55 protein-coding genes and 2 tRNA genes (2 of these 57 cut by a window edge) are annotated in these 57,671 nt (G+C 35.3%); 24 read left to right on the forward strand and 33 right to left on the reverse strand.

What is annotated here, in order from left to right; genetic code table 11:
• From LBU54_RS01245 to LBU54_RS01265, 5 genes are all read left to right on the forward strand, one after another.
• Positions 1-3,106, forward strand: the 3' portion of a protein-coding gene (locus LBU54_RS01245) for a UvrD-helicase domain-containing protein (protein ID WP_224524397.1). Its footprint begins 29 nt before the window's first position; only the last 3,106 of its 3,135 coding nucleotides appear in the window; its start codon lies beyond the left edge, outside the window; it ends in the stop codon at positions 3,104-3,106.
• A gap of 38 nt (positions 3,107-3,144) precedes the next feature.
• On the forward strand, positions 3,145-4,338 hold the full coding sequence (kbl, locus tag LBU54_RS01250) for a glycine C-acetyltransferase (RefSeq protein ID WP_224524413.1): 1,194 nt from the start codon (positions 3,145-3,147) through the stop codon (positions 4,336-4,338).
• Between the two features lie 123 nt (positions 4,339-4,461).
• Positions 4,462-5,862, forward strand: coding sequence for an OmpA family protein (locus tag LBU54_RS01255; protein ID WP_224524416.1), 1,401 nt, complete (start codon positions 4,462-4,464; stop codon positions 5,860-5,862).
• 71 nt (positions 5,863-5,933) lie between these two features.
• A complete protein-coding gene (locus LBU54_RS01260; RefSeq protein WP_224524418.1) occupies positions 5,934-8,696 on the forward strand; it encodes a PD-(D/E)XK nuclease family protein in 2,763 nt (920 codons plus the stop codon).
• Positions 8,693-9,553: an alpha/beta hydrolase family protein gene (locus tag LBU54_RS01265; RefSeq protein ID WP_224524421.1), complete on the forward strand. Its 861-nt coding sequence runs from the start codon at positions 8,693-8,695 to the stop codon at positions 9,551-9,553. The genes LBU54_RS01260 and LBU54_RS01265 overlap by 4 nt, the downstream gene beginning before the upstream one ends.
• Positions 9,554-9,567: 14 nt before the next feature.
• On the opposite strand, the gene LBU54_RS01270 is transcribed toward LBU54_RS01265, so the two are convergent.
• Positions 9,568-9,644, reverse strand: a tRNA-Ala gene (locus LBU54_RS01270).
• 6 nt (positions 9,645-9,650) lie between these two features.
• Positions 9,651-10,448 (reverse strand): universal stress protein, encoded by a 798-nt coding sequence (locus LBU54_RS01275; protein WP_224524424.1) that lies wholly within the window; start codon positions 10,446-10,448, stop codon positions 9,651-9,653.
• 34 nt (positions 10,449-10,482) lie between these two features.
• Between LBU54_RS01275 and LBU54_RS01280 the strand changes: the two genes are divergently transcribed.
• From LBU54_RS01280 to LBU54_RS01300, 5 genes are all read left to right on the forward strand, one after another.
• Complete coding sequence (locus LBU54_RS01280) at positions 10,483-10,983, forward strand: GNAT family N-acetyltransferase (protein ID WP_224524427.1); 501 nt, start codon at positions 10,483-10,485, stop codon at positions 10,981-10,983.
• A complete protein-coding gene (locus LBU54_RS01285) occupies positions 10,962-12,314 on the forward strand; it encodes an MATE family efflux transporter (RefSeq protein ID WP_394370847.1) in 1,353 nt (450 codons plus the stop codon). Before LBU54_RS01280 ends, LBU54_RS01285 begins: the two co-directional genes overlap by 22 nt.
• 11 nt (positions 12,315-12,325) lie before the next feature.
• Entirely contained in the window at positions 12,326-12,502 is a 177-nt protein-coding gene (locus tag LBU54_RS01290) for a hypothetical protein (RefSeq protein WP_224524430.1), read from the forward strand.
• A gap of 77 nt (positions 12,503-12,579) precedes the next feature.
• Positions 12,580-13,032 (forward strand): 6-pyruvoyl trahydropterin synthase family protein, encoded by a 453-nt coding sequence (locus LBU54_RS01295; protein ID WP_224524433.1) that lies wholly within the window; start codon positions 12,580-12,582, stop codon positions 13,030-13,032.
• Between the two features lie 10 nt (positions 13,033-13,042).
• Positions 13,043-13,813 carry a UDP-2,3-diacylglucosamine diphosphatase gene (locus tag LBU54_RS01300; RefSeq protein ID WP_224525881.1) on the forward strand — a complete coding sequence of 257 codons (771 nt, stop codon included), beginning with the start codon at positions 13,043-13,045 and terminating at the stop codon, positions 13,811-13,813.
• On the opposite strand, the gene LBU54_RS01305 is transcribed toward LBU54_RS01300, so the two are convergent.
• Genes LBU54_RS01305 through LBU54_RS01315 form a run of 3 tightly spaced genes read right to left on the reverse strand, consistent with a single transcriptional unit; the run spans position 13,789 to position 17,215 of the window.
• Positions 13,789-15,072, reverse strand: a complete 1,284-nt coding sequence (locus LBU54_RS01305) for an MFS transporter (protein ID WP_224524436.1) — start codon at positions 15,070-15,072, stop codon at positions 13,789-13,791. The two genes, LBU54_RS01300 and LBU54_RS01305, sit on opposite strands and share 25 nt — an antisense overlap.
• The gene (gene recJ / locus LBU54_RS01310) at positions 15,069-16,760 is read right to left on the reverse strand and encodes a single-stranded-DNA-specific exonuclease RecJ (RefSeq protein WP_224524439.1); all 1,692 of its coding nucleotides are present in this window, start codon (positions 16,758-16,760) and stop codon (positions 15,069-15,071) included. Before recJ ends, LBU54_RS01305 begins: the two co-directional genes overlap by 4 nt.
• Before the next feature lie 17 nt (positions 16,761-16,777).
• Complete coding sequence (locus tag LBU54_RS01315) at positions 16,778-17,215, reverse strand: OsmC family protein (RefSeq protein WP_224524442.1); 438 nt, start codon at positions 17,213-17,215, stop codon at positions 16,778-16,780.
• Between the two features lie 65 nt (positions 17,216-17,280).
• On the opposite strand from LBU54_RS01315, the gene LBU54_RS01320 reads away from it, so the two are divergent.
• Positions 17,281-17,883: a carboxymuconolactone decarboxylase family protein gene (locus LBU54_RS01320; RefSeq protein ID WP_224524450.1), complete on the forward strand. Its 603-nt coding sequence runs from the start codon at positions 17,281-17,283 to the stop codon at positions 17,881-17,883.
• A gap of 3 nt (positions 17,884-17,886) precedes the next feature.
• Here LBU54_RS01320 and rsmI read toward each other — a convergent pair whose 3' ends face one another.
• Genes rsmI through LBU54_RS01335 form a run of 3 tightly spaced genes read right to left on the reverse strand, consistent with a single transcriptional unit; the run spans position 17,887 to position 19,646 of the window.
• Entirely contained in the window at positions 17,887-18,558 is a 672-nt protein-coding gene (gene rsmI / locus LBU54_RS01325) for a 16S rRNA (cytidine(1402)-2'-O)-methyltransferase (RefSeq protein ID WP_224524453.1), read from the reverse strand.
• Positions 18,558-18,914, reverse strand: a complete 357-nt coding sequence (locus tag LBU54_RS01330) for a DoxX family protein (RefSeq protein WP_224524456.1) — start codon at positions 18,912-18,914, stop codon at positions 18,558-18,560. Before LBU54_RS01330 ends, rsmI begins: the two co-directional genes overlap by 1 nt.
• Positions 18,915-18,917: 3 nt before the next feature.
• The gene (locus LBU54_RS01335) at positions 18,918-19,646 is read right to left on the reverse strand and encodes a hypothetical protein (protein ID WP_224524458.1); all 729 of its coding nucleotides are present in this window, start codon (positions 19,644-19,646) and stop codon (positions 18,918-18,920) included.
• A gap of 166 nt (positions 19,647-19,812) precedes the next feature.
• On the opposite strand from LBU54_RS01335, the gene LBU54_RS01340 reads away from it, so the two are divergent.
• The 8 genes from LBU54_RS01340 to LBU54_RS01375 all read left to right on the forward strand — a co-directional run bounded on the left by LBU54_RS01340 (position 19,813) and on the right by LBU54_RS01375 (position 30,382).
• A complete protein-coding gene (locus LBU54_RS01340) occupies positions 19,813-20,460 on the forward strand; it encodes a thymidine kinase (protein ID WP_224524461.1) in 648 nt (215 codons plus the stop codon).
• Entirely contained in the window at positions 20,453-21,559 is a 1,107-nt protein-coding gene (alr, locus tag LBU54_RS01345; RefSeq protein ID WP_224525882.1) for an alanine racemase, read from the forward strand. The genes LBU54_RS01340 and alr overlap by 8 nt, the downstream gene beginning before the upstream one ends.
• A gap of 82 nt (positions 21,560-21,641) precedes the next feature.
• Positions 21,642-22,043 carry a large conductance mechanosensitive channel protein MscL gene (mscL, locus tag LBU54_RS01350; RefSeq protein WP_224524464.1) on the forward strand — a complete coding sequence of 134 codons (402 nt, stop codon included), beginning with the start codon at positions 21,642-21,644 and terminating at the stop codon, positions 22,041-22,043.
• Positions 22,044-22,231: 188 nt separating this feature from the next.
• On the forward strand, positions 22,232-23,221 hold the full coding sequence (locus LBU54_RS01355) for an aspartate-semialdehyde dehydrogenase (RefSeq protein ID WP_224524499.1): 990 nt from the start codon (positions 22,232-22,234) through the stop codon (positions 23,219-23,221).
• Positions 23,222-23,349: 128 nt separating this feature from the next.
• Positions 23,350-25,515, forward strand: coding sequence for a prolyl oligopeptidase family serine peptidase (locus LBU54_RS01360; RefSeq protein ID WP_224524502.1), 2,166 nt, complete (start codon positions 23,350-23,352; stop codon positions 25,513-25,515).
• 159 nt (positions 25,516-25,674) lie between these two features.
• Positions 25,675-27,027, forward strand: coding sequence for an Ig-like domain-containing protein (locus tag LBU54_RS01365; protein ID WP_224524505.1), 1,353 nt, complete (start codon positions 25,675-25,677; stop codon positions 27,025-27,027).
• 13 nt (positions 27,028-27,040) lie between these two features.
• The gene (locus LBU54_RS01370) at positions 27,041-29,401 is read left to right on the forward strand and encodes an FG-GAP-like repeat-containing protein (protein WP_224524508.1); all 2,361 of its coding nucleotides are present in this window, start codon (positions 27,041-27,043) and stop codon (positions 29,399-29,401) included.
• Between the two features lie 69 nt (positions 29,402-29,470).
• Positions 29,471-30,382: an ABC transporter ATP-binding protein gene (locus tag LBU54_RS01375; RefSeq protein WP_224524511.1), complete on the forward strand. Its 912-nt coding sequence runs from the start codon at positions 29,471-29,473 to the stop codon at positions 30,380-30,382.
• 1 nt (position 30,383) lies between these two features.
• Here the strand turns inward: LBU54_RS01375 and LBU54_RS01380 are convergent, their stop codons facing one another.
• From LBU54_RS01380 to pdxA, 18 genes are all read right to left on the reverse strand, one after another.
• A complete protein-coding gene (locus LBU54_RS01380; protein ID WP_224524514.1) occupies positions 30,384-32,657 on the reverse strand; it encodes an efflux RND transporter permease subunit in 2,274 nt (757 codons plus the stop codon).
• 3 nt (positions 32,658-32,660) lie between these two features.
• A complete protein-coding gene (locus LBU54_RS01385; RefSeq protein ID WP_224524517.1) occupies positions 32,661-33,221 on the reverse strand; it encodes a 4'-phosphopantetheinyl transferase family protein in 561 nt (186 codons plus the stop codon).
• Positions 33,221-33,472 (reverse strand): acyl carrier protein, encoded by a 252-nt coding sequence (locus LBU54_RS01390; protein WP_224524520.1) that lies wholly within the window; start codon positions 33,470-33,472, stop codon positions 33,221-33,223. Before LBU54_RS01390 ends, LBU54_RS01385 begins: the two co-directional genes overlap by 1 nt.
• A 22-nt stretch (positions 33,473-33,494) precedes the next feature.
• On the reverse strand, positions 33,495-34,769 hold the full coding sequence (locus LBU54_RS01395) for a beta-ketoacyl-[acyl-carrier-protein] synthase family protein (protein WP_224524523.1): 1,275 nt from the start codon (positions 34,767-34,769) through the stop codon (positions 33,495-33,497).
• Positions 34,766-35,203, reverse strand: a complete 438-nt coding sequence (locus LBU54_RS01400; protein ID WP_224524526.1) for a 3-hydroxyacyl-ACP dehydratase FabZ family protein — start codon at positions 35,201-35,203, stop codon at positions 34,766-34,768. Before LBU54_RS01400 ends, LBU54_RS01395 begins: the two co-directional genes overlap by 4 nt.
• 1 nt (position 35,204) lies before the next feature.
• The gene (locus LBU54_RS01405) at positions 35,205-35,999 is read right to left on the reverse strand and encodes an enoyl-ACP reductase FabI (RefSeq protein WP_224524531.1); all 795 of its coding nucleotides are present in this window, start codon (positions 35,997-35,999) and stop codon (positions 35,205-35,207) included.
• Between the two features lies 1 nt (position 36,000).
• On the reverse strand, positions 36,001-37,053 hold the full coding sequence (locus LBU54_RS01410; protein ID WP_224524534.1) for a type III polyketide synthase: 1,053 nt from the start codon (positions 37,051-37,053) through the stop codon (positions 36,001-36,003).
• Positions 37,054-37,764, reverse strand: a complete 711-nt coding sequence (locus LBU54_RS01415; RefSeq protein ID WP_224524537.1) for a methyltransferase domain-containing protein — start codon at positions 37,762-37,764, stop codon at positions 37,054-37,056. It abuts the gene before it with no gap.
• The gene (locus tag LBU54_RS01420; RefSeq protein WP_224524540.1) at positions 37,764-38,894 is read right to left on the reverse strand and encodes an NAD(P)/FAD-dependent oxidoreductase; all 1,131 of its coding nucleotides are present in this window, start codon (positions 38,892-38,894) and stop codon (positions 37,764-37,766) included. Before LBU54_RS01420 ends, LBU54_RS01415 begins: the two co-directional genes overlap by 1 nt.
• The gene (locus LBU54_RS01425; RefSeq protein WP_224524541.1) at positions 38,891-39,406 is read right to left on the reverse strand and encodes a YceI family protein; all 516 of its coding nucleotides are present in this window, start codon (positions 39,404-39,406) and stop codon (positions 38,891-38,893) included. The genes LBU54_RS01420 and LBU54_RS01425 overlap by 4 nt, the downstream gene beginning before the upstream one ends.
• A gap of 62 nt (positions 39,407-39,468) precedes the next feature.
• Positions 39,469-39,918 (reverse strand): 3-oxoacyl-ACP synthase, encoded by a 450-nt coding sequence (locus LBU54_RS01430; protein WP_224524544.1) that lies wholly within the window; start codon positions 39,916-39,918, stop codon positions 39,469-39,471.
• Positions 39,915-41,030: an NAD(P)/FAD-dependent oxidoreductase gene (locus LBU54_RS01435; RefSeq protein ID WP_224524547.1), complete on the reverse strand. Its 1,116-nt coding sequence runs from the start codon at positions 41,028-41,030 to the stop codon at positions 39,915-39,917. The genes LBU54_RS01430 and LBU54_RS01435 overlap by 4 nt, the downstream gene beginning before the upstream one ends.
• Positions 41,031-41,067: 37 nt before the next feature.
• Positions 41,068-42,420 (reverse strand): acetyl-CoA carboxylase biotin carboxylase subunit, encoded by a 1,353-nt coding sequence (gene accC / locus LBU54_RS01440; RefSeq protein ID WP_224524550.1) that lies wholly within the window; start codon positions 42,418-42,420, stop codon positions 41,068-41,070.
• 82 nt (positions 42,421-42,502) lie between these two features.
• Entirely contained in the window at positions 42,503-42,988 is a 486-nt protein-coding gene (accB, locus tag LBU54_RS01445) for an acetyl-CoA carboxylase biotin carboxyl carrier protein (protein WP_224524554.1), read from the reverse strand.
• A gap of 27 nt (positions 42,989-43,015) precedes the next feature.
• Positions 43,016-44,017: a beta-ketoacyl-ACP synthase III gene (locus tag LBU54_RS01450; protein WP_224524559.1), complete on the reverse strand. Its 1,002-nt coding sequence runs from the start codon at positions 44,015-44,017 to the stop codon at positions 43,016-43,018.
• Positions 44,018-44,196: 179 nt separating this feature from the next.
• The gene (gene rpmF, locus LBU54_RS01455) at positions 44,197-44,400 is read right to left on the reverse strand and encodes a 50S ribosomal protein L32 (RefSeq protein ID WP_114301863.1); all 204 of its coding nucleotides are present in this window, start codon (positions 44,398-44,400) and stop codon (positions 44,197-44,199) included.
• Between the two features lie 8 nt (positions 44,401-44,408).
• Positions 44,409-44,948, reverse strand: a complete 540-nt coding sequence (locus tag LBU54_RS01460; RefSeq protein WP_224524561.1) for a YceD family protein — start codon at positions 44,946-44,948, stop codon at positions 44,409-44,411.
• 77 nt (positions 44,949-45,025) lie between these two features.
• Positions 45,026-46,066, reverse strand: coding sequence for a 4-hydroxythreonine-4-phosphate dehydrogenase PdxA (gene pdxA / locus LBU54_RS01465; protein WP_224524565.1), 1,041 nt, complete (start codon positions 46,064-46,066; stop codon positions 45,026-45,028).
• A gap of 95 nt (positions 46,067-46,161) precedes the next feature.
• Here pdxA and LBU54_RS01470 point away from each other — a divergent pair, with 95 nt between their 5' ends.
• On the forward strand, positions 46,162-46,752 hold the full coding sequence (locus LBU54_RS01470; RefSeq protein ID WP_224524569.1) for a riboflavin synthase: 591 nt from the start codon (positions 46,162-46,164) through the stop codon (positions 46,750-46,752).
• Here the strand turns inward: LBU54_RS01470 and LBU54_RS01475 are convergent.
• From LBU54_RS01475 to mce, 3 genes are all read right to left on the reverse strand, one after another.
• Positions 46,749-46,949, reverse strand: coding sequence for a hypothetical protein (locus LBU54_RS01475; RefSeq protein ID WP_224524572.1), 201 nt, complete (start codon positions 46,947-46,949; stop codon positions 46,749-46,751). The genes LBU54_RS01470 and LBU54_RS01475 overlap by 4 nt on opposite strands.
• Before the next feature lie 317 nt (positions 46,950-47,266).
• Positions 47,267-47,340: transfer RNA gene (locus LBU54_RS01480), tRNA-Ile, on the reverse strand.
• Positions 47,341-47,424: 84 nt separating this feature from the next.
• Entirely contained in the window at positions 47,425-47,829 is a 405-nt protein-coding gene (mce, locus tag LBU54_RS01485) for a methylmalonyl-CoA epimerase (protein WP_224524575.1), read from the reverse strand.
• 106 nt (positions 47,830-47,935) lie between these two features.
• Between mce and rbfA the strand changes: the two genes are divergently transcribed.
• Together rbfA and LBU54_RS01495 are read left to right on the forward strand one after the other, a co-directional pair.
• Positions 47,936-48,328 carry a 30S ribosome-binding factor RbfA gene (gene rbfA, locus LBU54_RS01490; protein ID WP_224524577.1) on the forward strand — a complete coding sequence of 131 codons (393 nt, stop codon included), beginning with the start codon at positions 47,936-47,938 and terminating at the stop codon, positions 48,326-48,328.
• Positions 48,329-49,534 carry an ABC transporter permease gene (locus LBU54_RS01495; protein ID WP_224524579.1) on the forward strand — a complete coding sequence of 402 codons (1,206 nt, stop codon included), beginning with the start codon at positions 48,329-48,331 and terminating at the stop codon, positions 49,532-49,534.
• Position 49,535: 1 nt separating this feature from the next.
• On the opposite strand, the gene dusB is transcribed toward LBU54_RS01495, so the two are convergent.
• The 3 genes from dusB to LBU54_RS01510 all read right to left on the reverse strand — a co-directional run bounded on the left by dusB (position 49,536) and on the right by LBU54_RS01510 (position 52,999).
• Positions 49,536-50,528, reverse strand: a complete 993-nt coding sequence (gene dusB, locus LBU54_RS01500) for a tRNA dihydrouridine synthase DusB (protein WP_224524584.1) — start codon at positions 50,526-50,528, stop codon at positions 49,536-49,538.
• Positions 50,529-50,572: 44 nt separating this feature from the next.
• Complete coding sequence (locus LBU54_RS01505; RefSeq protein ID WP_224524587.1) at positions 50,573-51,691, reverse strand: hypothetical protein; 1,119 nt, start codon at positions 51,689-51,691, stop codon at positions 50,573-50,575.
• Between the two features lie 63 nt (positions 51,692-51,754).
• Complete coding sequence (locus tag LBU54_RS01510; protein WP_224524591.1) at positions 51,755-52,999, reverse strand: M28 family peptidase; 1,245 nt, start codon at positions 52,997-52,999, stop codon at positions 51,755-51,757.
• 61 nt (positions 53,000-53,060) lie between these two features.
• On the opposite strand from LBU54_RS01510, the gene LBU54_RS01515 reads away from it, so the two are divergent.
• Positions 53,061-54,173, forward strand: a complete 1,113-nt coding sequence (locus LBU54_RS01515; RefSeq protein WP_224524593.1) for a TolB family protein — start codon at positions 53,061-53,063, stop codon at positions 54,171-54,173.
• Here LBU54_RS01515 and LBU54_RS01520 read toward each other — a convergent pair.
• A complete protein-coding gene (locus LBU54_RS01520; protein WP_224524596.1) occupies positions 54,170-56,584 on the reverse strand; it encodes a TonB-dependent receptor domain-containing protein in 2,415 nt (804 codons plus the stop codon). The two genes, LBU54_RS01515 and LBU54_RS01520, sit on opposite strands and share 4 nt — an antisense overlap.
• A 153-nt stretch (positions 56,585-56,737) precedes the next feature.
• On the opposite strand from LBU54_RS01520, the gene lepA reads away from it, so the two are divergent.
• On the forward strand, positions 56,738-57,671 hold the 5' portion of the coding sequence (gene lepA / locus LBU54_RS01525) for a translation elongation factor 4 (protein WP_224524606.1). Its footprint extends 863 nt past the window's final position; only the first 934 of its 1,797 coding nucleotides appear in the window; it begins with the start codon at positions 56,738-56,740; the stop codon falls past the right edge of the window.

Consider the following 57,671-nt stretch of genomic DNA (forward strand, 5'->3'; position numbering starts at 1 on the left):
TGCGTCTGCTGGAAGTGGCAAAACCTTCACTTTAACCAAATCTTACCTTAAAATTCTGCTTTCTTCAAAAAACCCTGAATATTTTAAAAATTTATTGGCAATTACATTTACCAATAAGGCAGTAGGCGAAATGAAAGATAGAATTATTCAAATGCTCAAGCTTTTCTCCTCTATTGAAGGCTTGGAGCAACACGATTCTATGTTCAAGACAATCTGTGAGGAACTAAAAATAAGTCCAAAATCGCTTCACCACGACTCAAAGCTTATTTTAAAACATATTATTCATAATTATGGAGCTTTTGAGGTTTCGACGATTGACGGCTTTACACATCGCATAATTAGAACTTTTGCTCAAGATTTAAAGCTACCTGTTAATTTTGAGGTTGAGTTAGACGCAAAGCGGTTGTTAACTGAAGCTGTGGATAGTCTAATTTCAAAAGCCGGTACTGACTCAGCACTAACAAAGCTGTTAATTGATTTTGCAATTGAGAAGGCTGAAGAAGATAAAAGCTGGGACATAAGTTATGACTTTGAAAAAATTTCAAGTTTACTGATTAATGAAAACGACAGTGCTGCTTTAAGGTCATTTGAGAATAAAACGTTAGATGATTTTAAGCAATTAAAAACCAAACTTATTCAGGAAATTACTAATCTAGAAAAAGCCCTTAAAAAAGAAGCCGAGACAACCTTAAATTTCATTGAAGAATGCGGACTTCAGTTTGATGATTTTAGTAGAAAATCTTTACCAAATCATTTTAAAAATTTAAGTGATAGTAATATCAGCATTAAATTTGATTTAGCTTGGCAATCCGATTTATTGGATGCAAAGGCGCTTTACCCAAAACGGGTAACGCCCGAAATTGCCACAATTATTGATACTATTCAACCTCATTTAGCTGAAGCTTACACCAACACTAAAACTTTAGTTTTCAGATTAAAACTTAAGAAAGGACTATATAATAACATTACGCCTCTTTCAGTCTTAAATGCTATTCAAGCCGAATTAAACACTATCAAGAAAGAACAAAATAAACTTTTAATTTCAGAATTTAATTCGCTCATAAGCAACGAAATCAAAGACCAACCAACACCTTTTATTTATGAGCGCCTGGGAGAAAAATATAAGCATTATTTTATCGACGAGTTTCAGGACACCTCAGTTATGCAGTGGACCAACCTGATACCGTTAATAGACAATGCACTTTCTGCGTCAAATGGTTCTCTAATGTTGGTTGGAGACGCAAAGCAAGCCATTTACCGTTGGCGTGGTGGAAAGGTAGAACAGTTCATAGAACTGTACAATCGTACAAGCAATCCATTTCAGGTCGATGCAACTATTGAGCCCTTGGAAACTAACTACAGAAGTGCTAGAGCAATAGTAAATTTTAATAACTCCTTCTTCAATTTTGTTAGCGGTACTTATCTTACGCAAGAGAACTATGCATCTCTTTACAACGGTTCTAAACAAAACACTCACAACGAGAAAGAGGGGTTTGTTAAGATTAGTTTTGTTCAATCTTCCGATCAAGATGAAGATGTTACGCAACTATATATTGCCAACGTTTACGAAACAATTCAAAACTGTTTAAACAATGGCTACGAATTGAAAGATATTTGTGTTTTGGTTAGAAAACACAAAGAAGGCGTTTTGGTGTCTGATTTCCTATCGAATAATTCAATTCCCATTACATCCTCAGAAACACTTCTAATAGAGAATTCTGAAAAGGTTGTCTTTTTAAATAATCTTATAAAACTGCTTTTACAACCCGAAAATGCACAACTTCAAATTGAGGCGTTAACCTATATTGCCAAAATCAAAGATGTTAGCGATAAACACCTGTTTTTTAAAACGCATTTTAATAAAAATTCGAAGAAAACAATTGAAAATTTAAGCCAAATTGGATATGGCTTGAACATCAATACGCTTTTAGAAATGCCTATTTATGAATTAATTGAAGAATTAATTAGAGTTTTTGACTTGAATGAAACATCGGACGCCTTTTTACAATATTATCTGGATTTTGTTTTAGAATTTACACAGAAACAAAACTCAGATTTGTCACAATTTATTGATTTTTTTGAGCAAAAGAAGGATAAACTAAGCATTACTACACCGCAAAATTTAAACGCTGTAAACATCATGACAATTCATAAATCCAAAGGATTAGAGTTTCCTGTTATAATTTTTCCGTTTGCTTCATTAAACATATATCATGAAATAGAGCCAAGAGTGTGGTTCCCAGTTGACCCAAAAGAAAACAATGGCTTCAGCCAATTATTATTAAATTTTAATAAAGACATTGAACATTTTAACGAAATTGGAAATACGATTTACAACGAGCACCAATCTCAACTTGAACTAGACAACATAAACTTGCTCTATGTTGCACTAACCAGAGCTGTTGAGCGATTGTATATCGTTTCCAAAGAAGATTTTACAAAGTCTGGAGAACCAAACCCAAAAACCTATTCAGGCATGTTTATTTCTTACCTTAAGTCAATTGGACAATGGAATGAGGCTTCCTCTTCCTATGAATTTGGTACAATCAATGAAAAAGCAGATTCCAAAAAAGAAACTACAGATTTTAGATCATTACATCTAATTTCAACTCGAAAAGAAGACCACAATTTAAATATTGTTACAAAATCTGGATTACTCTGGGATACTAAACAAGAAAAAGCAATTGAAAAAGGAAACATCATACATAATCTTCTATCTAAAATAAAAACAAAGGATGACGTTAGTTTTGCTTTAGACGATATGGTTACTACTGGTGAAATTTCAGAAGACTCAGTAATAGCACTAAAAAGCATCGCAATGGAAGTTATAAATCATGAACAGATTAAACATTTATTTTCAAATAATTATACAATTTATAATGAAAGAGAGTTGATTACAAACAGAGGGGTTCAGATTAGGCCAGACCGACTAAATATCAATCCAAACAACGAAGTTATTATTACAGACTACAAAACAGGAAGTCACAAACCTTCGCACACAAAACAGATTCAAGGATATGAAGCTGTATTAAAAGAAATGAAGTTAACAATTACAAATAAATATTTAGTGTACATAAATGAGGCTGTAAATGTCATTGAAGTGTAGCTTAATGCTATTATCTTTGCACTATAAAAAACAATAGAATGTACGGAGCAATAAAAGATTATTTACAACAAGAGATTGAATCTATTAAAGAGGCTGGTCTATATAAGGAAGAACGTATTATTACTTCGCCCCAAGGTGCTGAAATTACTCTAAATACTGGCGAAACAGTATTAAACTTTTGTGCGAATAATTATTTAGGATTATCATCGCATCCCGAGGTTATCCAAGCAGCAAAAGACACCTTAGATTCCCATGGCTTTGGAATGTCTTCCGTTAGATTTATCTGCGGTACTCAAGACATACATAAAGAATTAGAACAAAAGATTGCTGATTTTTACGGAACTGAGGACACTATATTGTATGCCGCTGCTTTTGACGCCAATGGTGGTGTATTTGAGCCCCTTCTTGGTAAGGAAGATGCAATTATATCAGATTCGCTCAATCATGCTTCAATAATAGATGGGGTTAGATTGTGTAAAGCTGCAAGATATCGCTACGATAATAATGATATGGCCGACTTGGAAAAACAGCTTATCGCAGCAAACCAAAATGGGGCTAGGCATAAAATCATTGTTACAGATGGTGTTTTTTCGATGGATGGGCTAGTTGCACCGTTAGACAAAATCTGTGATCTTGCTGATAAATACGATGCCATGGTAATGATAGATGAATGTCATGCTACAGGGTTTATAGGTGAAACAGGTATTGGAACTCTTGAAGAAAAAGGCGTTTTAGGCCGTATAGACATAATTACAGGTACCTTGGGAAAAGCTTTAGGTGGTGCAATGGGCGGTTACACTACTGCAAAAAAGGAGATTATAGAAATTTTGAGACAACGTTCAAGACCTTACTTGTTTTCAAACTCTTTGGCTCCGGCAATAGTTGGCGCATCTATAAAGGTTTTTGAGATGTTAAAAAACGACACAACCTTAAGAGATAAGTTAGATTGGAATACAAAATATTTTAAAAGGAAATTACAAGAATCAGGCTTTGATATCATTGATGGGGATTCTGCTATCGTTCCAGTAATGCTGTATGATGCTAAACTAAGTCAAACAATGGCTAATATGTTATTAAAGGAGGGTATTTACGTTATTGGTTTTTTCTATCCAGTCGTGCCAAAAGACAAAGCAAGGATAAGAGTACAGTTGTCAGCGGCGCACACCAAAGAACAACTGGATAAAGCGATTGCAGGATTTGTTAAAGTTGGGAAGGCGTTAGAAATAATTTAAAATCGTTACAATCTCACTATTTTAGGGCATAATTGCAATATTTTTATATATTTGTCTTTGTTAATAAATTTTAACAACTTACTTTTGCCAACAATTAACACTTAAAATTAAATTAATTAGAATATGAAAAATCTTAGCAGATTATTATTTGTTTCAGTGCTTTTAGTATGTTTTAGCACATCAAATGCGCAAGATAAAAACAATCCTTGGGCTCTAAGCTTAGGGACTAATGCAGTTGATGCATATCCAGTAGGTGAAGATTTACCTCAAGGACCTTACTTTGATGAATATTTTAATGTAACTGACCACTGGAACATTTTTCCAACAATTTCTAGAATCGCAGTATCTAGATATTTAAGTGATGGTTTTACATTTACTGCAGGTGGTACAATTAATAGTATTGATAAATTTGGAACAAGAAGAGATCCTGTTACTGGCGAAGAGTCTACTAACTCTGTTAATGATTTAACTTATTACAGTTTAGATGGTGCCGTTTCTTACAGCTTCCAAGAATTAATCAACTCCAAAAAATTTGAGCCATTCCTTGGTGTTGGTGGTGGTTACACTTGGTTAGATAATGTAGGTGCTGGAACTCTAAATGGTAATTTAGGATTACGTTTTTGGATCAATGAAAAATTGGGTGTCGAAGTACAGTCTATGTACAAGCATGCATTTGAAGATTACCTTCCTAAGCATTTCCAACACTCTGCTGGTATAGTTTTCAAATTTGGTGGTACAGATACCGATGGAGATGGTATATACGACCAAGACGATGCTTGTCCAGAAGAAGCTGGTTTAGAAATATTTAATGGCTGTCCTGATTCTGATAATGATGGTATCCAAGATTCTAAAGATGACTGTCCAAACACTGCTGGTTTAGCAGAATTCAATGGTTGTCCTGATGGTGATGGCGATGGCATAATGGACAAAGACGATAAGTGTCCAACTGTTGCTGGTCTTAAAGCGTTAATGGGATGTCCTGATGCTGACGGTGATGGCGTTGCAGATGGGGATGACAATTGTCCTAACGAAGCTGGTCCAGCTGCAAACAATGGATGCCCTTGGCCAGATACTGATGGTGACGGTGTATTAGATAAAGATGACAAGTGTCCTAACGAAGCTGGAGATGTTGCTAACAATGGATGCCCAGTGGTTGACCCACCAGTAGAAGTTGTTAAGTCATTAAACACTTACGCAAGAGATATCTTATTTGATACAGGTAAGTCATCATTTAAAAAAGGAACTGACGAAGTTCTAGAGGCTATGGTTGTTATATTTAAAGAGTATCCAGATGCTAAATTTTCAATAGAAGGTCATACTGACAGCACAGGATCGAAATCAGGAAACCAAGCTTTATCTGAAAGAAGAGCAAATGCAGTAAGAGATTATTTAATTGCAAATGGTATTAATGCAGACAGATTGACTGCTACTGGGTATGGTGAAGACAAGCCTATCGCTAGCAATAGCACTAGAGATGGAAGAAAAGAAAATAGACGTGTAGAAGTTAATTTAGTTAAACAATAGTATCTAAATAACAACACTAAAAATAAATTTAAAAACGCTCCGATAATCGGAGCGTTTTTTATTTTTAAAACATGAAAAGCTTTATAAAATCTGTTTTACTCCACCTAAAAAATAAAAACCTGAATTTTGAAGAGCTTCTTTTTGTACTTCCAAGTAAACGTGCCGGTTTATTCATTAAACACGAATTAGCACCGCTCATTGATAAACCCATATTTTCTCCTAGTATAAAAAGTATAGACGAATTTATTGAAGAGCTGTCTGGGCTAAAGGTTTTGCCAAATATAGATCTTACATTTAGGCTATACGACACTTACAAAAAAATTACACCCAAAGAAGAGCTAGAAACTTTTGACTCTTTTTCAAAGTGGTCTCAGACATTGTTACAAGATTTCAATGAAATTGATAGATACCTTGTTGAACACAAGCAAATCTTTGACTACTTAACGGCCATAAAAGAACTTAATCATTGGTCAAAAGAAACTAACCAGACAGAATTAATTAAAAACCATTTACAATTCTGGAACAGGTTAAAGGTCTTCTACTCCGTTTTTACAAAAGATCTATTAGAATTTAAATCAGGCTACCAAGGACTCATATACAGAGAGGCATGCGAAAATTTGGAAGCGTACATTGAGAATAATAATGGAAAAATCCATGTTTTTCTGGGGTTTAACGCCTTAAACAAAGCCGAATCATTGATTATTCAAGAACTACTTGAAAGCGACCAAGCACACATATATTGGGATATTGATGAAAGTTTTATTACTGATCCTATTCATGATGCAGGTTTATTCATTAGGCAACACAAAACCTCTTGGAACTATTTTAAAAACCAGGCATTCAATTGGTTGACAAAAGATTACCAAAAAGAGAAAACTATTGAAATTGTGGGTGTCCCAAAGCTAATTGGGCAGGCAAAATATATAGGCCAACTCCTTGAGGCTATTGATACAAAACAACCAGACTTTACAAAAGTTGCTGTTGTCCTTGGAGAAGAAAACCTACTTTTGCCATTATTGAATTCATTACCTAAATCCATTAAAAAACTAAATGTTACTATGGGTTTAGAACTAAAATATACACCCTTAGCCTCCGCATTTAATTTACTTTTTAAAATTCATCAAAAAAGTCCATCTTCATTTTATTATAAAGATGTAACAAACATACTCTCGCATCCGTCATTTTATCAACTGTTTGATTCGCCTAACGGAAATTTAGCAAACAAACTTCTTCGAGAAATACAAACCAAAAATCTAACATTTCTCACATCAGAAAAATTGAATTCTATTTCTGGATCAAAATCAAATACAATTGAATTATTCTTTAATAGCTGGAACAACAATCCCGCACTAGGAATTAAAAACTGCATCGATATTATTTCTAGAATCAAAAATAAAATTGATGTTAAAAAAACAGAAAAAGCGCTAGAGTTAGAATATCTATATAGTTTTAATAAGCTTTTTAATCAACTACAATTACTTAATGAAAAATATAAGTACCTAGACTCTATCGCGTCCCTTTACGCAGTTTACAATGATCTTTTAGCGTCTGAAACACTCGATTTCGAGGGTGAACCTCTAGAGGGTTTACAAATCATGGGAATGCTAGAGTCAAGAGTCCTAGATTTTGAAACGGTTATTATTAGCTCTGTTAATGAAGGCATTTTACCCTCTGGCAAAACAAACAATTCATTTATTCCGTTTGATGTCAAACGAGAAAACGGGCTACCCACTTTTAAAGAAAAAGATGCTGTTTACACATACCATTTTTATCGCTTACTCCAACGTTCAAAAAACATTTATATCCTATATAATACTGATAATGATGCTATTAACGGCGGAGAAAAAAGTAGATTCATTACACAGTTGGAAATAGAAGACATCCACAAAATAAGGCACAAAATAGTATCATCCCAGATTCCTGCTTTAATTAAAGATAAAACCGAAATTCTTAAAACAGAAATGGTTTTAGAAGCTATACAAGAGCTTTCTTGCAAGGGCTTTTCACCTTCCTCTTTAACAAATTACATTAGAAATCCTATTGATTTTTACTATCAAAAAATTCTTGGTGTTGAGGAGTTTGATGATGTTGAAGAAAATATTGCCCATAACACATTGGGGTCTGTTATACATAAGACTCTAGAGGATTTTTATAGGCCAATGGAAAAAAAAATCTTAACTGTTGAATACCTAAATTCACTTAAAGAAAATATAAATCTTTCTGTAAGTGAGCACTTTAAAATGTTCTACAAGGAAGGTGATTTTTCAAAAGGAAAAAATCTCATAATTTTTAATATAGCCAAACACTATATTGAAGCTTTTATAAATAATGAAATTGAAACCTTAAAAAAGGGAAATGTTATAAAAATAATTGCAATTGAAGCCAAAACAAGTTGCGCCATCAAAATTGAAGGAATTGACTTCCCCATAAGACTAAAAGGAACCGTAGATAGAATTGACCAATTCAATGGTACTACAAGAATAGTTGATTACAAAACAGGGAAGGTAGAACAAAGTAAGGTTGAAATTATAGACTGGGAAGAGATAACCACTGACTACGATAAGTTCAGTAAATCATTTCAGGTATTATGTTACAGTTACATGTTGTATCGACAAAAATCTATTAATTTACCTGTAGAAGCGGGAATTATTTCATTTAAAAACCTAAAAAAAGGATTTTTGAAATTTGGCACCAAAGCAACATTAAGAGCAACAACAAAGAAGCAGTTAATCTCTGAAGAAACCCTTTTAAACTTTGAAGTAGAATTAAAAAAATTAATCGCTGAAATTTGCAATCCAAACATAAATTTCATTGAAAAAGACATAGACCAATGATTGTTGATAAAAACATAATTTTAAAAAGAATCGGTGAGAAACCAATATTAATAGATGTTTTTAAATCTCAGAATACTCACAAACAGCCAATTATTTTGTTTTGTCACGGCTATAAAGGTTTTAAAGACTGGGGTGCTTGGAATATTATGGCCGAAGAATTTGCCAAAGCAGGGTTTTGTTTCATCAAATTCAATTTTTCACATAATGGAGGCACGGTGGAAAATCCTATTGATTTTCCAGATTTAGACGCATTTGGAAACAACAATTATTCAAAAGAATTACAAGATTTAAATGATGTTATAGAATGGACTGTAGAGAAGTTTAAAGACAATCCAAATGTTGACATAAACAATTTAAATCTGATTGGACACAGTCGAGGAGGAGGTGTCGTCACGATAAAGGCAGAAGAAGATTCAAGGGTTTCTAAGGTAGTTTCATTAGCAGGAGTTGCAGATTTTGGAAATCGTTTTCCAAAAGGACAGGCCTTAGACCAGTGGAAAAAAGAAGGGTTTTTCTATGTTGTCAATGGAAGAACAAAACAAAAAATGCCACACTTTTACCAGTACTACGAAGATTTCAAAGAAAATGAGGAGCGCCTCACCATTAGGCGTGCTGCATCTCAGCTCAAAAAACCACATTTAATTATTCATGGGGATAATGACACCTCGGTGTCTATAAATGAGGCATATGCTTTACACCAATGGAATCCTAAAAGCCAACTCAATATTGTTGAAGGAGCAGATCACGTTTTTAACACTAGACACCCATGGAACAATAAGGCACTTTCAACAGAATTGAAAAGCGTTATCAATTTAACTACTACTTTTATAAAACAAAAACCCGCCAAAGCTAATTAATCTTTGACGAGTTTTGGTGGAGAAGAGCGGACTCGAACCGCCGACCTCTTGACTGCCAGTCAAGCGCTCTAGCCAGCTGAGCTACATCCCCAAAATACTATTTCATGCCACTTAATACTAAAACAGGTATTACGGAACTATGAAAGTCTTTCTTTAAAATGGTATTATTTTCCCAAAGTTTTGAGAAAAAGCCACGTTTACGCCTAACAACGCATAATAGATCAGGACTATGGTTTTTATAATGCTCTAATACCGCTTGAAAAGTCGTAGGACTTTCCGCATAAACAATGTTGGTTAATATACTTTTCAGTTCTTCATTCAAAATGAAGTCCTCCTCTTTATGATAAGGTGTTTTAACCAACAATGCGTTTACCACTGCCCTAAACTGATTTTTAATAGAAATCAATGGTTTTAAAACACCCTCTCTTTTTATAATGGCAGATTTTAGTGCAATTAAAATCTTTACGATTGGTTTGTATTCACAACCTTCGGGAACAATAAGTATTGGTATTTGGGTTCGCTTAACTATTTTTCCTGAGGTTTTCCCTAAATAAACGCTCTCTTTAATTGAATTTGTTCTAGGTTCAAGTATCATCAAATCTACATCAAGAGCATTGCAAACCTTATCTAATGTATCAATTAAATCTCCTTTAAAAATACGTGTATAAACCTCAACGTCTTTAGTGTCAATAGCACTTACCAGTTCAGTTAAAAATGCGTTAGATTCACGTTCTAAAATGTGATCAACTTTAATCATTGTTCCTGCTTTGGTGTAAACATTATATATTTGAACCACATATAATTTTGCCCCAAATGCCTTGGCAAAATCAACAGCATATTGCAAATGTGATTTTGCGTTAATAGAAGACCCAACAGGTACCAAAATTGTTTTCATTGACAACTAAATTTAGGCAAAAGTACAATTATTTATGATTCGTAAGGGAACAATCCAGGACATTACTACAATTATGGAAATAACAAACGCTTGTGCCAAGGATATGATAGCAAAAGGCATCTATCAATGGAATGACTATTACCCAAATAAGAGGGCATTTATAAAGGACGTAGAACGCGATGAACTTTTTGTTCTAGAAATTAAAAACACACTCGTTGCTACAGTAGTTGTTTCTACATTAATGGACAAGGAATACACGCCAATAAAATGGTTAACTAATAATAAAAACAATATTTATATACATAGGTTGGCCGTTCATCCTAATTTTCAAGGAAAAGGTCTTGCTCAAAAATTGATGAATTTTGCAGAGCAATATGCTATAGAAAACAACTATACCTCTATTCGATTAGATACATTCTCACAAAACAAAAGAAACCAAAAGTTTTACGAACTTCGTGGCTATAAAAAATTAGGCGATATTTTCTTTCCAAAACAAAGTAAATATCCTTTTCATTGTTACGAATTAGTCCTTTGAGCGCTAGAATAACACTTAAGCAAATAAATAAATTAGCTATACCGGCATTGATATCTGGTATTTCTGAACCTATTTTATCGCTTACAGACGCGGCAATAATTGGTAACATTGATTTAAATGCTACGGAGTCCCTAGCTGCTGTTGGTATAGTTACTACCTTTTTATCCATGCTAATTTGGGTATTGGGACAAACCCGAAGTGCTATTTCATCAATCGTATCACAATATCTTGGTGCAGACAAGTTAAGTGAAGTAAAAAACTTACCTGCACAGGCAATTTTTATTATTACATCACTAAGTTTTCTGATTATTCTTGTTACATATCCATTTGCACCACAAATATTTAAACTGTACAACGCGTCGGATCTTATATTAAACTACAGTGTGGATTATTATCATATCAGAGTGTTTGGTTTTCCATTTACACTATTTACAATAGCTGTTTTTGGAACATTTAGAGGGCTTCAAAACACATTTCATCCTATGCTAATTGCCATAGCTGGAGCTATTGCTAATATTTTTCTAGATATTATTTTGGTTTATGGGATTGAAGGTTATGTACCAGCAATGCATATAAAAGGAGCGGCCTATGCAAGTGTAATGGCACAGATAATTATGGCTGCACTTTCAGTGTACTACATTTTGACAAAAACCGATATCCCGCTTTTGGTGAAGTTTCCATTTAATCCTGAAATTAAACGGTTTGCATTAATGATTGTTAACCTATTTATTAGAACTATTGCTCTTAATATTGCTCTATATTTTGGAACTAGTTTTGCAACAAAATATGGTCCTACATTTATAGCTGCTTATACAATTGCCATTAATCTTTGGTTCTTGGGAGCATTTTTAATTGATGGGTATGCAAGTGCTGGCAATATCTTATCAGGCAAATTGTTAGGTGGCAGAGAGTACAAAGATCTTATCGATTTAAGCAATAAACTAATTAGGTATGGAATTACTATTGGATTAATTATAGCAGTTATTGGAACTGTACTTTATAATCCTATTGGAAACCTATTCACTGACGAGAAAGAAGTTTTAGATGAGTTTTATAAGGTGTTTTGGATAGTTCTTGCCATGCAACCGCTGTGTGCATTAGCGTTTATTTTCGACGGTGTTTTTAAAGGACTAGGTAAAATGCAGTACTTAAGAAATGTATTGTTATTTTCAACACTATTGGTTTTTATTCCTGTGATTCTGATTGCCGATCATTTAGGATACAAACTATATGGAATATTCACGGCCTTTACACTTTGGATTATCGCAAGAGGATTACCTTTAATTATTAAATTCAGAAAAACATTTAAATCCCTAGCTCAAAACACTTAAATTTGGACGCAATGAGCATGTTGTTATACATAATTCAGGAAGTAGACATAGATCAAAAACTTAAGGATGCGCCAGATAATAATTATAGTATTGGCGTTTTTATTGGGACAATGCTACCCTTTGTTATACTGGTGGCCATAGCATACTTAGTATATCGTTATAACAAAAAAAGAATTAAAGAAGATTAAATGGGAAATTATCTTTTTTTAATATTGGCAATTGCATTAATTGTTATTTATTTTGTCAACAGAAATAGAAGACAATAATGAATAGTATACGTATTACAAAGAAATTTTCATTTGAAGCAGGTCATGCATTGTATGGCTATGACGGTAAATGTAAAAACTTACATGGTCACAGTTATCATTTATATGTAACAGTAATTGGTATGCCAATTTTAGATAATACCAATGTGAAATTTGGAATGGTTATCGATTTTGGTGATCTTAAAAAAATAGTAAAAGAAGATATAGTAGATGTCTTTGACCATACTATGATTTTCAATAAGAATACACCACACCTCAAATTGGCAAATGAATTAAAAAAACAAGGCCATGATATTATTCTTGTAGATTATCAACCTACTACTGAAATGATGATTATAGATTTTGCAGAAAAAATTAAAAAAAGATTGTCAACCACTATAAAACTGCATTCATTAAAACTACAGGAAACGGCAACCAGCTATGCAGAGTGGTATGCCTCGGATAATGAATAAGTCATTTCACATAGATGTCCCAAATGGCAAAAAGGTCTATTTTGCGTCGGACAACCATTTAGGTGCGCCAACAAAGCAAGCTTCCCTCCCAAGAGAAAAGAAATTTGTTTCATGGTTAAATGAAATAAAGAAAGATGCCGCTGCTATTTTTCTAATTGGTGATCTTTTTGACTTTTGGTTTGAATATAAAACAGTTGTTCCAAAAGGCTTTACAAGAACATTGGGCAAGCTCGCCGAAATAAGTGATTCTGGAACACCAATTTATTATTTCGTTGGTAATCACGATTTATGGATGAGAGGCTATTTTGAAGATGAATTGGGTATATCGGTTTTTCACAAACCACAAGAATTTACAATTCATAATTCAACATTCTTTATTGGGCATGGAGATGGTCTTGGGCCAGGAGACAAAGGTTATAAACGAATGAAAAAGGTATTCACCAATCCTTTTTTTAAATGGCTTTTTAGATGGCTCCATCCGGATATAGGAGTTAAAATTGCACAATATCTTTCGGTAAAAAACAAACTAATTTCAGGAGATGATGATGCCACATTTCTTGGAGAAGATAAGGAATGGTTAGTGGCCTATAGTAAGCGAAAATTAGAATCAAAACACCATGATTATTTTATCTTTGGTCATAGACACCTTCCTTTAGAAATTGAACTTAGCGAGGCGTCAAAATACTTTAATTTAGGGGACTGGATACAATATTTTACCTACGGCGAATTTGATGGTAATTTATTCAATCTAAAAAGCTATGAAGATTTAACTTCATCGTAGTGTTCTGCTACGTCCTTTCTTAAATCAAGTTCTCTTAACGGTTTATTTTTTAGACTCATAACTATTACAGTTAATAAGGTAACCGTTCCTCCTAAAACAACGGCCAAAGGCGCACCAAAAATACGTGCGGCAATGCCACTTTCTAAAGCTCCTAATTCGTTAGAGGACCCAACAAACATAGAATTTACAGCCCCAACTCTGCCACGCATTTCGTCTGGTGTTTTAAGTTGGAGAATGGTTTGTCTCACCACCATGGAAATACCATCAAATACACCAGAGAAAAATAAGGCCAATACGCTTAACCATAATAATTTTGAAGCCCCAAAGATTATCATAAAAACACCAAAACCAAAAACTGAAACTAAAAGTTTCTTCCCTGTGCTTTTGGTTATAGGAATGTAGGTTGTTGCCAACATTGTTATTATACTTCCCGAAGATAATGCGGCATTTAGTAACCCAAAGCCTTCTGGCCCAGCATCCAGTATATCTTTAGCAAATACGGCAAAAATGGCAACTGCACCTCCAAAAAGTACTGCAATCATATCTAAAGTAAGTGCGCCCAGAATGACCTTGTCGTTAAAGACAAATTTCAAACCAACCTTGAGGCTTTCCTTTACAGTCTCATCTGTTCTTTTATTCAGTATTGGTTTCTTGGCAATTTGCATAACAAGGATAAGGGCAAATACTACTAATAAGAAAATCATTCCCAATGTATTGTTTATTCCTATCCATGCAATTAAAAACCCTCCGCATAAGGCCCCAAATACAGCAGCGCCTTTCCATGTGCTACTACTCCATGTAGCAGCGTTTGGATAAGCTTTTTTAGGAACCAGCAAGGCAATCAAAGAGAAAATTGTCGGACCAAAAAACGCACGTAAAACCCCTCCAAAGAATACCAAACTGTAAATTCCAGCTAAAATAGAATTCGTTTGCCATGTTGTGCTTACATAATTTGATGTTAACCAGTAAAGTCCAAAGCTTATTAGTGAAAAAAAGGTGATGCAAATAGCAAACAGGTTTCGTTTTTCTTTTCGATCTACAATGTGACCTGCAAAAGGCGCTAAAAAAAACGCTGGTAAAAATTCACATAATCCTATTATTCCAAGACTTAACTCGTCATCTGTAAGTGCATACACCTGCCACTCAATTACCACAAATTGCATTGACCAAGCAAAAACAAGTGCAAACCGTGCTAAAAGAAAAATCTTGAATTCCTTAAACCGCAATGCTTCATATGGATCGTTCTTCTGTGCAGTCACGCTTTAATATCTTTTAGTTTTAGCTGAAGACTTGTCGTTCCGTTCCAATAATTCTCATCAATAGTATATGCGGCGTCAAAAGATTTTTGATTTTTTATCAAATCTAGTTTATCACCTAAGCCAAACCCAATACTCACAATGCCTTTACTTCCATTTTGTGAAGCCGTAAACCGCAAATGCTTATTGTCCTCACCAACACATTTTCCCCAGCCTGTATCCTTTATGTTCTGGGTGATAAATACAGGTGTCATATTTCCGGGTCCAAATGGTGCAAATTGACGAATGATGCGCATTAGTTTACTGTCTATATCTTTTAAATCAATCTCTAAATCGACCTTTAATTCTGGTGTTAAGAGTTTTGGATCAATTGTGCTTTTTACAACCTCCTCAAATTTTATTTTGAAGGCATCATAGTTATCTGGTAATAAGGTCAATCCTGCCGCATATTTATGGCCACCGAACTGTTCAATAAAATCTGAACATGCTTCTAAGGCATTATACACATCAAAGCCTTTAACAGATCTCGCAGAAGCTGCTAGTTTGTTTCCGCTTTTAGTGAAGACTACCGTCGGTCTATAATAGGTTTCTGTTAATCTAGATGCTACAATACCTATAACGCCTTTGTGCCAATTCTCATCAAAAACTACTGTGGTAAATCTTTCTTGTTCTGTGTTTTCTTCTATCTGAAGTAAGGCTTCTTCAGTTATTCTTTGGTCGGCCTCCCTTCTGTCCGTATTAAATTGATCTATATCCACTGCGTAGGAGGCTGCTTTGTTAAAATCAGTCTCTGTCAATAATGTAACTGCGTGGTTACCATGTTTCATTCGTCCTGCCGCATTAATTCTTGGTGCTATAATAAAAACAACATCGGTAATAGTTAGTTGCTCCTTTTTTACCTCAGCAATAATGGCTTTGATACCAGGTCTAGGGTTCGTATTGATGACTTGTAAACCAAAAAAAGCCAAAACCCTGTTTTCACCCACAATAGGAACTATATCAGCTCCAATTGCAGTGGCTACCAAATCTAAATAAGACGCTAAATCTTCCGTACTTTGTCCTTGTTTTGATGCGAGTGCAGAAATCAATTTAAAGCCAACACCACAACCGCATAGTTCTTTAAATGGGTAGGCACAGTCTTCTCGTTTAGGGTCTAACACAGCAACCGCATTAGGAATCGTTTCACCAGGTCTGTGGTGATCACAGATAATGAAATCAATGCCTTTTTCATTAGCATATGCAATCTTATCAATTGCCTTAATTCCGCAATCTAGAGCTATGATAAGAGTGAAATCGTTGTCATCAGCGAAATCAATGCCCTTATAAGAAATACCATAGCCTTCATCATATCGATCTGGAATGTAAGTGGCAACCGTATCTAATCTTGTTTTTAAATACAAAGACATTAATGCTACTGACGTAGTGCCATCAACATCATAATCTCCGTAAACCAATATGCTTTCATTATTATCAATTGCCTGCTCTATTCTGTGGACGGCTTTATCCATATCCATCATTAGGAATGGATCGTGCAAATCATCAAAACTTGGTCTAAAAAAGGTCTTAGCCTCATCATAGGTCTCGATGCCGCGTTGTAGTAATAGTGTAGCAACAATTTCGTCAACTTTTAAATCTTCTTTTAGAGATTTTATCTTGAAAGCATCTGGCTTTGGTTTTACTGTCCAGCGCATAAACTTTTAACTGTGATTTATGTATTTCGTTTTGTCGCTACATGGTAAATTACTTTGGTTTTAACCTCAGCAAATTGTCTAAACATTTCCATTACACCACAGTATTTTTCAACAGAAAGGTCTACGGCACGCTGACATTTTTTCTTATTTAGGTCTGCACCATAAAAATGATAGTCAACGACAACAGAATGGTAGTATTTAGGATGTTCATCGGTAAGTTCACCAAAAACTTCGATTTTAAAATCATCAATGTCTTCGTTCATTTTGTTTAAAATAGAAATAACGTCTAAAGCGGAGCATCCTGCCAAGGAAGATAGCATCATTGCTTTTGGTGATAGGCCAAAACGCTCATCTTTACCTTCAACATTGGTATCCATAATTACTTTTTTACCACTTGGGTTGTCTGACTCAAAGGTTAAACCGCCTTGCCAATGTGTTACGATTTTATCAGCCATATGCTTTAATTTACTTGTTAGTTGTCTTATCTTGTATGTTCAAAAATACCACTAAAAAAATTACTATGGCATTAGTAACACCATTATCTCCAGAGCACGATTTAGAAACAAAAAAACTATCAGAATTCTTTAATGAAACGCTAGGGTTTTGTCCTAATTCTGTACTTACCATGCAGCGACGACCAGCAATTAGCAAGGCATTTATAAACCTTAACAAAGCCGTTATGGCTAATGAAGGAAGAGTGACTTCTGCCTTAAAACGAATGATTGCATGGGTAAGTAGTAATGCAACAGGATGTCGCTATTGCCAGGCTCACGCCATTAGAGCTGCTGAACGCTATGGTGCAGAACAAGAGCAATTAGACAATATTTGGGACTATAGAACACATCCTGCCTTTTCTGAAGCAGAACGTGCTGCCCTAGATTTTAGTCTTGCGGCAAGTCAAGTACCAAATACAGTAAATGCTGAAATTAAAGATAGACTTTATGAGCATTGGGATGAAGGCGAAATTGTTGAAATGCTTGGTGTAATTTCCCTTTTTGGGTATTTAAATCGCTGGAACGATTCTATGGGAACCACCATGGAAAAGGGCGCTATAGAAAGTGGCAATCAATATTTAGGCAAACACGGATTCGTTGTTGGCAAGCACGATGGAAGTCAATATTAAATCCTATTTCTTGCCTTCTACAACAATCACAATTTCACCTTTAGGTGGTTTATTGCTGTAATACTCCAACACTTCTTTTGCTGTACCTCTTATTGTTTCTTCGTAGAGCTTGGTCAACTCACGTGAGACAGATACGAGTCGGTCTTCGCCAAAGTATTCACAAAAATGCCCTAGAGTTTTCACAAGTTTATGCGGGCTCTCATAAAATATCATCGTACGAATCTCCTCGGCCAACAATTTTAAACGAGTCTGGCGACCTTTTTTTACAGGTAAAAAGCCTTCAAAAACAAATTTATCATTTGGTAATCCGCTATTTACCAAAGCTGGAACAAAAGCCGTGGCTCCAGGTAAGCACTCTACATCAATATTAGCCTCAATACAAGCCCTAACCAATAAAAATCCAGGATCAGAGATGGCAGGTGTGCCAGCATCGCTAATTAAAGCAATTGTTGTGCCTGATTTCAATTTTTCAACAATACCGCCCAAAGTTTTATGCTCATTGTGCATGTGATGACTTTGCATTGGTGTATTAATTTCAAAATACTTTAAAAGTTTGCCAGAAGTCCTTGTGTCCTCAGCCAAAATTAAATCAGCCTCTTTCAAAATCTCAATTGCTCTAAAGGTAATGTCCTTTAAATTCCCAATTGGGGTTGGTACGAGATACAGTTTAGTCATTAGTCTCTTAAATATTTACCTAAAAAGTACGATGGGAATAAAGCTATTAGCGCAACTAAAGAAAAACCTGCTATACCATCTCCAGCATAATAATGAGCCCAAGTCGCTAAAACCAGATTAAAAAAGAAACCAGCATAAGCCCATTCTATTAACCAGTTAGATGGCCTCCATAATACGATAATAACACCTAGTGTTTTAGCAATTGCGAGTGGAATAACGAGGTAAACAGGAAATCCAAAATTTTCAAAAAAACTTTTAACTAATTCGGTCTTAGTAAAATACACTATCGCCGAGTACAGCATTATACCGCACAAAACAATAGTGCTTAGCCAATAAACAATTTGCTTAAAGCGCATGTATTAATCGAATTTATCTTCAACCAGCTCCATAAAGCGTTCTTCATATTCGGCTTTATTGTCCCAATTGTTATAATCTGGCTTTATAAATTCTGATATGAGTTTCTGCGCCTCTTCAAAAGATTTTGTTGTATTTATTTGAGAAATCACCCTGTCGTAATCCTCGCTTTTCCCATCAAAAAGGTGCTTGATAAAAGCTAACTTATCATTTAAATCAATTTGAAGGCGTCTTCCTTTTAGTGCGTCATTTAAAGATTTTCGTTTTTGAGCCTCTTCAATAGGCTCAAATTCTGGGATTTCTGCGTAATCTGAAGTGATATCCTCGAACTCAATTGTTGTGGCAGTCTTACTTTCTTTTGCCTTCTCCAAAATAACATCAATCTCGTTTGTCTCCTCTGGCATGTGAGCGACCATATCTTTTATTTTGTTCATCACAGGTTCCATTATGCCATCGTCCTCAACTTCATCTAGATTAATATAAATCTTATTTTCTACTTCAATGTTATCACTAACTTTATTATTAAAAGCCGTATCTAACATTTCAAAAAATGAAGAATCATTGCCAATTGTTGGCATTCTATCTTCAAAATTCTCATGCGCAAACTTAAGCACGGTTAATTTTTCGTAAAGTTTAGTTACTTCCTCGTGCATTTTGTCTACATCCTCTCTACCTTTCAGTTTCAGAATTCGGTGTGCAATACTTATTAATTCTGATTCTAATTTCTTTTTCATCTTGTAATTCCTCTTAAATTTTCAAAGTCAAAAACATCTTTTGCAATTGCATTTAATTTGTCTGAATTAAATTATAGATGTTTCACTTTTACTTTTGATTTTTTATATTTTTGATTGACCTTTATAAAAACGGATTATTAATACGATTTAGTGTTAAAATTACGAAATGTTTCTTGAAAATACGGTAAATCATAAAGAACAATTTGGATGGATTGAGGTGATTTGTGGATCGATGTTCTCTGGTAAAACCGAAGAACTAATTCGAAGACTAAAACGCGCTAAATTTGCCAGACAAAAAGTTGAAATTTTTAAACCAGCCATAGACGTTAGGTACGATGATGAGATGGTAATCTCTCATGACTCTAATGAGATAAGGTCTACTCCTGTACCTGCTGCGGCAAACATTCCTATATTAGCAGACGGTTGCGATGTCGTTGGTATTGATGAAGCTCAATTTTTCGATGATGAAATTGTACGAGTGTGTAATGATTTGGCAAATAAAGGTGTCCGTGTTATTGTTGCTGGTTTAGATATGGATTTTAAAGGCAATCCATTTGGTCCTATGCCATACCTAATGGCTACCGCAGAGTATGTTACCAAAGTACACGCCATATGCACTAAAACAGGAAACCTTGCGCAATACAGTTATAGAAAAGCCAAAAGTGATGATCTTGTTCTTCTCGGTGAAGTAGACGAATACGAACCGCTTAGTAGAGCAGCTTTTTATAAAAGTATGCTACGAGATAAAGTGCGACAGATAAAGGTTAATGATGCACAAGAAATTAACGCCAAAGATCAAAAATCAGATGGCTAAAGCACAAGAAACTGTTTTAGAGCTTAATTTAAATTCGCTAAGCCACAACTTCGAATATCTTAAATCAAAATTAAAACCAAGCACAAAATTCTTAGGAGTAGTAAAGGCATTTGCCTATGGAAGTGACGCGGTTGTGGTTGCAAAACATCTGGAAAAACTTGGTGTTGACTATTTTGCAGTGGCGTATGTCAATGAAGGGATTGTATTGCGTGAAAATGGCGTTACCACGCCAATATTGGTATTGCATCCTCAGCCCATAAATTTTAAGGCGTTGATAGAGCATTGTTTAGAACCAAGCTTGTATAACGCTAAGGTTTTAAATGAATTTATCGAGACGGCCACAAAACAAGGACAAAAAGATTATCCCGTTCACATTAAGTTTAACACTGGATTAAACCGTTTGGGGTTTTCTGAAAATGACATACCTTTTATCATTAATAAACTAAAAAGCACTAAGTGCGTAAAGGCCAAATCTGTTTTTTCACATTTAGTTGCTAGTGAAGATCTAGACGAAAAAGAATTTACCGAAAACCAGATTAAAAAATTTATTTCGATTGCAGAGCGTTTTGCAGATCTAATAGGATATAAACCATGGCTACACCTCTGTAATACCTCAGGCCTTTTAAATTATCCTAATGCGCATTTTGATATGGTGCGATGCGGCATTGGTCTTTATGGTTTCGGAAACTCATTCAAGGAAGACAAAAATCTAATACCAATCGCAAGTCTGAAGTCGGTAATTTCTCAGATACATAATATCGAAAAAGGAGAATCTGTTGGTTACAACAGGTCCTACAGGGCTTCTAAATCTGAGAGAATAGCAACCATACCTATAGGCCACGCAGATGGAATAAGCAGAATATACGGCCAAGGCAAAGGATTTGTTTCTATTAATGGTAAAAGTGCACCCATTGCAGGAAATGTTTGTATGGACATGTTAATGGTTAATATTACCAATATTGAATGCAAAGAAGGTGACGAAGTAATTGTATTTGGTCAAGAGAATTCTGCCTCAAATTTAGCGGAATCTGCAGGGACTATTTCCTATGAAATTCTGACTGCTATTTCTAGTCGTGTTAGAAGAACCTTTACAAAATAACTATGTGTTTTTAAAATTGTGACTTTTTAACTAAATTGGTGTCTTACTAACATATTTTACTAACTATTAATACACTATTATTATGCTAAAAGAATTTAAGGAATTTGCAATGAAAGGCAATCTTGTCGACATTGCAGTTGGTTTTGTTATGGGTGCAGCTTTCAAAGAAGTTGTGACGGCATTCACCGGAGGAATTGTTTCTCCATTAATTGGTCTTATCTTTGATTCAGACTTTAAAGCATTAAGATACAAATTAAAAGACGGTGTTTTGAATGATGCAGGTGAAATGGCAGGAGAGGTATGGTTAGAATATGGTACATTTCTAACTAATGTAATTGACTTTATTATTGTTGCATTTGTAATGTTCCTTGTGGTAAAAGGTGTTAACAAAATGAAGAAGAAAGAGGAGCCAGCTCCGGAAGCACCAGCAGGACCATCTGAAGTTGATCTATTAACTGAGATTAGAGATGCTTTAAAGAAGTAATAAAAGTATAGCGACACCGCTACACTATATTAGTTTATAATTAAACCCAAGCCATACGGCTTGGGTTCTTTTTTTAAACAAAGTTAATTAATTAACACCTAGATTTTTTGTTGTTAAAAGCCCTCACATTATTTAATAGAAGGTTTTAGTTTTGCTTAATTTTGTGAGATAATTTTTAATTAGAAAAAATGAAAGTAGCTGTGGTTGGTGCGACCGGTCTTGTTGGTAATGTTATGCTTAAAGTTTTGGAAGAGCGCAATTTTCCTATTGATGATATATTTCTTGTTGCTTCTGAACGTTCAGTTGGCAAAAAAGTTGATTTCAAAGGTAAGACCTATGAAGTTATTAGTATACCGACCGCCATCGAAAAACGTCCCGATATTGCGTTGTTTTCTGCTGGTGGAAACACCTCATTAGAATGGGCCCCAAAGTTTGCTGAAATTGGAACTACAGTTATAGATAATTCTTCGGCATGGCGTATGGATCAAAGCAAAAAATTAGTTGTTCCAGAAATAAATGCTGACCAGCTAACCAAAGAAGATAAAATCATTGCAAATCCTAATTGTTCAACTATACAAATGGTAATGGCGCTAGCACCTTTGCATGCTAAATACAAAATCAAGCGCATTGTTGTGTCTACATATCAGTCTGTATCTGGTACCGGTGTAAAAGCTGTAGAACAATTAGAAAACGAGATTGCTGGTAAAAAAGGGGATATGGCTTATCACTATCCTATCCACAAAAATGCTATCCCACATTGTGATATTTTTGAAGAAAATGGTTATACCAAAGAAGAAATGAAATTGGTGCGTGAAACTCAAAAAATCCTAAACGATAACAGTATCGCTGTTACGGCTACGGCGGTGAGAATCCCAACTGCTGGTGGTCACAGTGAAGCTGTTAACGTAGAGTTTGAACATGATTTTGACCTGTCTGATATAAGAAGAATACTGAGTAATACAGCCGGAGTAACCGTTCAGGATAATCTTGATGTAAATGTTTATCCAATGCCAATATATGCCAACGGCAAAGATGATGTTTTTGTTGGTAGAATAAGGCGAGACATGTCACAACCAAATAGTCTCAATCTTTGGGTGGTAAGCGATAATCTTAGAAAAGGTGCCGCCACCAATACCATACAAATTGCAGAATATTTGGTATACAATAGTCTTGTTTAGTTCGGCGAATAATCCCCAACTAGTTTGATTTTAAAGTCTTCTTTTTGACCTTTCATTCTGTTGATTAAGAACTATTAAATAGTTATCTTGTGTGATAGTAATTTAATTTCTTAATAAATCACTCCAAAATGAAAAAAACAATCTTATTGTTAGCCTTAGTCTTTATTTTTGTATCGTGTAAAAACGATTCTAAATCTTTGAAAACTGTCAACGTTAACTATCCAGAAACTAAAACAGTAGATACTGTAGATACTTATTTTGGAGAGGAAGTATCCGATCCATATCGCTGGTTAGAAGATGACAGGAGCGAAGAAACTGAAGAGTGGGTAAAAGCACAAAATGAATCGACATATAGTTTTTTGGATAACATTCCTTATCGAGAAGAGCTCAAAGAACGACTTACCAAAATATGGAACTACGAAAAGATTGGTGCACCATTCGTAGAGGGTGATTACACTTATTTCTATAAAAATGATGGGCTTCAGAATCAATATGTAATCTTCAGATATAAAAGTGGTGAAGATCCAAGTACCGCTGAGGTTTTTCTTGACCCAAATACATTTAAGGAAGACGGAACCATTTCGCTTGGTGGTTTAAGTTTTTCAAGGAATGGGAAAACACTAGCGTATTCCATTTCAGAAGGAGGTAGTGATTGGAGAAAAATCTTAATCATGGATGTTGAGTCCAAAGAAATTATTGAAGACACTTTGGTGGATATTAAATTTAGTGGTATGTCTTGGTACAAAAACGAAGGGTTTTACTATTCAAGTTATGACAAACCTAAAGGAAGTGAGCTGTCTGCCAAAACAGATCAACACAAGGTCTACTACCATAAACTTGGCACCAATCAGTCAGAAGATAAGTTAATCTTTGGAGGAATTCCCGAAGAAAAGCATCGCTATATTTATGCTGGTGTCACTGAAGATGACAGATTTTTAATTATAACGCCAAGAGTATCTACTTCAGGCAATAAATTGTATATAAAAGATCTTACCATTCCTAATGCACCGTTGGTCAAAATATTAGATCATACCGACTCGGACTCTAACATAATTGAAAATGTAGGGTCAAAATTATATATAATGACAAATCTTGATGCGCCAAATCGTCGTGTAGTTACGGTTGACGCCTCTAATCCTAAACCTGAAAACTGGGTAGATTTTATACCTGAAACAGAAAATGTACTAAGTCCATCCACTGGTGGTGGTTATTTCTTTGCAGAATATATGATAGATGCGGTTTCAAAAGTGTATCAATATGACTATGATGGCAAATTAGTGAGGGAAGTAGAATTACCAGGAGTTGGCTCTGCGGGTGGATTTGGTGCCAAAAAAGAAGAAAAGGAACTTTATTATTCATTCACAAACTACACTACTCCTGGAAGCATTTATAAATATAATATCGTAGAAGGAACTTCTGAGCTCTATAGAAAACCAAACATAGATTTTAACTCCGACGATTATGAGAGTAAACAGGTGTTTTACAATTCAAAAGACGGAACTAAAGTGCCTATGATTATTACCCACAAAAAGGGCTTAGAATTAAATGGTAAAAACCCTACTATTCTTTATGGTTATGGTGGTTTTAATATTAGTCTTACTCCTAGTTTTAGTATTACAAATGCTGTTTGGATGGAGCAAGGTGGTATATATGCCGTTCCAAACTTACGCGGCGGTGGAGAATATGGAAAGGCGTGGCATGATGCCGGAACTCAAATGAAAAAACAAAACGTTTTTGACGATTTTATTGCTGCTTCAGAATACCTTATTGACAACAAATATACCTCGTCAGAATACTTAGCTATAAGAGGTGGCTCCAATGGTGGCTTATTGGTTGGTGCAACAATGACGCAACGTCCTGAATTAATGCAAGTGGCCTTACCTGCGGTCGGTGTACTAGATATGCTTCGTTACCATACCTTCACAGCTGGAGCGGGCTGGGCTTATGATTATGGTACTTCTGAAGATAGCAAAGAAATGTTTGAATATCTTAAAGGCTATTCTCCAGTGCATAATGTTAAAGAAGGTGTCGAATATCCAGCAACACTTATAACTACAAGTGATCACGACGATAGAGTGGTTCCTGCCCATAGCTTCAAATTTGCTGCTGAACTACAGAGCAAACAATCTGGTAATGCGCCAACATTAATCAGAATTGAAACTGACGCTGGTCACGGTGCGGGAACACCGGTTTCAAAACAAATTGAACAGGCAACAGATATATTTGGATTTACCTTGTATAATATGGGTTTTGATGTTCTGCCAAGTAAAACCAATAAAAAAATAAGAGGATAATCTCCTAATTAATTTTTTAATTAATAAAAGGTTGGTTTTGGTCAAATTCATTCTGAGTGAATAGATTAATAAAAAAAGATTAGCTTTAAGGGCTAATTTTTTTGCAATAGGTAGGAGAATCCGAAGTGTTCTTGTTAAACTATTGTACTATTATCCTTTATGAAAATAAAATACGGTTCTATACTGATTGGCCTACTTTTGCTGCTTCAGTCTTGTGGTAAAGATGAACCTATTATCGTTTTACAAATTGAAACAAATTCAGACGCAGTTGTACTTGAACAAAATTCACAAGTTGAGATTTTTATATTTCAGAATGATATTAATATTCCTACTGAAGGGCAATTATCATTCTCAAATCCAAACAAAGGATCCCTAGGCATAAATAATAACGATACGCCTAATGACATTAGCGATGATAGTTTATTTTTTGTTGCAACACCTAATATTATCGGTGAAGATTCCTTTCAGTATACAGTTTGTGACAACTTTAATAGCTGTAAGACCGCAACTGTTAGTATAACAATTACGTCGCTATCTGTTGTGAATGTTTTTGAAGATACGCCTCACCAAACCTTGTCTGAATATAATTTTTTTGAAGGTGATTTAAGCAATTTAAACCCCACATTTGGTGTAATACCATACGATCTTAATTCGCCATTATTTACAGATTATGCAAAGAAAAAGCGGTTTATTTGGATGCCAAATGCAGTTAAAGCAAATTACATAGATGACGCTTCGCCATTAGAATTTCCTACAGGTACCTATTTAATCAAAAACTTCTACTACAACACAATTCAGCCCAATAATACCACCAAAATACTCGAAACAAGATTAATGTTTAAAACAATTGAGGGATGGGATTTTGCCAATTATTTATGGAATGATGAACAAACAGAGGCTTATTTTAGCAACCAAGGAAATCTAATAGATTTAACTTGGCTAGAAGGTGAATCAATTAAAAGCACAACCTATAGAATTCCTTCTAGGGCAGAATGTTTTACATGCCATAATCAACTGGATAACCCGACTCCAATCGGATTAAAGCCTCAAAACATTAATAAAGATTACAGCTATTCAACAGGGGTTGAAAATCAATTGAGAAAACTAATAGATGTTGGCTATTTAAACTCAAATATCTCAGGAACTATTGAAACAAGCGTAGCTTGGGATGATTATTCACAACCTTTAGAATTAAGGGTTAGATCATACCTAGATATTAATTGTGCGCATTGCCATTCTGATAGTGGTCATTGCAATTATAGACCTATGCGTTTTGCCTTTAATTTAACCGATAATCCAGAAAATATAGGCGTTTGTGTAGAACCTGAAACACAATTCATTCCAAATTCAGATATTGTAAAACCCAATAATACCGAACTTTCAATCTTATTTTATAGACTGAGTACAACCGATGAGTCATTTAGAATGCCATTGCTTGGTCGTACTATAAACCACAGAGAGGGTATCGCTCTTATAGAGCAATGGATAAATTCTCTTGATAACTGCAATTAAATCAATATTTAGCATGAAAAAAATTACGCTATTTATCTTAACTACTGTTCTATCCTGTTTTTTTGGTAATGCTCAGTATGTCTTTAGTCCTATAGAAGGACCTATAAATGTTGCGCAGGGCGCACCTGTTACTTACAACCTTAATGACATTGCGAATTCAGCTGGTGTTACGATACCTGCTTCGGGAACTTACAACTCATTTAGAGTGTCGGTAGAATGGTCTGAAGGATCAGGAATACCTTGGTCTATTGAGGCCGATTTAACATTTATAACAAATTCAGGTTCCGTAAATATTGACCCTCCAACTTCTGGTGGTCAAAGTTCAACCAGTAATACAACATTGACTTTTGAAGGTGATTTGCCTGGCCTTTATGATCCTGCTTCAGATGGTTATATCGATTTAATTTTTAACCAGAGTTACAGTGGCTCTAATGCAGATTGGTCCAATATTGTTGTTACGCTTTATGAATCACCTTCCTGTCCTAATCCCACAAATTTAATGGCAGTAAATATAACAGACGTTTCAGCGGACCTAGTATGGACAGAAGTTGGGGCTTCAACGTCTTGGAATATAGAATGGGGATTAAGTGGTTTTTCTATAGGTACAGGAAATACAGCTTCTAATGTTACCTCAACGTCTTACAGTCTTGTAGGATTAACTCAAGGAACAAGCTACGATTTTTACATTCAAGCAAACTGTGGTAACGGCGAATTTTCAAATTTTGTTGGGCCAGTCGGTTTTTCAACAATAATACCTGCTAGAATCAATTTTACACAACAGTCTGTTACTTTAAATAGTGGCGGTTTTGCAACTGCTATAGTGGATATGAATGGAGATAATCTAGACGATATCGTTGGTGTACAGGCTAATAATATTAATATAAAACAGCAAAATCCTGATGGTACTTTTACAAATTTAAATATCACCACACCTACGGCAGACTATACACCAAGCTGGAGTATTGCGGCGGCAGATTACGACGCAAATGGTAAAACCGATTTGCTATATGGAGCCGGAAGTGGCGTAACTTTTATGAGAGCAAGTAATGATGGAAATAGTTTTACCCAACAATCTACCACAGAATACGTTTTTTCGCAACGTTCTAATTTTGTAGATATTAACAACGATGGATTTCTAGATGCATTTGTATGTCATGATGTACAGCCAAATGTTTATTTTATAAATGATGGCACAGGAAACCTGGTATACTATCAGTCGGACGTTACGCCTGGAGCACCATTTGAATTAGGGAACTTCGCCTCTGGTGGAGATTATGGTTCAATTTGGATAGATTATAATAACGACAGAAATATGGATCTGTTCATCGCTAAATGTGGTGGCTCTGAAGAGCGCAGAACAAACGTTATGTATACCAATAATGGCGATGGTACTTATACAGAAAATGCGGCAGATATTGGTTTAGCAGACCCTATGCAAACTTGGTCTTCGGCATGGGGAGATTTTGACAATGATGGTGATATGGACGTATTTGTAGGTGCAAGTTCTGGAAGTCATAAGTTAATGCGTAATAATGGATTTTCGGACGATGGTGATCCCAGCAACGACTATACCTTTACAGATGTAACGTTAGGCGCTGGTGTTTCAAGCGCCCCGACGGGCTGGGAAAGTTCTGCATTCGATATAGACAACGATGGCAACCTAGATATTATAGCTAACGGCACGTTACTCTTTGGCAAAGGCGACCTTACTTTTGAAGATGCCGATCCCAATCAAATCAACTATAAGAATGGAAGCTTTGGAGACCTAAATAACGACGGATTTATTGATGCTTATTACAATCAGCTCATTTATTATAACCTTGGAAATAGTAACAACTGGGTGAAAATAAATACCAATGGAATGGGGCACCAAACACCCAACTATAGTAATATTAACGGTATTGGTGCGCGTGTTGAAATTATTACTCCATCTGGCACACAAATTAGAGATGTAAAAAGTGGCGAAGGATTTGAGTTTATGAGCACCCTTACGACACATTTTGGACTTGGCTCTGATACTACGATCAACGAAATAAGAATTTATTGGCCTTCTGGTGTTATAGATGTAGTTCCAAATCCCGAAATAAATACTACTCATAATATTGTTGAAGGGTCTTTTTCTTTAAGTATTGAGGATCAATCATTATCAGAATTCTATATTTATCCCAATCCCGTAAAGAATATATTAAGAATTAAAACTTTCGAAGTCTTAACAGAGAGAATTGCAACTATTTTTGATGTAACTGGCAAACGTGTTTTTAATCAAAGAATAAATGACAACCAACTTGATGTTTCCAATCTTCAAGAAGGTGTATATTTTCTTAGAATTGAATCTAATGGAAGAAGTATCAAGCTAAAGTTTATTAAGAATTAAAGAATAGTTCTGACTTTAATTATAAAAACCGCTTGAATAACGAGCGGTTTTTTTGTGGTATTTTTGCACATGCTTCAAGTAAAAAATCTTTCATTTGCTTATTCAACTAATCAGGTCCTTAAAGGCCTCAGTTTTGAGGTTAATAGAGGCAAAACCCTTGCGGTTATAGGCGAAAGTGGTTCTGGGAAAAGCACACTTCTAAAACTCATTTACGGTGAATTTGATATCAAAAAAGGCGAAGTATGGTGGGATAACAAACAAATTTTGGGTCCGGCGTTTAATCTTGTTGTAGGCTATGATTTTATGAAATTTGTTGCGCAGGAGTTTGACTTAATGCCATATACATCAGTTGAAGATAATATTGGGAAATTCCTCTCCCGATTCTATCCAGAAGAAAAAGAAAAACGCACCAATGAGCTATTAAAAGTTGTAGAGTTAGAATCTTTTGCAAAAAAAAAGGTGAAAAATCTAAGTGGTGGCCAAAAACAACGAGTGGCATTGGCAAGAGCCTTAGCAAAAGAACCTGAAATTCTTCTACTTGACGAGCCTTTCAGCCATATTGATAATTTTAAAAAACAATCATTACGCCGCAGTATTTATGAATATTTAAAAATCAATCAAATTAGTTGTGTGGTGGCAACCCATGACAAAAACGACGTCCTTGGATTTGCAGATGAAATGATTGTATTACATAAAAAAGAGGTTGTTATAAAAGATTCGCCAGAACGTATTTATAACGATCCTAAGCTACCCTTAGTAGCGTCTTTTTTTGGAGAATTTTCCGTAATAGAAGGTCAAATTTATTATGCACATCAATTAAAAATAGTACAACGATCTGAGCATAAGGCCGTGGTGAAGCAATCATATTTTAATGGCAATACATGGCTCGTTCAAGCTATTTATAACTCTGAGTATATTTTTTTGGAACACGAATTTGAAATCCAACCAAAATCAGAGTTTTATTTCAAGGTTATGAAGTGATCTATTTGTCAAATTTCTTTAGTAAAGCTGGTAAATAAAATATATCGGTGATCAACGCATTGGCAACAGTAACTGCACAAAGTAAACCAAAATCCTGTACAGAAGGTGTCACGCTTGAGGCAATAATTAGAAATCCACCAACTAATGCAATTGTAGTAGATAGTAAAGCTCCACCCGTGTAGTGCATGGCATTATTCATTCGACTCTCTACTGGACCAGTTATCGTTTTGCTTTTTCTGTATTTATGTACCAAATGTATAGTATCATCCATAGCTATACCAAGCATAATTGGTGTTATCATAGCCGTTGTAACATCTAAGGGTATGTCTAAAAGACTCATAAAAACCGCAAGAATTGCTAATGGTAATATGTTAGGAATTAATACTAAAATTGTCGTTCTAAAGCTTTTGATAAAGACCAAGAGACATAAAAACGCTACAAAAAAAGCAGCGAAAAATGACTTAAATTGTGTCTCTAATATAAAGTTGTTTAGTTGTGCAAATACCACCGCAAAACCATTAATTTTTAATTTATAATCATCTTTATTGAATGACGCTTCAAAAGCGCTCTCGATATCCTCTAACACTTGTTCTAACTCCGATGTTCGCATTTCCATAAGTGTTAGCGTAAATCCTGCAGTTGATAGATCTTCTGAAAACAACTTAAAAAACCTATTTTCCTTGGCGTCCACAGAAGACAATGTCTGTTTTAATTTGGCTTCAGAAATGTTTGACTGAAACAAAACTGGCGTTCGTTTTTCAAGGAACGTTTTAATGGTCACTACTGAAACTGGATTTGAAATTAATGGATTAGCTTCTAGTTTATCCTGAAAATCTTCAAGTTGCTTTAAAGCTCCCCTGTTTAATATCGATTCTCCATTTGTTGTAGAAATATTTATTTGAAGTCTATTGCTTCCGCCTAATTCAACCTCAACAGCTCTTAGATCCTCTTTTGCCTTTCCTTCCGCAAGCAAATCACGCGAGTTCGTGTCTATTTTTACCTGAAATATTGAATACAAACCAAAAAGTAATAATGCCGTAAATAAGGAGATAATTGGCGTCTTGTATTGGGTTGTCAAACTATTTAGCCAATTTATAAAGCCTGATTGTGAAAGCGCTTTAAAGCTTAAAATTGGTTTTGCATTTTTAAAATCCAAGTTTATAAAACTGAAACCAATAATGGTAATCAGATAAACCAGAATGAAGCTTAACAACAATCCAATACAGGTAAAAACACCCATGTTTTTAAAGGCTGGTAAAGGTGATAAGTACAGCGCAAAGTAACCAACTAGTGTAGTAAGTGTAGTATAAAAGCAAGGTGTAATACTTTTTCTTAAGGCAAGTGCAATTAGCTGTACTTTTGATAGGTTATTGTTGAAAAGGCCTTCTTTGTGGTAAATATTTATAATATGGACTGCATCACTTACACTATAAACCATAAGTATTGTTGGGATTAGCATAGAAATCATATTGAGTGCAAAACCCATAGAAGTAATTAATCCAAACAAGAGGCTAATTGGTATAGCCACTGATAACAAGGCAACTAAAAGATAGCGCTTACTTGGCAACATAAACAACAACAAGACTGTAATGACTAGAATTGTTAGAATTCCGAAGATTAAGCTTTCTTTATAAATCCCTTTACTGTAGGCCTCATTTAAAACCGGTGGACCAGTTAAGTAATATTGAGGATATGAACTTTTTATAACCTTATTTATTTCCTTTACAACTTCTTGCCTATTTTCCTCTATTGTAGGCGTAGGTTTCATTTGGATGTAAAAAAATAGATTTTGATAATCTCCTGTGATAAGCTGATTAGAAATGTTTTCTAATTTAGAAAACAGGTTTTTCAGTCCTCTTTCGCTTCGTTTAGAACTATATAAATCATCTAATCTAATGCCATTATTAGCATAAATAGGATATTTTGCTTTGGCAAGGCTAAATGACGTATTTACATAAGGTAACGCTTCAACCTTTTTATGCAAAGCCTCCAATTTGTTGATTTCACTTTCATTAAGTGCCCCTGGAGTTCCATCTGGATTAGGTGTTGCTGGAAGCATTACTACAAATATTTCGTCAGAGCCGAAGTTGTTCTGAAAATCGATGTAGGCCATGTAGCTTGGGTCATCCTCTAGAAACCAAATAGAAAGTGAATTATCGACACTTAACTTTTGAAATGTCTGATAAGCCGAAAAACATATCAAAATAAAAAGAATAGCAATGCTTACTATTCTGAATTTAATGATGGTTGAAACTAACTTTTCAAGTCTTTTCATAACTTATGCTATAGCAATAGCTCCAAACTTTCCATGATGAGAAATGCTAATATTATACTTTTTTGATTTGTAGTAAATGAGTGGCACACCAAATGGTGTTTTAGCATATTTGAGGTTTTTCTCAAGGTATTTTCGTTCAGTGGCAAATAACTTTAAAGCTTCCTTTTCAAACGTTTTTCCCTGATTCATATGAGATATGTTTTCCAAGTTTATAACCTTAGAAGTCGTTAGTTTGTTCTTTAATCGTGCCTCAGAAAGAATATAGTGAATGGTCGTTTTTGTATTTGTTTCACACAGAAAAGATTTATATCTAACGGTTTCCCCATTTTTAAGATTACAGGTAAAGGCTTTAGGATTGTAAAAGCGGCTTGGACATACTTGAGTATACAGTTTATATGCCGCCTCTTTCATGCTCCATAATTTCCAAACCATTATTGTAGGTTCATTTGAGGCGTATATTAATTGCTGTTCCTGTAAGTTAAATATCTTATCGAGATATCTTGGTCTTTGCCAGTCAGATTGCCTTTTGGCCAATTCAATATCAACAATATCATTACCCACCATTAACTATTAAGTTTAGACGTCACTATGGCCATGGCAGACCTTACATTGAGCATTTGCTCCATATCTTCATTTTCAAGACGAATATTAAACTCGTCCTCGATGTCTAAAATGATATCAACCAAATTTGCGGAATTTATCTTCAGATCATTCACAAAATCTGTGTCTTCCGTTAAATTTTTAAAGGCTTCCTCATCTTGTACATAAGGAGCAATAATTGGTTTTAATTTGGCAATTAATTCGTCTTTGTTCATAGCAATATGTTATTAAACAAAGTTACGCCATAAATCGTTTAAATAAAACACATGCATTAACATCGCCAAACCCAAAACTTGCCTTTGCAAGCACATTAAAATTTTGTACTTGTGATTCAAGTGGAATCTTACCACTATGTACTAATTTTTGAATTTCAGGATGAAAATCTTCACAGTTGATATTGGGAGCAACAAACTGTTCTTTAATTTGAATAATACTAGCAACGCACTCTATGGCACCAGCAGCGGCTAAGCAATGGCCAACCAAAGATTTTGTTGAATTTATAAATGGAAAATCTTCTCCTTTTCGATTTAGGGCTTCTGACCAATTTTGGATTTCTAGAGCATCTTTTGTTGTTGCTGTAAGATGTCCATTTATAACATCTACTTCTGAATTTTTAACCTTAGCATTTTCTAATGCCTTTGAAATACATCGTTTTACAGCCTCTGGATTAGGTGCCGTCAATGTACCTCCATTACGTTGTCCGCCCGAATTGACTTCGCCGCCTAAAACCTCTGCATATATCTTAGCGCCACGCTCCAGAGCACTTTCTAACGATTCAAGAACTAAGGCACCAGCACCACTTCCAGGCACAAAACCTGATGCCGTTGCGCTCATTGGGCGCGAGCCTTTCTCTGGCTCCGTATTATGTTTGTAGGTCATAACGCGCATGGCGTCAAATCCGCCCCAAACATACGGACCATGATCACTACAGCTACCAACAATCATACGTTTGGCTTTCCCATTTTGTATTCTATCATGGCCTAATATTAAAGCCTCTGTTCCTGTGGTGCATGCAGATGAATTTGTAGTAACCTGGTTACCCAATCCTAGCATACCACTGAGGTAAGCACTGACACCACTTGCCATAGTTTGTAATACAACTGTACTTCCCAAGCGTCTTACATTACCTTCATCTAATTTGTAAATAGCTTCACGAAATTTTTCCACACCTGAGGTTCCTGTTCCAAATATGAGGCCGGTGTCATAGTCGAGTTCTGAGTCTTCATTTACATCAAACCCAGCATCTCTCCATGCGTCGATACCCGCAATACAGCCGTACAAAATTCCAGAACTGTTAAAGCCACGTAGTTGTAAATCGGTGAAATATTTTGATTTTAATTCGTCCGAGATTATAGGAATACCTCCAATTTGACATGAAAAATTTAGGTCCTTGAGTTCTTGATGAAATGAAATTCCAGAAGTGCCGTTTTTAAGCGCTTTTGTAAATGCTTCAATTCCTACTCCATTTGGTGCAACTACACCTAGGCCTGTTATGACAACTCGCTTTGTCATACTTTAAGCATTCCAGAAATTAATCCTTTAGCCACTAACTCTTCCTTTTTGTTCAGCATTTTTACGTTACATTTTAATTTGTTGAACCGAAACACCTCCTTCTCAGAAACTACTGTCACTTTCTCTCCTGGTAAAACTGGTAAATAAAAATCCATTTGACTTGCTGTTAAGGCTATTTGCGGTTGTTTGGTTTTATTCAATTCGTCTGCTAACAAATAAATTCCTAAACATACGAGTCCAATCTGTGCCATACACTCCGTTAAAATAACGCCAGGAGTAATTGGATTATCTTTAAAATGACCTTCATAAAAAAAAGCATCTTGTTTAAAGGTATAATGTCCAGTAACTCTAGACTCAGAAATATTATCGATGCCGTCGACAAAAAGAAACGGATCTTCGTATGGCAAAAGATGTAAGAGTTCTTCTGTTGTCATATTAGCTTAAATGTTCACCTCCATCAACAGGAATGATTGATCCTGTTATCCAAGAAGCCTCATCCTTGATTAATAAATATACTACGTTCGCTACATCCTCGGGTGTGGTTAAACGCTTATTAGGATTACGCTTTTCACTACGGTTTATAATTTCATCACTTCCGGGAATTAATCTTAAAGAAGCTGTATCTGTTACCCCTGCTTGAATACAATTAGCTTTTATACCATGTAAGGCAAACTCAAGTGCGATGTTTCTAGTTATGGCTTCAAGCGTAACTTTTGCTGCCGAGACAGCTGCATAGTTTTGCCAAGCTTTTGAATTACCTTCACTTGTGAAGCTAATTATCCGTGCATCCTTTGAAAATAAATTAGCATCAAAAAGAGATTTAAACCAATCATATAAACTTATACCCATAGCTTGAATGGTGAGTGCAAAATCATCATTTTTAAGCTCGATATTTTGATCAGACACCATCGGTTTTAAATTCCCCTTAGCAACACTATGAACTAAGGTTTTGATTTTATCCGTATCCCTAAGCAATAATTTGAATTCATTAATAACCTCAGCTCGTTTTTCAGGTTTAAAAGCGTCACAATTAAATGATTTGAATTGAATGCCGTTTTGTTTAATGAATTCAAATTCTCTAGTAATAGCCTCTTGTTGTAGTCTAGGATTACGATGCACAATACAAATATTGAGGCCGTGTTGTGCCAATTTTTTAGCAGTCGCCAATCCGAGACCACTACTGCCTCCTAAAATAAGTGCCCATTCATTTCTGTCTTTAAACTCTCTCATATCACCATTCTAATAATATGCGTTGCGCCGAAAATCCTGGTCCAAAACTTAGCATTAAACCTTTATCACCTTCTGGTAAATTTCTATCCATAAATCGTTCTAGCACATAGAGTACTGTGGCACTACTCATGTTGCCATAAAGTCGCAAAACCTCTTTGGTGTCGTCAATACTTTTGCCTAAATCACCAAACAAATCCTCAACTGTTTGAACAATTTTTTTACCTCCTGGATGAAAAACTAAATGATCAATATCTCCGATAGTTAAATTATTCTGTTCTAAAAACGGATGAATAATTTTTGGGAAATGGTCTGAAATAGTTTGTGGTACGGATTGATCCAATACCATTTGAAGTCCAGAGTTGCGTAATTTAAAACCCATCATATGTTCTGCACCATAAAAATGGTACATAGCTTCATTTAAAATTTCAGGACCTTTATCGTCGTCGTGAGATGATAAAATTACACTGGCGCAACCATCACCAAAAATCGCTGCGCTAACAATATTAACCATTGAGTAATCGTCTAATTGAAAGGTTGCTGTTGGTGACTCTACCGCGATGACTACCGCACGTTTACTTGGATTGGCTTTTAAAAAGTTTTTTGCATATAAAATTCCCGAAACCCCTGCGGCACAACCCATTTCGGTGACTGGCAAACGGACAATATCTTGTTTCATCTTCAACCTATTGATAAGAAAGGCATCTAATGAAGGTATCATAATTCCCGTACAGGACACGGTAATAATATAATCAATATCTGTAGGTTGTAAATTTGCTTTATCTAGGGCCTTAACAAGACTTTGTTCAGCCAACTTTACACATTCACGCGCATATAGATCGTTTTTCTCCTCAAAAGATGTTTTCAGAAAAACCTCTTCAGCATCCATTATGGAATAACGCTTATCAACAGCGGCATTTTCAAAAATTTTTAAAACTTTGCGCTTAAAACGTTCTTCTTGCCCTTCTAACCAAAGTTCAACATAGGGTAAAATATCTTTGGTCTCTCTAGTATATTTTGGTAGTTGTTTTGCAACCGTTGTAATTCTTACAGCCATTTAAGTTCTAATTAACCATTGGTAACGGAAAGCCCATTTCCAGCGGATTTGTGAATTGAGTTGTAATTGATCTGAATAGCTTTCCAAGTCTTTGCGCTTAAATGCTTTCAAAATTGATGTTAAACCATCTTGTACTATCATATCATTAGAAATAACCAGTCCCAATAAATTGAACAATCCATAAGCTAACTTACTTCGATGTAGGTCATTTACCACAATACCGATACTGGCTCTTGAAGTAAATAGCTTTAATAGATGTTCAATTTCTTCAGATTTAAAATGATGTAAAAAAAGAGTCGATAGTGCTATATCAAAATTTAAAACTTCAAATTCTTCAGAAAAAATATCAAGGTGTTGAAAACTTAATTCGTCATATTCACTAGATAATTCCCGTGCATATGCAACGGCATCTTCATTGGCATCAATACCAACAAGTTTGAACTTATAGCCGTGTCTTCTTCCATAATCTGCCAATAACCTCAGCATATCACCGTGGCCACATCCAAGATCAATTATAGTAAAGGTTCTCCTTCTGCCCTTGTTGTTCAGGAGCTGTCTTACACCATTCAGAGTAACATGATTTCCGCCTAGCCATTTATTGATTTTACCAAGTTTATCGAGTGTATCGCGTAACAGTTCTCCCTTCATGGAAAAATCATCCATAATTTCGGTAGCATCGCTTCTATATGTAGTATCAATAAATAAACTCATTATATTTTTATAGGTTTACCATGTGTCATTCTTATGATATGAGGCACTAGAAATGGTAACCATCTTAAAAGTACGAGTAATTTTGGCGCTAACCAATCTTGCCTAAATAAATACGCGATGATGTGCCCAACTTTAAGCCTTAGCCCAAAAGTCTTTTTCCACGATTTTGTATAGGTGTTCTCAAGAATTTGACGTGTTGGAATTTTATTATTTAAATAATCAATCATTAAATCTGAAGCTATCTTTGCACTACGCATAGCCATTCCCATACCATTACCACATAAAGGATGAATCATTCCAGCAGAGTCTCCACACATTAACATATGGTTTTCTACGGGCTTTTTGGTTTCAAAAGAAATCTGGCTTATGGTAAATGGATTCTCAAAAATTTGATCGGTGGATTTGAATAGTTGCTTGAGGGCTTTGTTCTCATAGACGACTGATTTTTGGAACTGATCAATATCCTTATATTTTTTAAAAGCATCAAAGCTTGTTATATAACAAAGATTTATATGGTTATTTTCAACCTTTGAGACACCACAATAACCGCCTTTAAAATTGTGCAATGCCACTTTATCTTCGGGAAATTCTCCCTTTGCATGTACTTTTACACCAAGATATGGCGACTTCTTTTTGATAAAATCTCGCTTAAATTGAACATCGAGGTTAGAACGTTTTCCAAAGGCACCAACGACAAGTTTCGAAGAAATTGAACCGTTTGATTTCATTTTGATTGTAAAAATATCTTCGTGAAACTGTACGTCAATAACCGTATCATGAATGACTTTTACACCAGTATTTTGGGCAAGCAAAAAGAGCTCATGGTCCATTTTGAAACGGCTTATTCCAAAACCCCCTAAAGGTAATTTGGCTGAAATACTCTTATTGTTTTGGGTCGTGAGCTCAAACTCCGTAATGGATTTTGCGCCATGAGAAAAAGGGTTAAAACCAAGATACTCCAAGTAAGGTAATACCTCATTTGAAACGTACTCACCGCAGACCTTATGCTTAGGATAGTTGTTTTTCTCAATTAAAATCACTCTGAATTGATCCTTTGACAAATGAATAGCGCAGCATAAACCTGCCAGACCTCCGCCAACTACAACCACATCAACAGATTCTGTATTCATGGTAGATCTAGATAATGCTTAACTTGTATTTTTACCGTTTTGCCCATTACAAAACTGCTTCCTCCAACATCAAAATCACGTCTATTAATCTCGAAGCTAGACGAGATTATCTTTTTGTTATTCTGTATCTCAACCAAAACGGGAATTGTGATTGCCTTCGCTCTACCCTTTATCGTTAAATTGGCTGAAATCGAGTAATCACTATTCGTTTCCTTCTTTATTTTTGTGCTTTGAAGTATGATGTGCTCAAACTTAGCTTGATGAAAATAATCCTCTTTGAGCAGGTGTTCGTCTCTACTGTCAATTCCGGTTTCAATGGATTCAACATCAATCTTACCATAAATTGATACTAAATTACCATCAGTATTGAATTCTGTGTTGATTTCAAAAATATTAAAATGCCCATCTACATTAATACCTAGATTTCTAATGACAAAATCAATAGAACTAGTTGTCTGAGCGTTCCCTAAAAAAGAAACAAGGATAATCAAAACGTGAACCAATCTAACCACAATAGGTGTTTTACTTGTGAAGTTACGATAGTTTTTAAAGCCAATAAAGTAATTGCTTCTTTTTAAAGAATTTTTGTGATTGTTATTTCCTCATTACGAAATAAAAAGGATTGGTCTGTTGTTTTGCCGGCTATCAGTGTAGCTATTGGTGACGCCATTGAAATGGCAAAAAAATTTTGATTCTTAAGTTGTATTTCACCTACACTTGTACTTATAAAATAATTTGACAACGTGGTAAAGACAATGCTGCCAAGTGCGACTTTGCTATGCACTTGTCTTGGATTAATTTTATTTAAGATTTCAAATTGTTTTTGAATTTCTGCTAATTGTTGTCCGGCTTTTTCTCTTTCTAGCTGTAGCATTGCCCTACCCGTTTCATGCTTATCACCTGCCGTGTTCTTGGTCTCTGAAAGCAAAGCGTTCTGAATGCCTGAAATCGTTGTTTGAATAACTTTCAGTCTATCATTAAGAATATCTTGAGTACAGTTGTAGAGCTTTTGCTTTAAATTCATTCGATTAAATTTGCCAAATCCTTACCCACAATACTTCCAATGGCAACACCCATACCACCAAGCCTCACACCGCAGAATATATTATTACCCATTGGTTTAACTATAGATTTTTTCTGGTTTCCTACTCCCATAATACCAGACCAGCTATGTTCAATTTCAAATTTGTGACTAGGAATAATTGTCGTTTTTAATAATTCCTCGAGTTTGTCCTGAATCAATTCTGTTTCACCAAATTCTGTAGTTTCTTCGCCCTTAAAATCTAAGTTACGGCCACCTCCTAAAAGAATTCTATCATCAATATTTCTAAAATAATAATAACCTCTGTCTAAATGGAATGTACCCTTTATTTTCAAATTTTCTATAGGCTTTGTGATAAGTACTTGAGCACGTGCTGGTTTCACTTTCTCTTTTATTAGTTCACTTGCGAAGCCATTGGTTGCTACAAATACTTTTGAGGACTTAATCTCAAAAGCGTCAGTAATAATAATTGCTGAATTTAATCCATCCTCGATCGCATTTACGTGGCAATTATTCAATACTTTAATTCCGGAGTCAGAGGTTTTCTTAAGTAAGGACGCCATCATTTTCCCAGTATCAATTTGTCCTTCAAATTGGTTAAACACTAATGTATCCTCGATATAATTGAAGCCAAATGAATTTTCGTTAAATGAAAATACATCTTCACCGAACAAGGGCTTGAGGAACTTATTGATTGGATCCTTTGATTCCACGCATTTATGGTAAAGCGTCTCGTCTTCGTTCAAAAACAACTCATAACCTCCATAAGGCTTATAATCTATTTGATGGTCTCCTAGTGTCTCTCTTAAAAGCGCTAAACCGTTGATGCGCTTTGAAATTAACTGTAAAACCTCTTCTTCTGAATGATGTTCTAAATCATCGATAATTTCACTTAAGCTCCCAAAACATGCAAATCCTGCATTTTTAGTACTTGCACCTTGTGGTAATAAGCCTTTTTCTAACACAAGAATATTGGCATTGGGATAAATTCGTCTTAATTCGAGTGCACAACTCAAACCAACAATACCGCTGCCGATTATTGTAAAATCAACATCGGTTAACCACGTTTTTATTTCCCAATAGGATAAATTCATAACATAAAAAAAGCTCCTAAATTTAGGAGCTTTCTATTTAATCTTCAAGATCTTCTTTCATTTTAAAATCTTCCATGAATTTAGTGGTATAATTACCCGCTAAATAATCTGGATGATCCATCAGTTGTCTGTGGAACGGAATCGTAGTTTTTATTCCTTCAATAACGAACTCATCTAACGCACGTTTCATCTTATTAATTGCCTCTTCTCTTGTTTGGGCTGTTGTAATTAATTTGGCAATCATTGAATCGTAATTTGGCGGAATACTATAGCCAGCATAAACATGAGTATCTAAACGAACACCGTGTCCACCAGGAGCGTGTAAAGTGGTAATTTTTCCAGGAGAAGGTCTAAAGTCGTTATACGGATCTTCTGCATTTATACGACACTCTATGGAGTGTAAGTTTGGTGTATAATTCTTTCCTGATATCGGAACTCCGGCTGCAACTAATATTTGTTCTCTAATCAGATCAAAATCAATAACCTGCTCGGTGATTGGATGCTCAACTTGAATGCGTGTATTCATTTCCATGAAGTAGAAATTTCTGTGTTTGTCTACCAAAAATTCCACTGTACCTGCACCTTCGTAATTAATATATTCGGCTGCTCTTACCGCGGCCTTACCCATTTTGTCCCGAAGTTCATCTGTCATGAATGGCGAAGGCACTTCTTCCGTTAATTTCTGGTGGCGTCTTTGTATAGAACAATCTCTTTCGGATAAATGACATGCTTTACCTCTAGAGTCTCCAACAACCTGTATTTCGATATGGCGAGGTTCTTCAATAAGTTTCTCCATATACATATCATCATTACCAAATGCGGCTTTAGATTCTGTCTTTGCAGATTCCCAAGCTGCCTGTAAATTCTCAGCTTTCCAAACAGCCCGCATTCCTTTGCCTCCACCACCAGCAGATGCTTTAAGCATTACAGGATAGCCCATCTCTTTTGCCAATTTTTTGCATTCTTCAAAAGATTGGATTACACCATCACTGCCTGGCACGCAAGGCACTCCGGCAGCTTTCATTGTAGCCTTTGCGTTGGCCTTATCTCCCATTTTGGAAATCATCTCTTCTGATGCACCAATGAACTTAATACCGTGCTCCTCACAAATTTTTGAAAACTTCGCGTTTTCTGATAAAAAGCCATATCCAGGATGAATTGCATCTGCATTAGTAATCTCAGCTGCAGCAATAATATTTGACATTTTCAAATAAGATTCACTACTCGGTGCTGGACCTATGCAAACAGCTTCATCGGCAAATTTAACATGCAAGCTGTCAGCGTCTGCAGTTGAGTATACTGCAACTGTTTTTACACCCATTTCTTTACAGGTTCTAATAACACGTAATGCTATTTCACCTCGATTGGCAATCAATATTTTTTTGAACATAACTTTTGGTTTAAAAATTCAACTTCCAAACACCAAATTCCAAATAACTGGTTTTGGATTTGTGGATTGGAATTTTCAATTGTTATGAAGGGTCAACCAAGAACAATGGCTGATCAAATTCAACTGGAGAAGCATCATCTACAAGAACTTTAACGATTTTGCCTGTTACCTCGGACTCAATCTCGTTAAACAGCTTCATTGCCTCAATAACACATAGTACATCACCTTCTCTAATTTCTGTTCCAACTTCGACAAATACAGGTTTATCAGGTGATGGTTTACGATAAAACGTTCCTATAATAGGAGATTTTATGGTTATATATTTAGAATCTTCAGCTACTGGAGCTGGAGTACTAGATGCTTCAGAGGTGACAGGTGCGGGAGTTGGTGGCGCTGGTTGAGCCACAACTGGCGCAGCTGCTTGCATAGGCACTTGTTGCACAATTGTTGTTTCATTTTCTGATCCTGTTCTAATGGTGATTTTAACGTCATCCATTTCAAGCTTAACCTCACTGGCACCTGACTTGGCAACAAATTTAATTAAGTTCTGAATTTCCTTTAAATCCATAGTGTTTAGATTTTTATGTTAGTTAGTTTAATGTTGTGTATCGTAGGCCCATTTATAATAAATAGAGCCCCAAGTGAAACCGCCTCCAAAAGCTGCAAATATTATGTTATCTCCCTTCTTTAACTGCGTTTCATAATCACGTAAAAGTAATGGCAAAGTAGCGGAGGTAGTATTTCCATATTTTTGTATGTTCATCATTACTTTTTCGTCTTCAAGTTTAATTCTATGCGCAGTTGCATCTATGATTCGTTTATTTGCTTGGTGGGCAACTAGCCAATCAACATCATCATTGGTTAAATTATTTCTTTTAAGGATGCGCTCGGCCACATCGGCCATGTTAAAAACGGCATTTTTAAATACCGTTTTACCATCTTGGAATACGTAATGTTTTCCATCCTTAAATGTATTTTCGTTAATGGGATAAGAAGATCCTCCATATGTAGCTTGAAGAAATTCTCTCCCTTCTCCATTACTTCTTAGCAATTCATCTTGTAATCCCAAACTTTCATGGTTCGGTTCAAATAGTACAGCTCCGGCACCATCTCCAAAAATGATACAAGTTGCTCTATCCTGGTAGTTTATAAATGAAGAATTCTTGTCTGCTCCAATAAGCAATATTTTTTTATAGCGTCCTGATTCTATGTAAGCTGCTGCTGTAGACATACCAAATAAAAAACTTGAACATGCCGCTTCCAGATCGTATGAAAACGCATTTACTGCTCCAATTTTTGTTGCCGTATAGGCGGCTGTAGAGGCGGCTTTCATATCTGGGGTTGCTGTAGAAACAATAACCAGATCTATTTCTTTTGGGTCTAGATTAGTTTTTTGTATGAGGTCTTGAGCGGCTTTAATGGCCAAAAAAGAGGTGCCTTTTCCTTCTTCTTTTAGAATTCTTCTTTCTTTTATTCCAGTTCGGGTAGTAATCCACTCATCATTTGTGTCTACCATTGTTTCGAGTATTTTGTTCGTTAAAACAAATTCTGGAACGTAGCCTCCTACGGCTGTAATTGCCGCCGTGATTTTACTCATTATTAGCTTTTAGATTAATTAAAAATATTGAAAAAAGGCAGAAATTCTGTGGTTTTTGCCCTTTTTTCGGCAATTTTTGGCAAATTCTTATGCAAATTAAGTGGATTTTGCTCCATTTAAAAAATTAAAATAAAAAAAACGCTCACAAGTGAGCGTTTTATTGTATGCATGCATAATAGTTATGCTAAATTTTCTTCTTCAGACGTATTGTCAATAAGAACTTGACCCCTGTAATATAGCTTACCTTCGTGCCAATGCGCTCTATGATATAAATGTGGCTCACCTGTAGTTGGGCAAGTTGCTATTTGAGGAACAGAAGCTTTGTAATGAGTTCTTCTTTTATCTCTTCTTGTTCTTGATATTTTACGTTTAGGATGTGCCATTTCAAATGTTATTTATCCGTTAATAGTTTTTTTAAATTATTCCAACGAGGATCTATTTCCTCTGATTTTTTTGAATCATTTGGGTGTTTTGGACTCAATTCTTCTAATTTTGAAAGTATCTCAGATTGCAAAGTACCGTCCTCAATTCCTGGATGCACACGTTTCGCTGGTACCGCCAAAACAATTAATTCGTATATGTATTGTGCAACGTTGATTTCAAATTCTCCGTGAGGTACAATTAGAATATCTTCGTTATCATCGTTATAAGATTCTCCAAACTTAACCACCAATTTATACTTGTCCGAGATTGGTTGATTAAAAGGCTCGTTAGTAACATCACAATTAATGTTAACATCGCCTGTTGCAGTAAAATAGAGCTCTAACAACGTTGATTTCTTCAGGAATCTAATATCAATTTTGATATTAGCATCGTTAAAATCCTCATATCCAAAATTAGAAAAGAACGTATTATCAATTTGATAATCAAAATGGTGCTCTCCAATTTTTAGTCCTCTAAAAGGAATAAGAAATTTTTTCATTGCCTTCATTACCCACACATTTTGAGCGTGCAAATATATAAATTTTACTTTATTTTCCTCTAGATATTAACAAAAAATGTTTATATCTATTTTGTCACTTTCTTCAACGGGTTTTTACTGTAATGTCTGTATTCCTGTCTATTGCGGAAAATTTCAATGGCTGTGTATATTGCACGTTTGAAAGAAGTCTCATTTGCCTCACCTTTCCCGGCGATTTCATAGGCTGTTCCATGGTCGGGCGACGTTCTTACCCGGCCTAATCCTGCGGTATAATTAACCCCTTCTCCAAAAGCCAGTGTTTTAAAAGGAATAAGGCCTTGATCATGGTACGATGCAACAACAGCATCAAACGATTTATAAGTATTGGAACCGAAGAAACTATCTGCGGAGTAAGGTCCATAAACCAATTCGCCTTTATTTTTTATTTTTTCAATGGTTGGTCTTAATACTTCATCATCCTCTTTTCCAATAACACCACTATCTCCCGCATGTGGATTAACTGCTAGTACGGCCACTTTTGGTTTGGGTATGCCAAAGTCTTGCTTTAAGGATTTGAGTACAATATTAAGTTTGCTATTGATTAACTCTTCGTTTATGTGATTAGAAGCATCTTTTAAGGGCACGTGATCTGTTAGAAGGCCCACTCTCAAGTTATCTGACACCATAAACATCAAGCTTTTCCCTTCAAGTTCTTTGGCTAGATAATCTGTGTGCCCAGGAAAGTTAAAATCTTTGGATTGTATGTTGTGCTTGTTAATTGGAGCTGTTACCAATACATCTACGCTTCCCTCCTTTAACGCTTTGGTGGCTGCCTTCAGAGACCGTATGGCGTATTCTCCAATTTTAGTGTTTGCCCTGCCAAATTCTATCTTTACGGGCTCTTTCCAAACATTTACAACATTAACCTTTCCATGCACTACCTTATCTGCGTTATCTATATTGAAAAAACTTATTTTACTATTTAAATGATTTTTAAAGAATTGCATCGTTTTTCCAGATGCGAAAATTACCGGTGTGTTTAACTCTAGCATTCTCGTGTCTTCATAGGTTTTGATAATTATTTCAGGGCCAATGCCATTTAAATCCCCAACCGAAATCCCAACAATGATTTTTTTCTCCCGTTTCATACCAAATGATCCTATTTTTTAATTAAAAAACTACTCAGGAATTGTACTATGTGCGTAACTTTGTAAATGCAAATTTAACTAAATAAAGTACAACCATGTTTACCGGAATAATTGAAGATTTAGGAACAATAAAAAAGCTCGTTAAAGAAGGTAGTAACCTCCATATTACAATAGGTTCTTCTATTGCCTCTGAATTGAAGATAGATCAAAGTGTTGCTCATAACGGAGTTTGTCTAACAATTGTGGCAAAACAAGATAATGATTATACTGTCACTGCCATTCAAGAAACTCTGGACAAGTCTTCTTTGGGTGATTTAAAAGTGGGTGATAAGGTAAATTTGGAGCGCGCGATGATTCTAGGGGCGCGTTTAGATGGTCATATTGTTCAGGGACATGTAGATCAAACTGCAAATTGCACCTCTGTTACAGAAAAAGATGGTAGTTGGTTCTACACCTTTGAATATAATCCGAGTTTTAGCAATATTACAATTGAAAAGGGGTCTATCACAGTTAATGGCGTGAGCCTCACCGTAGTTAATTCAAAGCTTAATGAATTTTCTGTTGCAATAATACCTTATACTTATGAACACACAACATTTCACAGTATTAAAGTTGGTGATAAGGTAAATCTTGAATTTGATGTAATTGGTAAGTATGTTAAAAGACTGAACGAGTTACGTTTCTAAGTATTCTGTTTTTTAAGTCGTAAAATTCTATAAGCACCAAAGAAAATTGCTACAAAGAATAAGATTGCTACGCCGTTGTCAATTGGCAATCCAGGTGGAGGAGGTGGCATTGGAGGCGGAGGTGTCGCTCCCTGTGCCATAGACAAAAAGCCCATGAGAGAAAATAAGATTGAGGCTAACATATTTTTATTCTCCATATTGCTAAAAACGTTGTAAAAGTAACAAAAAAACTGAGCTCACAAAACAATTTAAACTAAAAAACGTCTTTTAACGGCAAATATTATCGACAAAGTGCAAGATAATGACAGGTGTTAGGGAAGAGTAGTCAATTATCAAACTTCAGGTTTTACAGCTAAAATTACATCAAAAATAATAGTATTGAATGAAAAAGAACTAATTATATAATACTATTTTAGAGCTCTAATGAGTTTATTGCACAGCATACTCTGAGAGCTTACCCGTGTAAATAAAAAAAAGACTCATGATTTTAATCAAGAGTCTTTTTAGATTGCTGTGGTCCCACCTGGGCTCGAACCAGGGACTTTCTGATTATGAGTCAGATACTCTAACCAACTGAGTTATAGGACCTGTTGGGGTTGCCAATTACTTTATTTCTAAAGAGTTTGCAATATTACTATATATTTTAATACTCTACAAGAAAAACAGCTCAATTTAGTCTGGACTGTCTTGACATAATTCAACCAACACACCGTTTGTTGACTTTGGGTGTAGAAAAGCAATAATCTTATTATCTGCCCCTTTTTTTGGTGTATCGTGAATCATTCTAAAGCCATTCAATTTTAGCCGTTCTATCTCTGCCTCAATATCGTCAACAGCGAATGCAATATGATGAATACCTTCACCTTTTTTTTCGATAAACTTAGCTATAGGGCTATCTTCATTAGTGGCCTGTAACAATTCTATTTTATTTGGGCCACACTCAAAAAAAGAGGTTTTAACACCTTCGCTCTCAACCTCTTCAATTTTATAATGCGGTTTGTCAAATAATTGTGCAAATAAATGGTTCGAAGAGTCTAGATCCTTAACGGCAATCCCAATGTGTTCAATTTTCTTCATTTTAACTATTTTGAATGGTAAAATTACAGCTTTATAAGGGGTTAAAAACATGATTTTTGTTATATAAAAATACTATTATCACTAAATATCATCTACTTTTGCACATATGGAGAGTAATAGACAGAAAAAAATAGCAACAGTCCTGCAACATGATTTAGTAGATGTATTGCAAAGGGCCGCATCAGAGGGTGGTCTCCGTGGGGTAATAATTTCTGTTAGCAAAGTAAACGTAACGGTAGATTTATCGATTGCCAAAGTCTATTTGAGTATTTTTCCAAATAAAGAAGCTCAGTCCCTCCTAGAAGGCATCAGATCTAATACCCCTTTAATTAGGCACGAATTATCACAGCGCACTAGGCATCAGCTTAGGCGTATGCCACAACTCGAATTTTTTATTGATGATTCATTAGAATATATTGATGGTATAGAACGCTCTCTTAAAGGTGATGAAAATCCCATAGATAATCCCGATTTATTAGGCAAGCGCAAAAAGTCTTAAGTGAATTTTTCCTTATATATAGCAAAACGATACCTTTTCTCAAAAAGCAGCAACAACGCAATTAATATAATGACTTTAATTGCGTCAGGCGGTGTAATTATAGCCTCTGCGTCCCTTTTCATAGTTCTCTCTGTTTTTGCTGGATTAAAGGACTTTAGTTTACAGTTTTCCTCTTTTGTAGATCCAGATTTAAAACTTTTGCCTTATACAGGAAAATCCTTTCATTTTACTGAAGAGAATTTAAACGCATTGAAGCAAATTAATGGAATTAACGCCCTTTCTTTCGTCGTTGAAGAACGCGTTATTATTAAATCTGAAAACAAAAACCTATTAGCAACACTAAAAGGGGTTGATGAGAATTACCTCAAAGTTACTGATGTTGATTCGTTGATCACTAAGGGACACTGGATCATAAGCGGAAACAATCAAGTCGTTTCGGGCTGGGGAATATCCAATAATCTCTCTTTTGGTGTTTTTGATTTTTTAAAACCACTCTCCTTGTACGTTCCAAAGCCAGGCAAAGGACAATTTAGCTCATTAAAAGGAGCTTATAATTCGGTTTCTGTAAACAATGTTGGGCTGTTTGATATAAATGAAGAGCTTAATAACGAATATATATATTCGGATATAGCAACTGCGAGAACACTCTTAAATTATAATAGTCATCAGTATTCGTCTATAGAACTAAAGTTAAAAGCTGATGTTGACGAAAACGCCCTAAGAAACGAAATACAAAGTCTGTTTCCTAATACGTTTGAGATTAGAAATAGACAACAGTTAAACGATGCCCTTTATAAAATGCTGAATACCGAAAACCTAGCAATATATCTGATCTTTACTTTGGTTATTATAATCGCCCTTTTTAACGTAATAGGAGCTATAATAATGATGATTCTAGATAAAAAACAATCTCTAAACACACTATTTAATCTTGGTTTGGATGCACTATCTATAAAATCTATTTTCTTTTTTCAAGGCAGCATAATGACTACTCTGAGTGGAATGATAGGTGTTGGCCTAGGTTTTGTAATCGTGCTTTTACAACAAAGCTTTGATTTGGTTATGTTAACACCAGACCTGCCATATCCGGTAAGGATAAAACTTGTAAATGTGATAATTGTAATTGCTACGATTTTAGTTTTAGGAATTTTTGCGTCAAAGATTGCCTCTCAGCGCATTAATAAGCAATTAATAAAAGCAGCGTAATCTAGGCGAACTGATAATTGGAAAACTTTTCTAATACCTCATCAAAGGCAGCAAAAACGTCCTTAGAATAATCGCTTGTAACCATCTTCATTCTGTATTCCTTAAAATTTGGGATGCCCTTAAAATAATTGGTATAGTGCCTTCTGGTTTCAAAAACGCCTAATTTTTCGCCTTTCCAATCAATAGACATTTTAAGATGACGTCGCGCTGCTTCGACGCGTTCTGGCATTGAGATAGGGGGTAAATGCTCGCCTGTTTTAAAAAAGTGTTTTACTTGCTTAAAAAACCAAGGATTACCAATTGATGCTCTTCCTATCATAGCGCCATCAAGTCCATACACGTCTCTCATTTCTACAGCTTTTTCAGGACTGTTAACATCTCCATTCCCAAAGACCGGTATGTGCATTCTGGGATTGTTCTTTACAGCAGCTATTGGTTTCCAATCTGCGCTTCCTTTATACATCTGTGCTCTAGTGCGACCATGAATAGAAATAGCTTTTATTCCAACATCTTGTAATCGTTCAGCAACTTCTACAATTTTTATTGAGTCGTGGTCCCACCCTAATCGTGTTTTTACAGTTACGGGTAAATTTGTGCGCTTTACCATTTCAGCGGTTAACTTTTCCATTAGGCAAACATCTTTTAATATCCCTGCACCCGCACCTTTGGATACCACTTTTTTTACAGGACACCCAAAATTAATATCAATTATATCGGGATTTGATTTTTCAACGATATCAATAGTTTGGAGCATGCTTTCCATATTGGCGCCAAAAATTTGGATGCCAACAGGACGTTCTTTTTCGTATATGTCAAGCTTCATGACGCTTTTGGCCGCATTGCGAATTAAGCCCTCACTAGATACAAATTCGGTATAAACTACATCTGCACCTTGTTCCTTACAAAGTGCACGAAACGGCGGATCGCTCACGTCCTCCATCGGAGCCAATAGCAATGGAAAATTTCCAAGTTCTATGTTGCCAATTTTTACCAAAGTGGATGGTTTTGGTGCAAAACTAATGTTTTTTAAAGAAAGTGTTAGTAGTTAACATCCACTATGCCAACAGACAAGGTAAGTTCTTCGCCTTGTGCGCTTATCACAGTTCCTTCAAAAACTGCGTTAAAAGAAAAATTGTTGCTAATTAGCGTATTAAATCTAAAATTATTTACTCCGGGATAATAGGGAAAATATTCAGTTCCATCTACTTTGATGACAAACTCCAAAAAGGTATCTATTCCTGTTACATTCTCAGGTACTTCAAAAGAAATGCTGTGGTTGCCAAATAAGGCCGCTCCATAGACTGATATTATCTCATTGGAATAAGAAATTGTTTTGTTTGCAAAATCAATGTTCTGCAAGCCCGCTGTTACCCTCAGCACATCAGCGGATAATAGGCCGCAATTGCCCAATTGATTAATAATAGCAGCCAAACTTCCGTCTGGGTCACCACATTCTAAAATTTGGTCCTCTAGTGCACGTCTGTAATTAAGGCAAGATTGAATGTCTTGATTGCTTTGGTTATATGCTATTTCTGCTTCGCGCGTGGCCTCTCTTAGTGTGCAATTGAACAAAGCAAAATCTTTTGTCCAAATAGAGGATGTTTTTTTAATTATTGTTGCACCATCTGAAATCGATGTGTTTGAATTAGTCAATGTTTCGTCTTGCCTAACAATAAGGGTTTCTCCATTTTCTGAAACTATAAAACTACTAATCTGTTCGCCCAGCAGATAAATCGTATTTTCTTCTTCTGCGGTAATATTAAATAACGATTGCTCGAAAACAACCTCTTCGCTATTTACTGAATAACCATATGTTGAATCAACATCTGCATTAGTATAAAAATTACTTGTTTGTTCAATGCCATTAACTCTCAGCCTAGCATTATAAGTATAATCACCTCTAACTCTAAAGTTATCATCATCAAAAGTTAAGGTGTAATTAGAAGCAGTACTAAATACTCTCATTTCCGTACTAGGTGATTGATCTTCGGCGCTGGGCAAATAAGATACCTCCGCATTAAACTCGACGAGATGCCATTCTCCAAGAATTCTCGGATTAAAGCTTAAGGCACTAATATCAAAGTCTACAGGTTCGTTGTCACAATTAAATGAAAACAACAACACAAATAGACAGCAGAATGTAGCTATCTTTTTCATTTGAAGAAAAGCAATCTTTTCCTCAAATTTAAGAAAAATCAAAATATCTCTATTTGCAAATAATTAGAACTTAACCTTGGTTTCGATTTTCTGGTCACCACGTAAAACCGTAATATCAGCTTCGTCGCCATTGTCAAATATAGAAAGTGCCCTCATGTAACTCATCATGTCCGTTACCATGCTGTCTCCCAGCTTAATCACAATATCTCCTTTTTGTATTCCCGCATTAAAAGCAGGAGTATCTTCCCTTGTACCATCTATACGCATACCTTCTCCGTCATACAAATAATCTGGAACAACACCCAAACCAACCTTAAATCGTGGTGTTTCTTCGCTTTCATTCTTTGTTGTTCTAAAGGCCAATTCACCATTATCGTCTAAATCTGAAATTATATCAAAAATATAATCTGAAATTAGGCTCATACCTTTGTAATTCAGCTTATCAGAATCGTCGCTTGGTTTATGATAGTCTTCGTGTTGACCAGTGAAAAAATGTAAAACTGGGACATCTATTAAATAGAATGATGTATGATCACTTGGTCCTACCCCGCTTTCATTTTCAATGAGCTTAAATTTTTCATTATGTGAATTTATGGTTTGTTTAAACAACGGTGAAGTACCAACACCATAAACCGCAAGTGTATTATCGTTTTTTAAGCGACCAACCATATCCATATTAATCATGTAATTGATAGATTCCGCAGAAATTGTAGGGTTTTTGGAAAAATAATTTGAACCTAACAATCCCATTTCCTCTCCAGAAAATGCCAAAAACATATAGTTGTTTTTATCCCTTATTTCTGATTGGTCGTTTTTGATTTTTAACCTACTTGCAAGATTTAATAATACCGCTACCCCACTTGCGTTGTCATCAGCTCCATTATGCACCGCTTTTTCTTCACCTCGATAAAGCGAACCTTCGCCACCATATCCTAAGTGGTCGTAATGCGCACCAATAATAATTGTTGTTTCCGCATTATTATTTATATAACCGATGACGTTATTCCCTGTGATTGTACTGTCTGAATTTTTACTAAACTCAACTTCTTTATGCGGATCTGTTTTTGGTTTGAAAGAAAAGGGTTGTAAAAAACCGTCTGTACCTTTTGGTTCAAGACCAATTTCTTTAAATCTGGAAACCAAGTATTTAGAAGCCTTTTCTTCACCTTCTGTCCCTGTTTGTCTTCCTTCAAGTTTATCGTCGGCTAAAAAGACAACATCTTCCTTAATTTTATTTACTGCAACCTGAGGTTTGTTCTTACAGGCCCATAATCCTGCTAAAACAAATAAAAACACTATTTTTTTCATTTTGAAGTCTTATTTTTGCGCAAAATTAGGCAATAAATGCCACTTATTATAATTGATTGCGATGAATAGAATAGTTATTTTACTATTGGTTTTGGTAACGTTTTCAGCATGTAAAAACGATGCTTCAAAAGCACCAAACAACCGAGTTGAGATTGAAGCAGATTCAACAATTACTAATCCATTAATATACCCTGAAGAGAAAAACTTTAAATCACTAAGACAAGTTACTTTTGGTGGAGATAACGCTGAGGCCTATTGGAGTTTTGACGATAAACAGTTGGTATTTCAATCAAACAATCCAAAATGGGGTGTGAGTTGTGATCAAATGTTTTTAATGAATGCAAACGAAACCCTTTCGGATTCAATTGCGCCTCCGATGCTGAGCACAGGAATGGGGCGAACAACCTGTTCTTATTTTTTACCTGACAATAAACATATTATATATGCTTCAACCCATCTAGGTGGCGAGAAATGTCCCGATGTACCAACCAAAGAAAATGGAAAATACATCTGGCCTATATACGACACTTACGATATTTTTGTAGCTGATTTAAATGGTAACATTGTTAAACAATTAACCAATGAGCCAGGATATGATGCCGAGCCAACGGTATCTCCTAAAGGCGATAAAATTGTATTTACATCAACAAGAAGCGGAGACCTTGAGCTTTACACTATGAATATAGATGGTTCAGACGTGAGACAAATCACTGATGAATTAGGTTATGATGGTGGCGCGTTTTTCTCTCCTGACGGCACTAAGATTATCTTTAGATCATCTCGCCCAAAAACACAAAAGGAAATAACAGAATACAAGGAGTTACTGTCTAGAGGTTTGGTAGAACCAAGTGATATGGAATTGTTTATTTGTAATGCTGATGGCTCTGATTTGCGACAATTAACTTTTCTTGGCAATGCTAACTGGAGCCCGTTTTTTCATCCTAGTGGAGAGAAAGTTTTATTCTCCTCTAACTTTGAAAGCGAAATTGGTTTTCCTTTCAATCTTTACATGATTGATGTAGATGGTAAAAACTTAAGGCGTGTCACACACGGTAAGACCTTTGAAGCGTTTCCTGTTTTTTCTAATGATGGTAAGTATTTGGTGTTTTCTTCAAATCGAAATAATGGCGGAACAAGGGATACCAATCTCTTTATAGCTGAGTGGCAAGATTAATTTAAGTCTTTGAGTCGGTCGCGCTCCTCTGCGTCTGTCGTACGTTCATTTGTTGATAGCCCTGTGTTGCCAAATTTATAACTAAATCCTAACCGAATAAATCTGTTGTCCATATCTAAAAAGCTAGAGCTAGATTGATTCAAATAACTTATTGAAGATTCATAATCTTGAGTATTGAAGATATCCTCTACACCAAGTGACAAAACTCCTCTTTTATTAAAAATTACTTTTGAAATGTTTATGGCTGAAATCAACCTGTTTTCTACAGTTTGAAGGCGCTGTAAATTTCGGTTGGACCACTCTAAATTAATATCAATATTTAAACTATTGTCTTCAAGCAGGAACAAGGTATTCTTTAGAATGCTGTAATTAGACCATTGTTCTTGTTTTACAAAGCCCTCCCCAAAATCAGTTTCCTCTGTTATATTATAAAAAGAGGTAAGGGCAAAGATGCTCCACCTATTTGAAATGTTATAATCAAAAACAAAGTCGAATCCAAAATCGACCTTATTCTCCAGATTTGTTGGTGTAAATGCTACAATGTTAGTTACGTTATTCTGTCTCGGCAATTCTACAATATCGCCATCATAACTATCATAATAAGCTTCAACAGTAAAATGCTCGAGAAAACTTACTCCGATTTTATATTGATCTAAATATGTTGGGATTAAATTTGGGTTTCCTAATACCACTGTATTTTCGTTAATAAAAAACGAAAATGGATTCAAATTTGTGTAGCTAGGACGACCAATGCTTCGTTTGTAATTACTATAAACTAATAAATTTTCGGAAACGCGGTGCGATATACTTAAATTAGGAAACCAATTCAAATAGTCCTGAGTGTTGTTTTGGGCCAGCGACAAAGACGCACCTTCAATATTAGATTGCTCAACCCGAAGCCCTAAATTTATGTCCCATTTTTCCCAAGACTTACTATAGTTGACATAGCCAGCAAAAACTTTTTCATCATATTTAAAAGCATCTGAATTATCAGTATTTATAACCTCTTGGTTGTTGAATATATCTAGTCTAGTTATGTCACTGTCCGTTTTAACATTAGAATATTTAATGCCAAGGTCTAAATTTGAATTATCATCAGTAGCTAAATTAAAATCAATGCTTCCTGTTAAAATATCTGTTTCCTGGTTGGCAAGTGTATTAAATTCTGAACTGTTAATAAACATATTGTTAGCATCAAAAAAGTTGCTTAACACGTTCTGGTCTCTTTGGTAATTGTATGTTGTATAGTGGCCATTAAAAACAATACTTGCCTGGCCACTGAACTCATGACTGTATATTAGATCTGTACCAATATTGTATTTATCATCCCGCGAAAGATTGTCTGCCGTAAATCGAGAAAGAAAACTTTGATCACTATCAAAAATAGTTGTGTTGTTGGCTATTTTATATTTAAAATAGGGCATGTATAAAGCAGTACTTGTAAGACTAAGAGTATTCTTTTCGTCAATAAAAAAATCAAAGTTTAAGTTTAAATTATGGTTTTGCGACCATGTGTTTCTATTAACACCGGATTTCCAAATCTCATCAACTTCATTATCAGTATCTAAGAAGTTTACATTGTCGTCCTGATCTCTGTTGATTTTGTTCTGTGAATAACTGTAATTAAGGTTAAGGTTAATACTATTGTTCTTAAAATAATGGCTTGTACCTGCATTGTATCTGGGAAAAACACCTTGCGTATAGTTTGTAAATACAGAACCTCTATAACCGGTTACCAAATTCTTGCTCATTACAATATTTATCACCGAGCCACTATCTGCATCATAACTTGCAGGAGGGTTTGTAATGACTTCAACGGATTTAATACTGTTGGCTGGAGCACTTTCCAATAACTGAATTAACTCGTTTGGTGTGAGTTGCACTCTTCTGTTGTTAATATAAACTGTAGCAGGAGCGTTTTTAATGTTTATACCACCTTCTGATACAATTACACCCGGGGTATTTTTCAACACGCCAAGTGTAGAACCTTCAACAAGTGCTGTATTTTCAATATTGAAAACTAAACGGTCTGGTTTTCTGGTTATTGTTGGTTTTTTGGCGATAATATCAATCTGCTCGAGAGTTTCTGCAGATTCAACTAAGGAAATAGTTTTTAAATCTAGATTTCCAGTCAAAATAATTCGTTGTCTATAAGAGTCAAAACCAATAAAACTTACTATTAAATCGTATGTGTTTTTGTTGAGGTTTCTCAACTCAAAATTACCAAGGTTATCGGTAGAAGTTCCGCTAACAATATCCCCTTCAATATTGTTAACGATGACATTTGCAAACTCAATTGGATTGTTGTCACCATCTACCACTTTTCCGATAATTGAAAAACCTTGGGCGTCTGCATAAGATGAAAATGCAATAGAGCAAATGAATAAAAGTATTCTCGAGTAGGCGATCATTAGCTAGGTTTAATGCGCAATATAAAGATTGTTTTTTAGAATTAATTACGGTTTTTACACAATTCAGCCTTGCCTAATTGTACAATATGGTAACGTTTTGCGCTGTAAATGACTTATATTTGCATCCAAAATTATTGCCATAGAGAAAGATAAATGAAGCATATTCGTAATTTTTGCATAATTGCTCATATAGATCACGGAAAAAGCACTTTAGCTGACAGGCTACTAGACTTTACAGGATCCGTTACAGATAGAGAAAAACAAGATCAATTGTTAGACAATATGGATCTTGAGCGTGAGCGCGGTATTACCATTAAATCTCATGCAATACAAATGGAGTACAATTATAAAGGCGAAGATTATATTTTTAATCTAATTGATACTCCTGGCCATGTTGATTTCTCATATGAGGTATCAAGATCTATAGCGGCATGTGAAGGCGCTTTGCTTATTGTGGATGCGGCACAAAGCATACAGGCTCAAACGATCTCTAACCTATACTTGGCTTTAGAAAATGACCTTGAAATCATTCCCGTACTAAATAAAATAGATCTTCCTAGTGCCAACCCAGAAGAAGTTACGGACGATATTGTAGACTTGCTTGGGTGTGACCCTTCGGAAGTGATACCTGCAAGTGGTAAAACTGGGCTTGGTGTAGAGAATATTCTTGAGGCAATTATTGAACGTATTCCACCACCAAAAGGTAATGTTGACGAACCTTTACAGGCATTGATTTTCGATTCTGTTTATAATCCTTTCCGTGGCGTTGAGACCTATTTTAGAGTAATAAACGGCTCCATTAGAAAGGGACAAAACATAAAGTTTATCAACACTGGTAAAACCTATTTTGCAGATGAAGTTGGCACGCTCAAGCTAAAACAAGTGCCAAAAAACGAAATAAAAGCAGGTGATGTTGGATATTTAATTACTGGTATTAAAGACGCAAGAGAGGTTAAAGTAGGAGACACTATTACCGATGCTAAAAATCCAACCACAAACGCAATTGAAGGATTTGAAGATGTAAAGCCAATGGTCTTTGCTGGGATTTATCCTGTAGATACCGAAGACTATGAAGAGCTTCGTAATT

The sequence above is a fragment of the Winogradskyella alexanderae genome (genome assembly GCF_020166335.1).
GTDB classification, from domain to species: domain Bacteria; phylum Bacteroidota; class Bacteroidia; order Flavobacteriales; family Flavobacteriaceae; genus Winogradskyella; species Winogradskyella alexanderae.

Excerpts from the sequence above, each read along its gene's own strand:
- LBU54_RS01340 (WP_224524461.1), top strand. The coding sequence starts at position 19,813 with ATGTTTCTTGAAAATACGGTAAATCATAAAGAACAATTTGGATGGATT.
- LBU54_RS01265 (WP_224524421.1), top strand. The coding sequence starts at position 8,693 with ATGATTGTTGATAAAAACATAATTTTAAAAAGAATCGGTGAGAAACCA.
- rsmI (WP_224524453.1), bottom strand. The coding sequence starts at position 18,558 with ATGACTAAACTGTATCTCGTACCAACCCCAATTGGGAATTTAAAGGAC.
- LBU54_RS01415 (WP_224524537.1), bottom strand. The coding sequence starts at position 37,764 with ATGAGTTTATTTATTGATACTACATATAGAAGCGATGCTACCGAAATT.
- accC (WP_224524550.1), bottom strand. The coding sequence starts at position 42,420 with ATGTTCAAAAAAATATTGATTGCCAATCGAGGTGAAATAGCATTACGT.
- LBU54_RS01475 (WP_224524572.1), bottom strand. The coding sequence starts at position 46,949 with ATGGAGAATAAAAATATGTTAGCCTCAATCTTATTTTCTCTCATGGGC.
- rpmF (WP_114301863.1), bottom strand. The coding sequence starts at position 44,400 with ATGGCACATCCTAAACGTAAAATATCAAGAACAAGAAGAGATAAAAGA.
- LBU54_RS01275 (WP_224524424.1), bottom strand. The coding sequence starts at position 10,448 with ATGAAAACAATTTTGGTACCTGTTGGGTCTTCTATTAACGCAAAATCA.
- pdxA (WP_224524565.1), bottom strand. The coding sequence starts at position 46,066 with ATGAAACGGGAGAAAAAAATCATTGTTGGGATTTCGGTTGGGGATTTA.
- LBU54_RS01520 (WP_224524596.1), bottom strand. The coding sequence starts at position 56,584 with ATGATCGCCTACTCGAGAATACTTTTATTCATTTGCTCTATTGCATTT.
- LBU54_RS01430 (WP_224524544.1), bottom strand. The coding sequence starts at position 39,918 with ATGAATTTAAAGCAAAAGCTCTACAACTGTACTCAAGATATTCTTAAT.
- LBU54_RS01505 (WP_224524587.1), bottom strand. The coding sequence starts at position 51,691 with ATGAAAAAGATAGCTACATTCTGCTGTCTATTTGTGTTGTTGTTTTCA.
- accB (WP_224524554.1), bottom strand. The coding sequence starts at position 42,988 with ATGGATTTAAAGGAAATTCAGAACTTAATTAAATTTGTTGCCAAGTCA.
- LBU54_RS01260 (WP_224524418.1), top strand. The coding sequence starts at position 5,934 with ATGAAAAGCTTTATAAAATCTGTTTTACTCCACCTAAAAAATAAAAAC.
- LBU54_RS01435 (WP_224524547.1), bottom strand. The coding sequence starts at position 41,030 with ATGAATTTATCCTATTGGGAAATAAAAACGTGGTTAACCGATGTTGAT.
- LBU54_RS01320 (WP_224524450.1), top strand. The coding sequence starts at position 17,281 with ATGGCATTAGTAACACCATTATCTCCAGAGCACGATTTAGAAACAAAA.
- LBU54_RS01460 (WP_224524561.1), bottom strand. The coding sequence starts at position 44,948 with ATGAAGGCAATGAAAAAATTTCTTATTCCTTTTAGAGGACTAAAAATT.
- LBU54_RS01280 (WP_224524427.1), top strand. The coding sequence starts at position 10,483 with ATGATTCGTAAGGGAACAATCCAGGACATTACTACAATTATGGAAATA.
- LBU54_RS01405 (WP_224524531.1), bottom strand. The coding sequence starts at position 35,999 with ATGAGAGAGTTTAAAGACAGAAATGAATGGGCACTTATTTTAGGAGGC.
- LBU54_RS01515 (WP_224524593.1), top strand. The coding sequence starts at position 53,061 with ATGAATAGAATAGTTATTTTACTATTGGTTTTGGTAACGTTTTCAGCA.
- LBU54_RS01365 (WP_224524505.1), top strand. The coding sequence starts at position 25,675 with ATGAAAATAAAATACGGTTCTATACTGATTGGCCTACTTTTGCTGCTT.
- LBU54_RS01510 (WP_224524591.1), bottom strand. The coding sequence starts at position 52,999 with ATGAAAAAAATAGTGTTTTTATTTGTTTTAGCAGGATTATGGGCCTGT.
- LBU54_RS01380 (WP_224524514.1), bottom strand. The coding sequence starts at position 32,657 with ATGAAAAGACTTGAAAAGTTAGTTTCAACCATCATTAAATTCAGAATA.
- LBU54_RS01410 (WP_224524534.1), bottom strand. The coding sequence starts at position 37,053 with ATGGCTGTAAGAATTACAACGGTTGCAAAACAACTACCAAAATATACT.
- LBU54_RS01390 (WP_224524520.1), bottom strand. The coding sequence starts at position 33,472 with ATGAACAAAGACGAATTAATTGCCAAATTAAAACCAATTATTGCTCCT.
- rbfA (WP_224524577.1), top strand. The coding sequence starts at position 47,936 with ATGGAGAGTAATAGACAGAAAAAAATAGCAACAGTCCTGCAACATGAT.
- LBU54_RS01335 (WP_224524458.1), bottom strand. The coding sequence starts at position 19,646 with ATGAAAAAGAAATTAGAATCAGAATTAATAAGTATTGCACACCGAATT.
- LBU54_RS01315 (WP_224524442.1), bottom strand. The coding sequence starts at position 17,215 with ATGGCTGATAAAATCGTAACACATTGGCAAGGCGGTTTAACCTTTGAG.
- LBU54_RS01420 (WP_224524540.1), bottom strand. The coding sequence starts at position 38,894 with ATGAATACAGAATCTGTTGATGTGGTTGTAGTTGGCGGAGGTCTGGCA.
- recJ (WP_224524439.1), bottom strand. The coding sequence starts at position 16,760 with ATGCGCTGGACAGTAAAACCAAAGCCAGATGCTTTCAAGATAAAATCT.
- LBU54_RS01470 (WP_224524569.1), top strand. The coding sequence starts at position 46,162 with ATGTTTACCGGAATAATTGAAGATTTAGGAACAATAAAAAAGCTCGTT.
- LBU54_RS01450 (WP_224524559.1), bottom strand. The coding sequence starts at position 44,017 with ATGAGTAAAATCACGGCGGCAATTACAGCCGTAGGAGGCTACGTTCCA.
- mce (WP_224524575.1), bottom strand. The coding sequence starts at position 47,829 with ATGAAGAAAATTGAACACATTGGGATTGCCGTTAAGGATCTAGACTCT.
- alr (WP_224525882.1), top strand. The coding sequence starts at position 20,453 with ATGGCTAAAGCACAAGAAACTGTTTTAGAGCTTAATTTAAATTCGCTA.
- LBU54_RS01395 (WP_224524523.1), bottom strand. The coding sequence starts at position 34,769 with ATGACAAAGCGAGTTGTCATAACAGGCCTAGGTGTAGTTGCACCAAAT.
- LBU54_RS01400 (WP_224524526.1), bottom strand. The coding sequence starts at position 35,203 with ATGACAACAGAAGAACTCTTACATCTTTTGCCATACGAAGATCCGTTT.
- mscL (WP_224524464.1), top strand. The coding sequence starts at position 21,642 with ATGCTAAAAGAATTTAAGGAATTTGCAATGAAAGGCAATCTTGTCGAC.
- LBU54_RS01255 (WP_224524416.1), top strand. The coding sequence starts at position 4,462 with ATGAAAAATCTTAGCAGATTATTATTTGTTTCAGTGCTTTTAGTATGT.
- LBU54_RS01290 (WP_224524430.1), top strand. The coding sequence starts at position 12,326 with ATGAGCATGTTGTTATACATAATTCAGGAAGTAGACATAGATCAAAAA.
- LBU54_RS01375 (WP_224524511.1), top strand. The coding sequence starts at position 29,471 with ATGCTTCAAGTAAAAAATCTTTCATTTGCTTATTCAACTAATCAGGTC.
- LBU54_RS01330 (WP_224524456.1), bottom strand. The coding sequence starts at position 18,914 with ATGCGCTTTAAGCAAATTGTTTATTGGCTAAGCACTATTGTTTTGTGC.
- LBU54_RS01360 (WP_224524502.1), top strand. The coding sequence starts at position 23,350 with ATGAAAAAAACAATCTTATTGTTAGCCTTAGTCTTTATTTTTGTATCG.
- LBU54_RS01295 (WP_224524433.1), top strand. The coding sequence starts at position 12,580 with ATGAATAGTATACGTATTACAAAGAAATTTTCATTTGAAGCAGGTCAT.
- kbl (WP_224524413.1), top strand. The coding sequence starts at position 3,145 with ATGTACGGAGCAATAAAAGATTATTTACAACAAGAGATTGAATCTATT.
- LBU54_RS01385 (WP_224524517.1), bottom strand. The coding sequence starts at position 33,221 with ATGGTGGGTAATGATATTGTTGATATTGAATTGGCCAAAAGGCAATCT.
- LBU54_RS01355 (WP_224524499.1), top strand. The coding sequence starts at position 22,232 with ATGAAAGTAGCTGTGGTTGGTGCGACCGGTCTTGTTGGTAATGTTATG.
- LBU54_RS01370 (WP_224524508.1), top strand. The coding sequence starts at position 27,041 with ATGAAAAAAATTACGCTATTTATCTTAACTACTGTTCTATCCTGTTTT.